Raw genomic sequence first — 57,671 nt, 5'->3', positions numbered from 1 at the left:
ATCGGCGGTCCGAACACCTCCGCGCACCGGATGTTGCCGTACCAGAATGTGGCGTGAGCCCAGTAGAAGACGTCGGGATCGAGGGCGTGATAGCGGCTGCCGTCGGGCATCGCGCCCTTGATCTCCCGGTGATAGTCGCGGACCTCGCGGCCGGTGTCGGTGGTGCCGTCGAAGACGACCCCGATGATCGGGTACAGCGACCGGTTCAGGCGCTGCCAGCGTTCGCCGAAGAAGTCCGAGTGCTCCCACACCGCGGCGCCCAGTTTCGGGTGCATGTTCTGCATCGATCCGGACCAGAGGCCGATCAACATGCCGTGCCAGCCCCCGAAGAACTTCCAGGTCACCGAATCCGGTCCCAGGGGTGCGGGTTCGGCCGGACTCGGCTGCGAGATCTGTTCGGATTCATGGACGTCGGTCACGGGCGGCACCTTCCATCGACAAGCTGTCTGAGACGAAACTCTAGATCCGTCTCAGTGCGCATGTCAACCAGGATGGGCGTGAAATCTGGGCCGGTCCGACGCGTCGGTGAGAGTGGGTCATCGGCGCGTCACACGACGTGGCATCGAGGCCGCGACCGCTAAGCTCCATTTGTGGCCGGTCACAGCATCGAAGCGAATGGATACAGCGCACAGATCGCGAGTACGGGTGCCGGTCTGAGGGCCGTCCGGTGGGGCGATCGGCTGCTCACCGAGACCTGGGAGATCGAGCCGGGGGTCAAGCCCCCGCTGTCGTGTGGACTGGTGCTGGCGCCGTGGCCCAATCGCACCGGCGACGGTCGCTACACCTACGACGGCCAGAGCTACCAACTGCCGATCACTGAAGCCGCCCGCAACAATGCGAACCACGGTTTCGTCCGGATGGTCGACTGGAACGTCCTCGACACCACCGGCTCCTCGGTCACGCTCGGGATCGCGGTCGGGCAACATCCGGGCTGGCCCTTCGATCTGCAGCTGACCGTCACGTACTCGCTCGACGCTGGTGGACTGACGGTCACGCACACCACCACCAACAATGGGAAACAAAGAGCGCCATACGCTTTGGGGCAACACACATTCGTGCGACTCGGTGATGTCCCCGCCGACGATTGCAGGCTACAACTGGCGGCACGCAAGTATCAGCCCCTCGATCCCGAGCGTCAGCTGCCGGCCGGTTCGCCGGTTGACGTGGCGGGCACAGACTTCGATTTCTCCACCCCGCAACCGCTCTCGGGCCATTGGCTCGACACCCCTTTCACGGACATGGCGGACGAGGCCGGCTTTATCACCCATCGACTGATCGGCCCGGACGGGGACGCGACGGAGTTGTGGACCGATCTCAATTTTCCATGGGTACAGGCTTTTACCGCCGATCCCGCGCACGACCAGCCGTATCCGGGACGTGGCCGCGCGGTGGCGATCGAGCCGATGACGGCGCCGCCCAACGCGCTCGCGAGCGGCATCGACCTGATCGATCTCGAACCGGGTCAGATCTGGATGGGACGCTGGGGTCTGCGATACCGCGGTGCGGGGGGACAATCTCCGATGACCGGGAACGACTGACTGGAATGGGTATGCGGTGAAGGAAATCGTCGTCTGCGGGGAAGGCCTCGTCGATCTGGTACCCGCAGGCGCAGGCCCGCTCAGTCCGTTGGTCCCGGCACTCGGTGGCGGGCCGTTCAATGTAGCCATCACCCTGGGTCGTCTCGGCTCCGCGGTGTCCCTGATCTCACGGTTGTCGGACGACCCGTACGGTGACGCGCTCACCCATGCGCTCCGTGCGGCAGGGGTGAATCTGTCTCTGCTGCAGCGTGGTTCCGAAGCCACGACCCTTGCTCTGACGAATATCGGCGAGGACGGGTCCGCCCAGTACAGCTTCTACCTCGACAACACCGCCGACCGCCTCGTCGCCGACCCGGGGGAGCTGCCCCGGACGGTCGGTGCGCTGGCCTTCGGCACCTTGTCGATGGTGCTCGAGCCCGGCGCGAGTGTCTACGAGGCACTGCTGCACCGCAGTCACGCCGAGGGCCGGTTGACCATGCTCGACCCCAACATCCGCCCGGGTGTCATCGACGACCCCGACGGCTACCGGACCCGGTTCGGCACCTGGTTGCCCTCCCTCGACATCGTGAAGGTCTCCGACGACGACGCCGAGTGGCTCGCGCCGGGCGGCGGCGGACCGGAGCAGTGGATCGAGGCGGGAGTCGGCGCCGTGCTGACCACTCGGGGAGCGGATGGTCTGAGCGTGCTCACCGAGGGGTTCTCGGTCGAGGTTCCGGCGCCCACGGCCACCGTCGTCGACACCATCGGCGCCGGGGACACGATTTGTGGTGCGCTGCTGCACTGGCTGGATACGCACCGGCTGCTGGAGCCGGCATCGGTCCGGCAGATGTCGCAAAATGACTGGTCGGAGGCGTTGGGTTTCGCCGCCACCGCGGCCGCGGTGACCGTCTCGCGCCCCGGGGCAGACCCTCCATGGGCGGGCGAGCTTTAAACCGACTAGGTTGTTAGCTGGATCGCGCGACCAGTTCGGGCGACCCCGGAGGTCAAACACCTGCACCGGTTCACGAGACCGGTGCAGCCCGTCGAAAAGGGGAGGACCAAGTGTCCGCCGAAACAGTGTCTGCCAATGGAAACGCAGCCGAGGCCAGCGCCTCGTTCGTGTATCCCGGTGGAGAGATCAAGCTTCCCATCGTCAAGGCGACCGAGGGCAGCGACGGCGTCGGATTGGGCAAGTTCCTTGCCGAGACCGGACTGACCACATTCGATGGTGGATTCGTCAACACCGCGTCGACCAAATCCGCGATCACCTACATCGACGGTGATGCCGGCATCCTGCGTTACCGGGGCTACCCGATCGAGCAACTCGCCAAGGGTTCGAGCTTCCTCGAGGTGAGCTACCTGCTCATCAACGGTGAACTGCCGACCCCGTCCGAACTCGAAGACTTCACGAACAAGATCAGCCGCCACACGCTGCTGCACGAAGACCTCAAGCGGTTCTTCGACGGCTTCCCGCGCAACGCGCACCCCATGCCGGTGCTCTCCAGCGCGGTGAACGCCCTGAGCGCGTACTACCAGGACTCGCTGGATCCGAAAGATCCCGAGCAGGTTGAGCTTTCGACGATCCGCCTGCTGGCGAAGCTTCCGACGATCGCCGCGTACGCCTACAAGAAGTCGACCGGGCAGCCTTTCCTGTACCCGGACAACTCGCTCAACCTCGTCGAGAACTTCCTGCGGATGACCTTCGGCTTCCCCGCGGAGCCGTATGTCGTCAACCCGGACGTCGTCAAGGCCCTCGACATGCTGTTCATCCTGCATGCCGATCACGAACAGAACTGCTCGACCTCGACCGTGCGCCTGGTGGGCTCGTCGCAGGCCAACCTGTTCACGTCGATCTCCGGCGGCATCAACGCACTCTGGGGCCCGCTGCACGGTGGCGCCAACCAGGCCGTGCTCGAGATGCTCGACGAGATCAAGGCCTCCGGTGGCGACACCAAGGAGTTCATGAACAAGGTCAAGAACAAGGAAGACGGCGTGAAGCTCATGGGCTTCGGGCACCGCGTGTACAAGAATTACGACCCGCGTGCCGCGATCGTCAAAGAGACTGCCGACCAGATCCTCGAACTCCTCGGAGTCAACGACGACCTGCTCGACATCGCCAAGGGGCTCGAGGAAGTGGCCCTGTCCGACGACTACTTCATCTCCCGCAAGCTGTACCCGAATGTGGACTTCTACACGGGCTTGATCTACCGTGCGATGGGCTTCCCGACCCGGATGTTCACTGTGCTGTTCGCCCTGGGCCGGTTGCCCGGTTGGATCGCGCACTGGCGCGAGATGAACACCGACCCGACCGGAAAGATCGGCCGTCCGCGGCAGATCTACACCGGCTACACCGAACGCGACTACCTGAATATGGATCAACGCTGAACCATGACTAAACCTGAGATCGAGTTCCCGCAAGGCCCTGCCCCGACCGAGCTGGTCGCCACCGACATCACCGTCGGTGAGGGCGCCGAAGCCGTCGCAGGCGGCATCGTCGACGTGCATTACGTCGGCGTCGAGTTCGAGACCGGTGAGGAGTTCGATTCCTCCTGGAACCGCGGCCAGTCGGCCAACTTCCCGCTCGACCGGCTCATCCCCGGCTGGCAAGAAGGCATTCCGGGCATGAAGGTGGGTGGACGTCGTCAGCTCATCGTGCCGCCGCTGCTGGCATACGGCCCCGAAGGTGCCGGCCACCGGTTGTCCGGCAAGACCCTGGTCTTCGTGATCGACCTGCTGGGCGTCGGCTAGACCCCAAGTCAACAGTTCTTCCAGATGCCCTGCGCGGTTCACGCGCAGGGCATTTGGCGTCGGGATAGATTTGCAGGGTGATCGCGAACCCCTTCGTCTACGAGATCAACACCTGGCCCTGGCTGCATGACGTCGGCGAGCGATGTGGCCGTGACGTCGGGCTCGGCGCAGTGCCCGGCGCGGAGTGGGATGCCATTGCGGCGACCGGCTGCGACGCCGTCTGGCTGATGGGTGTGTGGCGACGGAGCCCGGCCGGTATTGCGATCGCCCTGTCCGACGACGCGCTCGTCGACACCTTTGCCGAGGCCCTGCCCGACTTCACCTCCGAGGACGTGGTCGGTTCCCCGTACGCGGTCCGCGACTACGTCGTCGACGACCATCTGGGAGGCCCGGCAGGACTCGCCCGCGCCCGAGAGGAGTTGGCGCAGCGCGGGTTGGCGTTGATCCTCGATTTCGTGCCGAATCACGTGGCCGCCGACCATCCCTGGGTGGCTGCGCATCCGGAGGTCTTCATCCACGGCACCGAGGACGAACTGCATCAGGACCCGCTGTCCTACCTCGAGGTCGACGGGCAGGTGCTCGCCAACGGGAAGGACCCCTACTTCGCGGCGTGGACAGACGTGGTCCAACTCAATGCGTTCTCTCCGTTGCTGCGGACCGCGGCCATCGACACACTGCTGCAGATCGCGTCGCAGTGCGATGGGGTCCGCTGTGACATGGCGATGCTGATGATGAACGATGTCTTCGCACGGACCTGGGGTGACCGCGCCGGGCCGAGGCCTAGAAACGAGTACTGGCCCACGGTGATCCGTGCCGTCCGACGCGCGCACCCGGCGTTCGTGTTCATCGCTGAGGCCTACTGGGATCTCGAGGCCGGGCTGCAGGATCAGGGATTCGACCACTGCTACGACAAGGGCCTTTACGACAAGCTGGTTGCGCAGGAGGGTGCCGACCCCGTGCGTGGTCTGCTGGCCGACGACCGCCGGTATCAGAGCGGTCTGATCCGGTTCCTCGAGAATCACGATGAACCGCGTGCGGCAGCGGTGTTCGACGATGACCAGCAGCGTGTCGCAGCGGTGACCACATTCACGACGCTGGGAGCCCGGCTGATCCACGACGGGCAGCTGCAGGGCAGGACCACGCGACTGCCCGTGCAGTTGGGACGGTATCCCCATCAACCGGATGACGAGGAGCTCGCCGACTTCTATCGGCGGTTGTTCGCGGTACTGCGCGACAACACGTTCAGGACCGGCCGGTGGGATGTCTGCGAGACGCGGGGGTGGCCGGACAACCCGACGTCGCAGGACTTGATTGCCTGGACGTGGACGGGCTCAACCCGGTGGCTCGTCGTGGTCAACCTGAGTGCGGAGACAGCCAGTGCAGCGGTGAGTGTCGACTGGGACGACTTGCGCGGCAAAGAGTTCGAACTGGTCGACGACACCAGGGACTTGCGGTTCACCCGAAGGGGAGACGACCTACGGCGGGGTATGTTCGTCGAACTCGGCCCGTGGCTGTGGCATCTGCTGCGCATCGACCCGATCGATTCGGCATCATCTGAGGAGCACGCGTGAACGAGCACCGTCAACCACCGACCGGCACCGTCGAACACGGGAGACTGGCGGAGGCCACCGGCCGTCTCGAGGACGGACTGCACGATGCGAATCCCTGGTACGAGTGGGGGCCGTACCTGTCTGAACGGGCTTGGGGCACAGTGCGAGAGGACTACAGCGCCGACGGCGACGCATGGTCGTACTTCCCCCACGACCATGCCCGGTCGCGCGCCTATCGCTGGAACGAGGACGGGATGGCGGGCATCTCCGACATCGCCCACGAGTTCTGTCTTGCGCTCTCGCTGTGGAACGGCGTCGACCCCATCTTGAAAGAGCGGATGTTCGGGCTCACCGGGCCGCAGGGCAACCATGGCGAGGATGTCAAGGAGTACTGGTGGTATCTGCAGGGACTGCCCAGCCATGCACTGTTGCAATGGCGCTACCACTATCCGCAGGCCGAGTTCCCGTACGCCGATCTGGTGGCGGAGAACGCCAGGCGCGGCCGGGAGGACTTCGAGTACGAGCTGCTCGACACCGGCATCTTCGACGACAAACGCTTCTGGATCATCGACGTCACGTACGCCAAAGCGAGCCCGACCGACCTGCTGATGCAGGTCGATGTCACCAACAACGGCCCCGACGACGCAACCATCGATGTGCTCCCGACAGGGTGGTTTCGCAATTCGTGGCGGCCGGAGGGAAGTTCGGACATTCCGAGGTTGTCGTTCGTCGACGGTGAGGTGGTGCTCGACCATCATCGACTCGGCGGCTATCGTCTGCAGGCGGCGCCGGCGAGTGACGGGACTCGGCCGCAGATCTTGTTCTGTGACAACGAGACCAACATCCCGAAGATCTTCGGTGGGGACCCGATCACCACCTACCCCAAAGACGGCATCAACGACCACCTCATCGAGGGTGCAGCGACCGTGAATCCGGATCTGCAGGGCACCAAAGCGGCCTGGCACTACCGCTTGACCGTGCCTGCCGGACAGTCTGTGCAGCTACGCCTGCGGCTGTCCGATGCGGAGTCGTCGGCACGCGACACAGACTGGGCGGGAAACACATTCGCCGAGACGCAGACGGCCCGCCAGCGTGACGCCGACGAGTTCTATGCGGCGCTCGCACCGGACGACATCGACGCCGAGCGGATGCGAATCGTCACCCAGGCCAGTGCCGGGCTGATCTGGAGCAAGCAGATGTACTCCTACGACGTGAGCCGCTGGCTCGACGGCGACCGGGGAGAACCGCCCCCTCCGGCCGGGCACAAGACCGTCCGCAACGCCGGGTGGCGGCATGTCGATGCCCGCGACATCCTGGCCATGCCCGACCCCTGGGAATATCCCTGGTTTGCGGCCTGGGACTTGGCCTTTCACACGATCCCGTGGGCCCACCTCGATCCGGCGTTCGCCAAATATCAACTCGTGGTGCTGCTCCGCGAGTGGTTTCAGCACCCCAACGGGGCACTACCGGCCTACGAGTGGAACTTCGACGACGTCAACCCGCCGGTCCACGCGCTGGCGGCACTGCGGGTCTTCATCATCGACGGCGGCACCGACGTGCAGTTCCTGGAACGGGTCTTCCAGAAACTCCTCCTCAACTTCACCTGGTGGCTCAACCGGGAAGACCCTCAGGGCAACAACATCTTCGGGGGCGGATTCCTCGGACTCGACAACATCAGTCCGGTCGACCGGTCGCACCTGCCACCCGGCGCCACACTCGAGCAGTCCGACGGCACGGGGTGGATGGCGTTCTACTCCGCAGCCATGCTCAGCATCGCCGAACATCTGGCCGACACCGATTCGGTGTACGACGACATGGTCATCAAGTTCCTCGAGCAATTCGCGCTGATCGGGGAGGCCCTCGAGAAGTCGGGGCTATATGACCGGGAAGACGGCTTCTTCTACGACCGGTTCACCGACTCCGCGGGCAATACCTCGGCCATGAAGGTGCAATCCCTGGTCGGGGTCATCCCGGCGCTGGCCGCGGCCACGGTGTCACTCGACGACGCGACCCGGGTGCAGCAACTGCGTAAGCGATTTCAACGGCGGTTCACCAACGTCGCGAAACGCGAGAAGCGGTCCTGGCGGTTCCGGACCGATACCGCAGGCCACACCCGGATACTGCTGTCGGTCCTGAACGCCGATCAGCTGGGACGGTTGTTGCAGACCGTGTTCGACGAGAAAGCGATGCTCTCGCCGTACGGACTGCGGTCGGTGTCGAAGAAATACGAGGTGCCGTACGTCCTACCGAATGAGGCAGGCGCGGTGATCGACTACGAACCCGCCGAATCACGAACCGCTATGTTCGGCGGAAACTCGAACTGGCGCGGCCCGATCTGGTTCCCCATCAACTACCTCGCCATCCGAGCGATGGTGCAGTACGGGCGATTTTTTGGCGACGAGGCCAAGATGCCCTATCCGACCGGATCCGACAACGAACACACCTTCTTCGACATCGCCCACGACATGGCCGAACGCCTCATCTCCATCTGGCTACCCGATGCGAACGGCAGACGCCCCGTCTACGGAGGAACCGAAATCCTCCAAACAGACCCGGCATGGAAAGACAACCTGTTGTTCAACGAGTACTTCCACGGCGACAACGGCGCCGGACTAGGCGCCGGCCACCAGACCGGATGGACAGCATTGGTCATCGACCTGCTGTTGCGGCCGCCGAGTAGGTCGCATCACTGAGCTTTCTGCTTGTTTGCTCAGGTGAGGTCTGCTGGTCGGGTCACCAGCTGTGTTTTTGGCTCGCTTCGCTCGCGGGGCAGGCGGCCGTCATCGCGTCGTTTTCCCTCGTCTTCGCATCGCTGCGCTCGCTCATCCTCAGTCCAAACAACGCGGGCCACCTGCCGGGCGGGGCGAGTTCGCCTTGCTCACCGCCTCTAGGTGGCTTCCGTCGAGCGTGCCGACGTTCCAGTCGTCGAGCGGGCTCTTGTGGGCGTCGAGCGTGCCGTTTCAGGCGCCGAGCGGGCTCTTGTGGGCGTCGAGCGTGCCGTTTCAGGCGCCGAGCGGGCTCTTTCAGGCGTCGAGTGTGCCGTTTCGAGGTAGGTGAGCAGGGGTAGGACTCTTCCCGTGAGCGTTTTCGGCAGGATGGTGTGATGAGCGAACAACCGATCGTCCTGTGGCTACGCCGCGACCTGCGACTGAGCGATCTGCCTCCGTTGCTGACAGCGCAAGGACGACAGGTGCTGGCGTGCTTCGTCCTCGACCCCACGCTCGAGGCGTCGTCAGGCGACCGCCGGTTGTCTTTTCTCTACGACTCCCTGCGCGACGTCGAGGACCAATTGGACGGGTCGCTGCTCGTCGTGCGCGGCGAGGCGGAGAAAGTCATCCCGAAGATAGCCAAGTCCGTCGACGCCGAGGCCGTACACATCAGCGCCGACTACTCGCCGTATGGCACGCGCCGCGATGACAAGGTGAAAAAGGCCCTGGGCGACGTTCCCCTCAGGGCCGAGGGTTCGCCCTACGCAGTCGCGCCCGGACGCGTCCTCAAGGACGACGGCGAACGATACCGGGTGTTCACCCCGTACTTCCGGAAGTGGCGCGAGCACGGCTGGCGCGACCCCGCAGACACCGGAGTCGACAGCGCGACGTGGCTCAAACCTGGTGACGTATCCGGGATCCGCGCCATCAAAATCCCGAAGTCCAAGGGGGAGTTGGACATCCCTGCCGGTGAACGTGCCGCATACGCGCGATTCGCCGAGTTCATGGCAGACGACATCAGCGGGTACGACGACGATCGGAATCGCCCCGACCACGCGTCGACCAGTCGCATGTCCGCGTACCTCAAGTTCGGCAACATTCACCCGCGGGCCCTCCTCGCCGCCCTCGAGGACGGCGAAGGCAAGGGCCGTGCGGCGTACATCCGTGAGCTGTCGTTCCGGGACTTCTACGCAGACGTCCTGCATCAGCGTCCCGACAGCAGTTGGTGGAACCTGAACAAGAAGTTCGATGCGATCGAACATGATTCGGGCAAAGACGCCGATGCCGACTTCGACGCCTGGCGCGAAGGCAAAACAGGCTTCCCGATCGTCGACGCGGGGATGAGACAGCTGTCGGGCAGTGGGTTCATGCACAACCGGCTGCGGATGATCGTCGGCTCGTTCCTGGTCAAAGATCTGCACCTGCCGTGGCAGCGCGGAGCCGCCTGGTTCCTCGATCAACTCACCGACGGCGACATGGCGAGCAACCAGCATGGCTGGCAGTGGGTGGCCGGTTGCGGCACTGATGCCGCGCCCTACTTCCGGGTCTTCAACCCCACTACCCAGGGCAAGAAGTTCGATCCCTCAGGCGATTACGTGCGTCGCTGGGTGCCGGAACTACGGGAGATCAAGGGCGCCGCCGTTCACGAGCCGGGCGATGCGAGACCCGACGACTACCCCGAGCCGATTGTTGATCACAAGACTGAACGGCAGGTTGCGCTGGATCGGTATAACAGCCTGTCCTAGGACCCGTTCTACGACATCGTCGGCCCGCTCGACGGCGACATCGGCACGCTCGCCGGTGCAGTTCGCCTACCGCGCCGTCCATTCCGGCGGTCGCTTCTCGAAGAACGCGTCGATGCCTTCGCGCATGTCGTCGGAGGCGAGGATTTTCTCCTGGGCCCGCCCTGTCGCAACCCAGCCCGCAGCGTCGGCCGCTTCGTACTGTTCGTTCAGCGCAGCCAGGGTCGCGCGCACGGCAACAGGCCCGGAGGCGTTGATGTCGTCGGCGAGGACCAGTGCGTCCGCCAGTGCCTGTCCCGGTTCGCTGACCACATTCACCAGGCCCAGGTCGTACGCCCGCTGCGCGGTCAGCCCTGCGCCGGTGATGAGTAGTTGCCGCGCGATGTTGGGCGGTAGCGCGCGGGTGACCCGGAACAGGGCGCCGGATGTGGCGACCAGTCCACGCCGGGTCTCGGGCAACGCCATCCGTGCTGTCGTGGACGCGACGATGAGGTCGCAGGCCAGCGCGATCTCCAAACCGCCACCCATGCAGGGACCCTCGACCGCCGCGATCAGCGGTTTGATCCGCTGACGCCGGATGATGCCGTATTCACCGCCGCGATCGGTGCGAGCCCCTGCGCCGTCTTTCAGGTCCGTGCCCGCGCAGAAGACATTCGCTGTGCCGGTGATGATCCCCGCCCACAGCGAGTCGTCGTCATCGAGTCGGTCGAGGGCCGCGCTGATCCCCAACGCCATCTCCACGTTGATGGCGTTCCGTTTGTCCTCCCGGTCCAGGTGGACGATCAGCGTGCGGCCCTTGACCTCTTCACGAATTGGCATGCACGAAACGTATCAAGCGCCCGACGCGTGGCCCCCGAGTCAGATGGCTTTCTTGAGGTCCGGGTTCTCGGCGTAGACCTCCTGGATGAGCGACATGTCGAACAGCTGCTCTGCGGTGATCTCGTAACCGGCCTTGGCCAGTGCCTCGATGTTCAGGTCGATCAGCGCGGGCGTGATGGTCAGCAGACCGTTGGCCTTGCTGTCGTCGTTGACGATGAGCAGGTTCTGGGCCTCGGCCTCCTTGGTCTGCTCACCGAGTTCGAGCCCGAGGTCTTTGCCGTACTTGGTCACGGCCAGTTCGGCGGATTTCGCCGGGTCGGCGACCGCGTCGTACCAGCCCTGTATGTCGGCTTTCAGGAATGCCTTGAGCTTGTCGCGCTCGTTGTCGATGGTCTCCTGCCGGACCACGAGGGTTTCGGCGACCAGCGGCAGGTTGAAGTCGGCGAACAGGAAGTTGGCGTTCGGGAAACCGCCCTCGGCCAGCGTGATCGGTTCGTTCGTCACGTACGACACCCAGCCGTCGACCTCTCCGGTGGTCAGCGGGGTGGGGTCGTACTGGACGGTGATCTTCTGGACGTCGGACTCGACCATTCCGTTGGCCGTCAGCAGCGCCTTGAAGACGTTCTCGTTGGACGCCTGGACACCGATCTTCTTGCCCTTCATCTCTTGTGGGGACAAGATCGGCGTCTGCGCGCCGGAGACGATGCAGAAGGGATTCTTCTGGAAGGTCGCAGCGATGGTCTTGAGAGCGGCGCCTTGCAGGATGACCGGGGCTGTGAGCTGCGGTGCGGTCATACCGATCCACACCTTGTTCGACGTGAGGCCGGTCTCGACCCCGGTGCCGGGTCCGCCTCCGGTGATGAGCTCAGGGGTGCCGAGGCCGGCTGCCTCGTAGTAGCCGTTCTCGAGGGCGAAGTACTCGCCCGCGAACTCGATGTTCTTCTGCCACGACAACTGCACCTTCGGGTTGGTGGCGGAGGCACCGCCGCTGTCGCTGCTGCCGGAACTACAGGCGGCGAGAACGCTCGCGCTGCCCACGGCGCCACCGGCGATCATTGAATACCGAAGGAAGGACCGGCGGTCGAACGTATAGGCCATCTGAGGACTCCTTGTGTTGAGCTGCTTCGAAAGACGGTAGGGCGGCCTGGTTTCGGCCAGATTTCGCGCGCGGATTGCTTTGTTACGTGATCGGGTGCGCCACCAAGTGGGTTGATATCAGGTGGGTTTGGTGCCCATCTGGGCGAGAACCAGTTTCTCCGCGACGCCGACGAACGCGTAGATCACAATGGACGCGACCGTGATGACCAGTACCGACGCCCAGAGTTCGTTGTAGGCGGCTGCGGGGAGAGCTTGCTGCAACGTGGCACCCAGGCCCTTGTTGGTGCCGAGCCACTCGGCGACGGTGGCGCCGATCATGGCGCCGGGTACCGAGACCTTGGCCGCGGCGAACAGAGCGGGCACCGCCGAGGGCAGCGATGCCATCTTCATCGACGTCATCCGGGTTCCGCCGTAGGCGACTATGACGTCGTTGATCTGCTTGGGCGCGTTGGCGAGTCCGGTCATGATCATCACCAGGGCGGGGAAGAACACCACGATGCCGCCCATGGCGGCCACCACCGCGACCCCGCGCCCGACCACAAGCGTGATCAGCGGCGTCATCGCGACCAGCGGCACCGAGCGGAGCAGCATGGCGATGGGCATGAACGTCTGCGCGACGGGACGGAACATGACGAACAGCGCGGCCGCGACGATGGCCGCACCCATACCGCACACGAAGCCTATTCCCGCATCCTTCAGCGTGATCCAGAGATTGTCGAAGATCTCACCGCGATTGGTCGCCGACGTCGGTTCGGTGAACAGGTAGTGGAACACGTCGACCGGCGTCTTGCCGATGATGGGGCCGATGTCGGGAAAGGCCAGCAGGAACAGCCACCAGATCACCAAGATCAGGAAGAAGGAGATGATCAGGGAGCCGACGAATTTGGCGATCTCCCAGGAGATCGCCTTGGCGTTGCCCGAGTTGGCCTGCGCCGCAGCGGCAGCCGGAACCGGCGCTGACGGCGGTGCCTTGGTGGTGGCGGTCATGTGGTGCCTGCCGTTCCGGTGCTGTAGCGGGTGACGTAGGTCGAGATCACCGCGACGATCGCGTAACCGACACCGGCGACGGCGCCGGCCACGAGCGCGATGGCCCATACCGCTGGGATGTCGCCGCGCTGCTGGGCGACGATGAGCGCCGGTCCGGCCCCACGTTCGGGCATGGCCAGGAACTCGCCGAGCACCGCGCCGAGTACGGCTGCCGGGGCGGCGATCTTCAGGGCGGCGAAGGTGCTGGGCAGGGCCGAGACGATCCGTACCCTGACGAGCTGGGCGATGGACCCGCCGCCGTACACCTTCACGAGGTCGAGACTGGCCTGGTGCGGCGACCGCAGACCTGCCAGCGTGCCGATCATCGTCGTGAAGAACACGGAGATGGCGGCCAGGAAGATGATCATCGTCTGGACCTCGGCGAAGGCCACCTGGACGATCGGGGCGACGGCGATGATCGGGGTGCAGTAACTGATGATCGCGAGCTGCGTCGCGACGCCTTCGATCAGCGGGATGATGACCACCATGAGGGCGAGTCCGATGGCGAGTACGTTGCCCCACATGAATCCGCGCAGGGACAACTCGATCGTCGGGCCGAAGTTGTTGGCGTAGTAGGTCCATCCCTGATCGCCGATGGTCTGCAGTACGGCCCAGGGGGTCGGGATGGTGCCCTTGAACCATTCGAAGTGCCCGGCCGCAGACCAGAGCAGCAGGACCGCGACGATACCGACCGCGCCTGCACCCCAGCGCTTCCCGGCGACCTGTGCGCGCCCGGAGAATTGTGTTGCGGCGGTGAGGGTGCTCACGCCACTCCCACCGTTCCCTTGCTGCCGAAGAGCAGTCCGCTCAGATGGTCGTGCAAAGCATGGAATTCGGGGGTCCGCATCATCTCGGGTACCCGCGGTCGGGGCAGGTCGATCTCGACGGTTTCGAGGATGGTGCCTGGTCGCGGACTCATCACCGCGACCACGTCCGAGAGGAAGACGGCCTCGCCGATTCCGTGGGTGACCATCAGCGTGGTGGCCGGCTTCTCGGTCCAGATGCGGAGCAACTCGATGTTCAGACGCTGCCGGGTCATGTCGTCGAGGGCGCCGAACGGCTCGTCGAGCAGCAATGCGGTCGGCTTGACCACGAGCGCCCTGGCGATCGAGACCCGCTGGCGCATACCGCCCGACAACGTCGCCGGTTTGGCCTTTTCGAACCCTTTGAGGCCGACGAGCTCGATCAGATCCGCGATCGCCGATTTGTCGATGGGGAGTCCGGCCACCTGTAGCGGGAGCTTGATGTTCGATTCGACGCTGCGCCAGGGCAGCAACGCCGAATCCTGGAAGGCGATCCCCAGGCCGTGTTGGGATTGCAGCTCTCTGGGGGAGCGCCCGTTCATCAGGGCGGTACCGGCAGTCGACTCTTCGAGCCCGGCGAGAATTCGGAGCACCGTCGACTTGCCGCAGCCGGACGGACCCAGCAGCGAGAGGAAGGCGCCCTCGGAGGTCCGCAGGTCGACGTCGTGCAGCGCGGTCACAGACGAACCACCGCGCAGGCCCGCGGATTTGAATTCCTTGGTCAGCCCGGAGATGTCGATCCCGGTGCCCAGTGGGCGCGCGGTCTTGGTCATGGCGACCGGATCGGTGTCCGGGATGTCGGCAGAGCTCATATCCCGCGACGCTAGGCGGCGCTGGTTTCTTCTGCGTTACGCACGCGTTACTGCCCTTGCAACGGATCATCGCGGGTCATGGCATTCGGCAACAACGGTTTTCGATGACTATCGTGCGGTCATGCAGATTGTGCTGATGTTCTACGGGAGTCGCGGCGACATCCAGCCCGGCGTCGCGGCGGGCCTCGAACTGCAGCGACGCGGCCACGATGTCGTCCTCGCAGTTCCACCGAACTTCGTCGATTTCGCCACCAGCCTGGGGCTGCGCGCCTACCCGGTGGGCCTCGACACCTCGTCGGTCTGGGACACCCCGGACGCGAAAAGGATTCTTGCGACGAAGAATCCGTACACCAGGTTCAAGCTCGCCACCGAGACGATCAAGGCGGGTTTCGCCGCCTTCGACGAGGACATGTTCGGCCTGCTCTGCGGACCCGACCCGCTGCTGTCCGGCGTCGACGCCCTGGTCAGCGGACCACTCTGCCAGGAACGCATGTACGGCTTCGCGGAGAGACTCGGCGTTCCGTTCACCGTGATGAGGTTCGGCCCGTTCTCGGAGAACGGGATCATCAGCGCTGTCCCAGGCGTGACCCGCAACCTACCTGCGGTGGTCAACCGGGCGTCGTGGCGCCTGTCCGACGCTGTGACGTGGACCTTCACCAAGGGGGCAGAGAACAACTTCCGGAAGAAGCTCGATCTCGGTCCGGCGTCGGGGTCGTTGCAGGAGCGGCTGAAGCGCGGCGGCGTCATCCAGGTGCAGGCCTACGATCCGATCGTGTTCCCCGGGCTCGCCGAGGAGTGGGGCGAGGCGAAGCCGATCGTCGGATATCTCGACCTCCCCGCTGCTGCGCGCGGGGGTCTCACCGAATCGTCTCGGTCCGACCCCGCCCTGTGGTCGTGGCTGACCGAGGGCGATCGTCCGATCCACGTCACGTTCGGCAGCGTCCCGGTCCGAGACCCCGATGCGCTGACGGAGACGATCATCCGTGCCACCAGCGCGGTGGGCGTCCGCGCCCTGATCACGATGAAGGGTCGCCCCGACGGTCAGGACCCGGAGCACCCCGACGTCTACTACGCGCGGGCCCTCGATCACGGAGCCGTGTTGCCCCAGTGCCGTGCGGTCGTGCACCACGGGGGAGCGGGCACCACCGCTGCGGGTCTGCGGGCGGGGCTACCCACCATGATCTGTTCCGGCGGCGCCGATCAGGCCTACTGGGGCGCGCAGGTCACGCGGCTGAAGGTCGGGACCGCGACCCGGCTGAAAGGACTCGACGGGGCCACGCTGACCGCGGGTCTACGCGAGATCTTGGCGCCGGAGACCGACGAGCACGCGCGCTTGCTCGCGCAGCACCTGATCGGCCCGGACGTCGCGGTGGCGCGGGCGGTGGACATCCTCGAGAAAATGGGGCCTTCTGGCGAGCAAACCCGCAGGTGAGCTCCGCCAAAAGGCCCCATTTCCGGGTTGTCAGGACTAGCCCTTGATCGCTTCCCTCCACTTGACCCGGGCACCCGTGCGCAGAATGTTGCGCTGGTAGATGCGAGCGGCCAGCCAGGTGGCGATGGCGCAGGCGATGATCATCAGCACGATGGTGGCGATCACCTGGAAGATCGAGGCGTCTCCGGTCGCGATCCTCATCGGCATGATCGATGCGGAGAACGGCGGGATCCAGGCGAGGGTCTGCATCAGGGTGCTGTCGAGCGCGTTGATGCCGAAGATCGCGGCGTAGATGACCGCCATGGCCAGGATCGTCAGCGGTGCCGAACTCGATCCCAACTCTTCCTGCCGCGACACGACGGCGCCGGTGGCGGCGTACAGCGTTGCGAAGAAAAGGAATCCGAGGATGAACCAGACGATGACGGCGGCGAACATGGAGCCTGCTGTCGACGGTACGTCGAGGAGTCCGGTCGCCAGCGCCGCTATGAGGGCTGTGCCCCCTAGTAGGACCACCTGCGCGAACGCCATCAGCCCGATGCCGATGATCTTGCCCCACAACAGATGCAACGGCTTGATGGTGGCGAGCAGAAGTTCGACGACGCGTGAGGTCTTCTCCTCGACGACGCCGGCGGCGACCATGGAACCACCCTGCAGCACCGCGAACATGAGCAACGAGACGCCTGTCAAGGCGATGGCGATCCGTTGACCCTCATTGGGTTTGGCCGGTTCGGTTTCGGTGACGTTGAGCGTGGAGTCTGCTGTGATGGCGGCGAGGTCGACGTTCTCGGCGGCGAGGGCCTTGCTCAACCCGTCTTGACTGACGGACGTGCGCAGCACGCCCTCGAGAGTTCCGTCCAGATCGTCCTTGGTGATGGCGTCGTAGCTGTTGCCCGAGCCCGTCGGCACGAGGGCTACTTCGACGTCTCCCTTCTCGGCCTGCGTGCGGGCTTCGTCGGCGTCGGCGATCGGTACGACCTCGATCTTCTCGCCCGATGCGTCGCCGACCGCCACGATCGTCTGCGACATCTCCGGATTGTCGCCCACCAGGCCCACTTTGGTGGCCTTGTCGTTGCCGGTGAAGATCGACAGGACGATGATGCCTGCGATGATGACCACCAGCAGGATGATGTTGGTGATGATGAAGGACTTGGTCGCCGCGCGGGTGGTGATCTCGCGTCGGGCGACCAGGCTGATGGCCCGGCCGGCACCGAGGCGTCCGGGGCTGGGGGTCTGAGACGAAGGGACACTCATGCGGACACAACCTCTCGGAACAGTTCGGTGAGATCGGGCTTGGACAGTGCGAAGTGCGTGACGGGTCCGGTGGCGAGCGCGGCGGCGAGGATGCCCTGCTCGTCGGTGCCGGGGGTCAGGCTCACGGTGGTGAGGGCGCCGCGCTGGATGGTGCCTTGCACTCCGGGTAGGTGATCGGCCCATCCGGACGGCGCTGCCGGGGCACCTACGTCCAGTCGGATCTCCCCGGTGGATCGGAGGTCGTCGACCGTGCCGAGAGCTCGCATCGTGCCCTTCGTGATGATCCCGACCCGATCGCACAGACGCTGGACCAATTCGAGCTGGTGACTCGAGAAGATGACCGGGACCCCCTGCGCCGCTTTTTCTTTGAGCACGTCGCTCATCACGTCGACCGCGACGGGATCGAGTCCGGAGAACGGCTCGTCGAGGACCAGCACATCAGGATTGTGGACCAGGGCGGCAGCGAGCTGCACACGCTGCTGATTTCCCAGGCTCAGGTTGTTGACATCGTCATCGATCCGTTCGTGGATCCCGAGTCGGCGTACCCAGGTCTCGACCTGGTCGTCCGCTTCGGCCCGCGGCAACCCGTGTAGCTGGGCGAGGAACGAAAGCTGTTTGCCCACCTTCATCTTGGGGTAGAGGCCCCGCTCTTCGGGCATATATCCGATGCGCCGGCGCAGGTCGAGGTCGATGGGTCGGTCACCGAGGCGTACCTGTCCCGAATCAGCGCCGAGGACGCCGAGGATGATGCGCATGGTGGTCGACTTGCCTGCGCCGTTCGACCCTACGAATCCGAAGATCTCGCCCGGTGCGACGGTGAAGCTCATGTCCTGCAGGGCCGTGAGGGACCCGTACCTCTTGGTCAGTCTGTCGACGATCAGCGGGGCGGTCACTGGTCCAATCCTCCTGTTGTGGTGGCGTTTCTGGTTTCGTGCGGGGGTACCTGGCTGTACTGCGGTGGGTCGTAGACGGCGTAGTCCTCTGGGTCCGGGTCGGCGAGCCACCAGCCGACGATGCAGATCGGGATGCTCGTGGCCGCGACCACCAGGACGATGAGCAGCATGCCGGCGCCGTAGATCACCTGCCCGCTGACACTGTCGTCGGCTCCACTGGAGATGAGGATGAGCAGCAGGTAGGGGATGAACATCCCGACCCACAGAACTGTGAAGGCCAGCGAGCGGGCGGAATTTCGCGTCGAGAGCTGGATTTCGTCGAGCGCTGCGGCGGGGGCATCACTCACATTCAAGGTGATGGCCCGCAAGACGTACAGAACGGGAAGGAAAACAAAGGCGATCAATGCGATGAACGGCAAGCCGAACCACATCGTGAAGAACGCAGCGATGCTGCACATGAACACGAGAATCCAGCTCACGATGAGAGCGATCACCAGGCGCCGAGAGGATGCGCGGTTCCGCAGCCTCGGAAAGCGGGTGCCCCAGCGTCGCAAGAACTTCTCGTGGCTGTGCGCCTGCCACATCTCATACCGGAGCCACCACGAGGGCTTCGCCGATTCGGGGATCGCGGAGTTCGGATGGTTCATGACTGCCCTCCGGTGTTGCTGCTGTACAGCTGGGTTGACATCGCGCTGAACTCGTGGCGGCTGAAGACGGCCTCCACAGGAAGCCGGAACACGTCGCAGATGCGAAAGGCCAGATCCAGGCTGGGATAGTTGTCTGCCCGCTCCAGCGATCCGATGGACTGGACGTTCACCCCGACCAGTTCAGCCAATTGCGCACGCGACATCCGGCGCTCCGCGCGTAGTACGCCGATACGGTTGTAGATCGGCAGGTGCTCTGCCTTCTTGACCGGACTCACAGAACTAAGTGTTGTGAAAACACAACAAGATGTCAATAGCGGCCACCATTTGGTTGTCGGAAATATTTAGCGGTAGTCGCTAATCGGCTGGTGATCAGTCCGCGGAGACGGACGCACTCCCCACCGGAGGGCGCCCGGCCGACAGCTCAGGAGTTCTCGGCGATGATCATCTCGAGGATGCCGTCGCCGAGGGGTACCTCGGTGCAGGGCGCGGTGGCCTTGGCGGTGGGGTCGAGCGCGGCGTGTACGAGTGCGATGGTGAACGCGTCGTAGGGCATCCGGAAGTGACCACTCTGATTTGCCGGGCAGAGGTCGGAGATCACGAGATTCGTGGCGCCCGTTCCCCGCAGACCGGCATTGCCCAGCGGCTGGATCACTTCGTCCACCCGCGAGGAGATGGTCGTGTACTCGACACCGGCGACGGTGTCGGTGGGGTTGTTCAATCCCTCCAACAATGGCGAGCCCTGCGACTGCTGCCACAACGCGGTCGAGACCACTTCCGCGGGCAGCACCGTCTTGGCCAGGTCCATCGAACCGGGTATCTGTTCGGCGAGCGTCACGAGTCCGTACAGGGTGCTGCCGTAGGACGGCGACGCCAGACCGACCCATCGTCCCACCACGTCGGCACCACCGAGCCGATTGGTGTAGTAGCGCGAGACGGTCGCACCCTGGGAGTATCCGACCAGATCCACCTCGGCGGCCCCGCTCGATCCGCGGACTTCCTCGACGAACGCGCTGAGCTGTCCTGCGCTCGTAGGGATGTCCTCGGTTCCAAAGGTGCTCGCGCCCGGCGCGGCGCCGTAGTTCAGTGCATAGACACAGAAGCCGGCATCGGCGAGATACGGGCCGATCGCGGCGTAGTCGGAGTATGCGGAGGAATCCGTGCCGTGCAGGAGGACCACCGGTCGGGGATGTGTCGCCGACGGGACGCAGGTGAAATCGTTCACCCCTGGCGGCACTGCGCCCGGATGCGTGCGGGCGTATCGCGAGGCGTCGGGGTGTGTGGTCTGGGCGGGACCGGCAATGCCGGGGACCTGTGCGATCGAGACCGGGGCCGGTGCCGCGGCCGCAGGTGGGCCGAGGCATGCGGCAGCGATCGCGCCGATCCCCACGGCGGCGGTCCAGCACAGTCGACGCTTGCGCATGTGGCACCTCTTGAGTCGCCCCGACCCATTCTGACCTGTACATCTGACCACCGGCGACGCTGCCGTGCAGCCGGACGGCGACTTTACGTCCGTTCGGGGGACCTCGAGAGCAGGGTTTGCACCACGCGGGCGGCTTCGCGGCCGGCCCTGTTGGCGCCGATGGTCGAGGCCGACGGACCGTAACCCAGCAGTTGCACACGTGGTTCGGCTTCGACCACGGTGGCAAGTCGGCCCGTCATCACGATGCCGCCGCCCGGTCCGCGAAGCTTCAGTGGTGCCAGGTGGTCGAGTGAACTGCGAAAACCGGTGCACCAGAGGATGACGTCGACGTCCAAGTGATCATTGTCGGCCTGGCCGGGGGTGCAATCCCAGCACACGCCAGTCGTGGTGATGCGGGTGAACATCGGCCGCCACTCCAAGATGCCGTCGGCCCTGGCCTGCCGGATGGAGTCGTTGACGGGCAGGCCTGTCACCGACACCACGGAGCCCGGTGCGAGGCCGGCGCGCACGCGCTCCTCGACCCGGGCGACGGCGGCGCGGCCCTGCTCGGCGGTGAACGAGCGTTCGGTGAATCGAGGTTCTGTCCTGCTGCACCAAAAGGTCTGCACCCCTTCGGCGTTGCGCGCAATTTCGATCAGCAGCTGTACGGCGGAGATGCCCGCCCCGACCACCAGGACCCGTTTGCCCGCAAACGCGCCGGGGTCGAGGTAATCATGGGTGTGCAGCTGTGTGCCGGTGAAGGTTTCGTTCCCCGGAACATAAGGGATGAAGGGGCGGTCCCAGGTGCCCGTCGCATTGATCACCGTGCGGGCCAGCAGTTCTGATCCGTCGGACGCCGTCACCCGGAAATCGTCGCCGGCTCGCGACACCGAGCGGATGTGGACCGGACGCCGCACATTCAGGCCGAACTTCTCCTCGTATTGCGCGAAGTAGTCGGGTACGGCCGTGCGTGCTGGCCAGTGGTCGCACTCCATGCCGAGCGCCTCGGACAAGCCGAGGCCGGGGAGGTCGTGAACATTGTTGGCTCCGGCCAAAGTCAGTGTCGGCCAGCGAAACTGCCACGCGCCCCCGGGGCCCGGGGAGTGGTCGAGCATGAGGGTGCGGTCACCGAGACCGAACCGGTGAAGGTAATACCCGGCGGACAGACCTGCCTGGCCGCCGCCGATCACCACTACATCGGTGCGACCTCCGAGGACATCATCGTTCACCACTCAGACAGTAGCTGTACGCTGACCCCCATGATTGGGACCAGCCGGGACGGCGACGTGCTGACCATTGAACTCCAGCGAGAAGATCAGCGAAACGCGCTCAACCACGAACTGGTGGAGGCGCTGTCGGAGGCTTTGACCGACGCGGTCGACGCCGGAGCGCGCGCCATCGTCCTCACAGGTCGGGGCACCGTTTTCTGTGCCGGCGCCGATCTGTCGGGGCCGGTGTACGAGGAGAACTTCCTGGACAAGCTGTTGGCGATGCTCGGTGTGATCGAGGCCATCCCGGTGCCGGTGATCGCGGCGCTCAACGGCCCGGCGATCGGTGCGGGTCTGCAACTCGCCCTCGCGGCTGATCTACGGGTCATGGCGCCGACGGCGTTCTGCGGAATTCCCGCGGCCAAAATCGGTGTCACGGTTGACGAGTGGACCATCAGGCGGCTCGTGTCGCTGGTGGGCGCGGGCGACGCCGCCGGGATCCTGATCGGCTGCGACTCGCTGACCTCCGAGCGCGCGTCGACGGTGGGCTTCGCCAATCGCATCGGTGATCTGGGCGAGGCGCAGCGTTGGGCGGCGACGATCGCAACACTGGCGCCTCTGACATTGCAGCATTACAAGCTGGTGCTCAGCGACGACGGTGCGCGCACCCCGGCTCCCGAGTCCCACCGCGCGGCGATGGTGAAGGCCTGGCAGAGCCAGGACATGGCAGAGGGGCGCGCCGCACGGTCGGAGAAGCGTCCGCCCGTCTTCACCGGTCGCTGACGCGATCGTTCGGGTCTGAGTTCTACCCGCACCACCGGTGGCATGCCCGAAATGCCGTTTCCAGTGGTTTTCATATCGGTAACACGACAGCAGCCCGCCAGATACATGGCGGCCATAAGTTCAGCCAGTCTTCAGCAAAGAGGGCACGCGGGATGCTGCACGTGAGGGGATATGAATGTCAGTGGACAACTCGGGGAAGGCGGCGGACCCGTTAGCGGGTGCCGAATTACCCAGCAACATCAATGCGATGAGCGAGACGCTCGAGGACTACACCTTGAGATTCGCCCCTCGCAGCTACCGCAAATGGGGTCCCGCGGTTGTCGCGACCTCTGCTCTCGGCGGTATCGCCTATCTCGCCGACTTTGCCATCGGCGCCAACATCGGTATCGCCAACGGTACCGGTAACGCGCTGTGGGGCATTCTCATCTTCGCGGTGGTCATCGTGCTCACCGGTTATCCGCTGGCCTATTACGCAGCGCGTTACAACATCGACCTCGACCTCATCACCCGCGGCAGCGGCTTCGGCTACTACGGCTCGGTACTCACGAACGTCATCTTCGCGTCGTTCACCTTCATCTTTTTCGCGCTCGAGGGTTCGATCATGGCCCAGGGCCTCAAGTTGGGCCTGCACATCCCGTTGTGGCTGGGCTACCTGATCTCCTCGGTGATGGTCATCCCGCTGGTGATCTACGGCATGAAGACCCTTGCCACCCTGCAGGTGTGGACGACGCCGCTGTGGCTGGTCATGATGGTTCTGCCGTTCCTCTACCTGGTCATCAAGCACCCGGACGCGATCGGCGACTTCCTTGCGTTCAGCGGCGGCACCGACGCGCAGGGTGGTCACGGCGTCAGCTTCGCCGGCACGATGCTGGCCGCCGGTGTCTGTCTGTCGCTCATCGCCCAGATCGCGGAGCAGATCGACTACCTACGGTTCATGCCGCCGAAGACACCAGAGAATTCTCGTCGCTGGTGGACCGCCGTCATCACGGCCGGACCGGGCTGGGTGTTCTTCGGCGCCATCAAGCAGATCGTCGGACTGTTCCTGGCCGTCTACCTGATCATGAACTTCGCCGACGAGGCCGGCGTCGCCAACGAGCCGGTGCAGCAGTTCCTGGCCGTGTACGAAGAGTTCATGCCGCACTGGTTGGCCATGACCCTCGCTGTGATCCTGGTCGTCATCTCCCAGATCAAGATCAACGTCACCAACGCCTACTCGGGGTCATTGGCCTGGACCAACAGCTTCACCCGCGTCACCAAGACCTACCCGGGCCGGTTGTTCTTCGTGTTCTTCAACGTCGCGATCGCGTTGGTCCTGATGGAAGCCAACATGTTCAGCTTCTTGAACAACATCCTCAACTTCTACGCCAACATCGCCATCGCCTGGATCGTCGTGGTCGCCTCGGACATCGCGATCAACAAGTACCTGCTGAAGATCTCGCCGAAGGTACCGGAGTTCCGCCGCGGCATGCTCTACAACTTCAACCCGGTCGGCTTCGTCAGCGTGATCCTCGCCGGTGGCCTCTCGATCCTGATCTACTTCCACGCGTTCGGCGATGCCATCCAGCCGTATTCGCCGCTCTTCGCGTTGATCCTGGGGTTGGTCTTGCCCCCGATCATCGCCCTGGCGACGAAGGGTAAGTACTACCTGCGACGCACCGATGACGGCATCGATCTCCCGATGTTCGACGAGCACGGCAACCCTGCCGACGACAAGCTCATGTGCTGCGTCACCGGAATCGAGTTCGAGCGCCCCGACATGCTCATGTCGGCCAAGCCCGGACCGAACGGTGAGAAGCAATACATCAGCTCGCTGGCCCTCTCGTGTGACAAGACGGGGGAGCACGTCCTGCCCGCTCAAAAGTAACCCTTCTCGAGCAAACCCACCCGTTCCGGTCAAAACCAAGGGGTCCGAACCCTTGGCTTTGACCAGAACGGGTGGGTTTGTATCAGGAGATGGGTACCGGAGCCTGCTCGGTGGTGTCGGCGCCCCGGTTGTGGAGCGCCGTGGCGAACAGCAGCACCGCGAGTCCGGAGACCGTGACGATCGCCCCGGCCCAGATGGGTGAGGTGTAGCCGAGGCCGCCGGCGATGGTGAGGCCACCGATCCAGGCGCCCAGCGCATTTCCTACATTGAACGCTGCGATGTTCGCACCCGACGCCAGGGTCGGAGCGGTCGAGGCGTAGTTCATGATGCGCATCTGCAGAGCGGGGACGGTCGCAAAACCAAAGGCGCCCATGAGGGTCAGTGAGATGATCGTCATGATCTGGCTGCCGGCCGTGGCCGCGAAGACGATCAACACCACGGTGAGGATCGCCAAGGTGGCCGTGAGCGAGGTGGTCAACGCCCGGTCGGCGAGTTTGCCGCCGACATAGTTCCCGATGAACAGTCCGACTCCGAAGAGCACCAGCAGCCACGGGACGCTCGACGACGCGAAGCCCGTGACATCGGTGAGTGTGTATGCGATGTAGGTAAACGCGCCGAACATGCCGCCGAAGCCGAGAATGGTGATGGCGATCGACAGCCAGACCTGGGGCGACTTGAAAGCGGTGAGCTCGGTGCGCAGGCCGGCACTCGGAGCGGCCCTCTTGGTGTCCGGAACCAGAACGGCGATGCCGATCAGCGCGACGATGCCGATAATAGTGATCGCCCAGAAGGTCGATCGCCAGCCCAGTTGCTGACCGAGCAGGGTGCCGAATGGCACGCCCAGCACGTTGGCGATGGTCAGACCCGCGAACATCATCGCGATCGCACCGGCGCGCTTTGCCGGCGTGACCATGTCGGCGGCCACGACCGCGCCGATGCCGAAGAACGCCCCATGGCACAGAGCGGCCAGGATTCTCCCGGCGAGCAAGATCTCGTAGCTGGAGGCCACGGCGGAGAGAACGTTGCCGCCGATGAACAACACCATGAGTGCCATGAGCACCCGCTTGCGGTCAAAGCGCGTCACGGCCGCGGTGAGCGCGACGCCGCCGACCGCGACGGCCAACGCGTAGCCGGAGATCAGGTAGCCGGCCACTGATTCGGTGACAGCGAAATCGGCGGCGACCTCGGGCAACAGGCCCATGATCACGAACTCGGTGAGTCCGATGCCGAAGCCCCCGAGGGCCAGGGCGAGAAGTCCGATGGGCATTCTCAGTCCTCTCATAGCGTAGATTGCCTTGTGTTTACCAAGCCGATAGTGCGCGTCTGCACTAGTTGCACGCGCTGGGTAAATAGTTGCACACGCCGACTATGCGTGCAAGCTGCTAATCTGGTGTCATGGCAATCGCAGACGATGCAGTGGAGATCCGGTCGCAGGGCTGGCGAACGCTCGCGGCGCTGCACGGTGTATTGGAAGGCGAACTCGAGCGCGCACTCCAGCGTGAACACCAGTTGTCTGTCGTCGAGTACACCGTGCTCGAAGCGTTGAGCCGTCAGGACGGCTGGCACATGCGCATGGCGCAGTTGGCTCGGGCGGCGGCTCTCAGTTCGAGCGCGACCACCCGGCTGGTGAACCGATTGGAAGAGCGAAACATGCTGCGTCGCTACCTGTGTGTCGATGACAGGCGTGGGATCTACACCGAACTCACCGACGGCGGCCGCGCGTTGTTGGAACAAGCCCGCCCGACCCATGATTCGACCCTCGAGTTCGCTCTCGACGAAGCCTGTCGGACCCCGGAGCTGGCTCCACTGGTTGCGGCATTGCATTCGTTGCCGTCGGTAAACCCGGTCTCTGCCTGATCCTGCAGGGGCTGCGCCAGGGTTTGCGTCTGCGACTGCGGTGGAATGCCATCGGTGATGGCCTTGTTGGACCACCAGGTGCCCAACGAGGGCAAGCCCGTCAACGACGAAGGGATTCACATGTCACGTGTCGCCATTATCGGAGGCCACGGAAAGATCGCGCTCCAGCTCGCCAAGATCCTGACCGGCGAAGGGCACGAGGTCAGTTCGCTGATTCGCAACCCGGATCAGGCCGACGACATCAAGGCAACAGGCGCGACACCGGTCATCGCCGACGTCGAGAACCTCTCCACCGACGAGATCGGTGAGGCCATCAAGGGTCACGACGCAGTGGTGTTCTCGGCAGGTGCCGGCGGCGGCAACCCCGACCGTACCTATGCGGTCGACAGGGACGCCGCCATTCGCAGTATCGATGCAGCACTGAAGGTCGACGTCCCCCGCTACCTGATCGTCTCGTACTTCGGTGCCGGACTGGATCACGGAGTCCCCGAGGACGATTCGTTCTACGCGTATGCCGAGGCCAAGGCCGAGGCGGATGACTACCTACGCAAGACGACTCTGCTGTGGACGATCATCGGGCCGGGCAAGCTCACCGACGACGCCGGCACCGGCCGGATCGCGACCAAAGAGCGCGGCGCCGAGTATGACGGGGTTCCACGCGCGGACGTCGCGGCAGTCATCGCCGCAGCGCTGCAGACGCCCTCGAGCGTCGGGACCACGATCGATTTCGTCAGCGGCGAGACCCCGATCGCCGACGCTGTCAAAGGTGCTGCACCCGCGTAACGACTGGTCAGCCGGGTAGTGCGGCCGTCGCCGTCGTCCAGTCGAAGTCGCCGTGATCACTGCCCAGACCCGTCGCCACCACCCCGGCGACCGCGCATCCGAGCTGTGCAGACCGCAGCAGACCGAAGTCGTTCAACCGGCCGGCTATGAACCCGGCCGAGAACGCATCCCCGCAGCCACTGGTGTCGACGACCTCGACATCGGTGGCTACGGCGTGTTCGGTTTCAGTGGCCGTCACCACCCAGGCGCCCTCGGAACCTGCGGTCACCGCCACACAGTCCACTCCGCGTTCGATCAGCACGCGGCACGCTGAGACGAGGTCGGAGGCCCCGGTGAAGCCGAGTACCTGTTCATCGTTGGGCAGCAGATAGTCCAGGTGTGGCAGCACTGGCTCGATCCAGGACAGCACCCCGGGGTCACCGGGCGCCAGGATGTCTGCCGAAATGGTCACTCCCGCAGCTCTGATCCGCTCGAGAATCGGAGCGAGCCCGGCCGGGTCGAGAAGCTCAGGCGCGCCGATGTGTACGTGGTCCGCCGATGTGAGCAGCTCGATCGGCACCTGATCCAGCGGGTAGGCCAAGTTGGCTCCGGGCAGGTGCAAGGCAGGTCGATCGCCATTGCTGCGGATCGGCAGCACACTCATCGACGTCGGTTGATCGTCCACCCGCAGCAGGTGTTCGGTCACGACCCCGAAGCGTTGCAATTGGGTGATCAACAGGTCGCCTGAGTCGTCGTGGCCCAGGGCCCCGACGGTGGTCACTGCTGCTCCCAGCTTGGCGAGGGTGATCGCCGTGCCGCCCGCGGGCCCGGCGGGGACCAGTCGGATATGTGGGACCAGGACGGCGCCTTGCCCCTCCGGTATGTGGTCGACGGGATGTACCACCACGTCGAGAACGTGAGCGCCGAATGTGACGACCTGCATGGTCCTACTTTCTCCGGAGAGGGGAGTAGCCACGCTCTGCGGCAGCCACCGCCACCTGGATGAGCTGTTTCTGAGTGAGCGTGGCCGCGGTTCCCACGGCAGCGGTCCGAAGATAGATCTCGGCCAGCCAATCCACGAGTTCGATTCTCTCGCAGGCAATTCCGAGTGACTCGCCGTAGGCGACCGAGCCATGGTTACGCATGAGCGCCGCGGTCCGCTCGGTGAGCGCGCCGGCAACGGCGTCGGTGAGGGCCTGCGTCCCGAAGATCTCGTGGGGCGCCACGCGGACTGCACCGCCGAGCAGTGCGGCGGTGTAATGGACGGCCGGCAGTTCGTCGACGAGATTGGCTGCCGCGATCGAGGCGATCGGATGAGCGTGGACCACGGCGCGGGCGTTGGTGGAACGGTAGATCTCGAGGTGGAGCAACAACTCGGACGTCGGACGGTATTCGGTGTCTTCGAGCACGTTCCCATCGAGGTCGGTGACCACCACCTGATCGGCGGTCAGCTCTGCGAGGTCGGCGCCGCTGGGGGTTGTGTACACCCGATCGCCGTCTCGAGCCGACAGGTTGCCGCCGGTGCCGATCACCAGGCCGCGGGTGGCCAGACGACCGGCCGCGACTGCAAGCCCTTCCCGCACGACGTCGGAGTCCATGGCGAAGAGGTTATCGGGCGGTGGCGGCGATCGGGTGGAGATCGCCGCCACCGGGTGTCACCCGAGAGGTCAGACGGCAGGCTCCAACGCCTGGTACTGCGACCGTGAGAAGCGGCCCGCGGGAGCGAACTTCGCCAGGATCGAGTCGGCGTCCTCTCCCGTGACCTGCTGGATCAGCGACTTCGCATCGTCGACCGAGTTGATCGAGAGCACAGGCGACGGGTCGGATAGCAACCCGAAGAGCGCGGACCCGAACTTCGGGTTGGTCGCCGCGGCAGGGAACAGCACCGAGGCGTACTCGGCGAAGACGGGGTCGCGCAAGAAGATGCGGGTGGCGAGGTTGGCCGCGTCGACACGGCTCGTGAGGAAGTTGTCGTAGGTGTCGTTGATCCAGGCGTCGTCGAACTCGCCGTCATGATCCTTGGCGGCGGCCAGGAACTGGGCAGCCTGGATGAAGCCACTCTGGGCTCCCTGCCCGGTGATGGGGTCGTAGGACACGGCGGTGTCGCCCAGCGCGATGATGCGGTGGCCGCTTGCGGTATGTCCCAGCGCTTTCCGGACCACCGGCCGAACGGCGCCCTGGATCCATGAATGCGGGTCCTCGTCGATGACGCGGGTGCTGAGTACCTCGGGCAGATCCCAGTCGAAGTATTCGCGGTGCAGGTCGATGACGACCTTGTGTGCCGAATGGGCGTCGGTGACCGACTGGAAGCGCCGCTCCCACTCGCTGCCCGGTTGCGCCCAGCCGAGGAACGACCACGACGGTCCCGCGTCCTTGTGCAGGTAAGGGCCCCACCAGCCCTCGCCCTGATCGGCGAAGTTGAAGGCCTGATGCTTGGCTCCGGCCGGACTCCGGTGGGCGAACACGTCGTCACCGTGGCCGAGTCCGGCGACGGTGAGGAGCAGGACACTGCGCTGGGGGCTCTGGTAGGGCGACCGCGACTCGTCGATCGAGAACAGGTCGGAGAGACCGGCTTTGCCGGTGGCGACGAAGGTGAGGTCGTTCTCGCCGGCGATGGTGTCGAGGCGCTCGGGATCGATGTTCTCGACGACGAAGTTTCCACCTTTCTCCAGGAACTGTGTCAGGCGCTCATCGACCTTGAGTCGGGTGTCGACACCGACCGCCTCCCAGCCCGGGAACTCTGCGTCGAAGTCGAGCAGTTCGGCGTAGTCGTGCCCGCTGCCGGTGATGGTCCGCGCACTGATGCCGGTGACCTGCGGTGCGCGACCCAGGAAATTGTCCACTCCCAGTGCGGTTTCCGATTGTTGTGAGAGTCCGAACGTCACTGCGGTTCCGGTGGCGGGAATGTCCCGGAAGAGACTCTGTTGGTCTCGTTCGCTGTAGACGGTGACGTCGAACCCGGCGTTCAGGAACCCGACGGCTGCTGAAATGCCTGTCTGGCCGGCTCCGATGATGGCGACGGAACGGTTGGTGCTGGTCATTCGGCGATCTCCAATGCTGGTCGAATCATATTTGTCTAGAAGCGAATACGGAGAGCATCCGCTCCGGGCCGGACCAGCGGAACCCTTCGGATCAGCGGGAGATTAACTATCGGCGGAATGGTCGATGTCGGTGCGAGGCCTGCGACACTGAACGAAGAACCGTCGACGTGAGGACCACTGTGACCGACCTGCTGCCCCTGAATCCCGATGAGCTGCTGACCACCACGCGCACCGTGCGCAAGCGGCTCGACCTGGAGCGACCCGTGCCGGTCGAGGTGGTTCGCGAAGCGCTCGAGGTCGCGCTGCAGGCACCCTCTGGCAGCAACAAGCAGAAGTGGCACTGGCTGATCGTCACCGATCCGGAAATGAAGAAGAAGGTCGCGGACTATTACGCCGCCTCCCATGCCGCGTACACAGGGCCGGTGGACCCGGCCGCGGATCCTGCACGCGCTCGGATCGTCTCGAGTTCGAAGCACCTCGCGCAGGTGATGGGCGACGTACCGGTGCTGGTCATCGGGGCCATCGAGATCGACGAGAACGAACTGCCGGCAGGCAATCAGGCCGGTCTCTGGGGATCACTGCTGCCCGCGGCCTGGAGCCTGTCGCTGGCGCTGCGCGCACGAGGACTCGGCACCGCGTGGACGACGCTACATCTGCAGTACGAGAGGGAGGTGGCGGAGGTGTTGGGCATCCCGGGCAACGTTCGCCAGGGAGTCCTGCTGCCCGTGGCGTACACCAAGGGCACCGATTTCAAGCCCGCACCCCGCAACGACCTCGACTCCGTCGTACACCTCAACGGGTGGTGACGCGCTAGAAGCCCAGGCGTTCGAACCCGTGGCTGACGGCCTCGACATTGTTTCCGTCTGGGTCGCGCAAAAAGACGCCGTAGTACGTCGGGTGATACTCGGGCCAGATGCGTGGCTCGTGCAGGATCTCTGCGCCGGCCGTGACGGCGAGAGCATGCACCTCGTCTACGACCTCGCGGCTCGCGGCGGCCAGCGCGAGATGCACCGGCCGAACGCCGGGGTCCGCGAGTGGTCCGAACCAGAGTTCCGGGAAGTCGCCGTCGCCGAGTGCGACCAGCAGGCCATCAGGACTGTCGAAACGCATCACTTCTTTCACCCCGAGCGGTTCGAAGACGCGAAGGTAGAACGCCGCGCTCGCGCCGGGATCGGCGGACTGCAGACTCAGATGGTCGATCATGGCCCCGATGGTAGTCGGGTCGGGCCTCTCTGACGTGCGGGTTCGCCTCTCCTGCCTAGAGTGTGGACGTACTGCACCGAACCGAGAGTGGGTAGCGCACATGGGACGTCTTACCGACAAGGTCGCATTCATCAGCGGGGTCGCCCGCGGGCAGGGTCGTGCGCACGCGGTCCGCCTGGCCCGGGAAGGCGCAGACATCGTCGGCGTCGACCTGGCAGGTCCGTTGCCCGGGGTGCCGTATGAATCCGCGACGCCGGCCGACCTCGCGGAGACCGCGGGATTGATCGAAGCCGAGGGTCGAAAAGCGCTGCTGCGGCAAGGCGACGTCCGGGATCTCGACGGGTTGAAGGTCCTGGCCGCAGATGCCGTCGCCGAGCTCGGTGGTCTCGACATCGTGGTCGCCAACGCGGGCATCTGCATTCCGGCGACGTGGGATGAGGCGACGCCGGAGATCTTTCGCGACCACATGGACATCAACGTGACCGGCGTCTGGAACACCGTGATGGCGACGGCGCCCCATCTCATCGACCGGGGCGGCGGCTCGGTCATCCTGATCAGCTCATACGCGGGCAAGAAGGTGCAGCCGTTCATGGTGCATTACACGACCAGCAAGCATGCGGTCACCGGCATGACCAGGGCGTTCGCCGCCGAACTCGGGGCGCACAGCGTCCGCGTCAACAGCGTTCACCCAGGTGCGGTGAGCACGCCGATGGGTTCGGGCGACATGGTGGCGCGGATCGAGCAGACCAACGCGGCGAACCCGAAGCTCGCCGCGATGGGCACCCCTTTTCTCGAGCAGTTCTTCGCCGAACCCGAGGAGGTCGCGAACGTCGTCGCCTTCCTCGCGTCGGACGAGTCGTCCTTCATGACCGCAGAACATCTGTCCGTCGACGGCGGCGCCCAGTACTTCTGATCCCGATTGTGGTGGGTTGTGGCGAGCGTTTCCGCAGGTCGGCCCCGCCAGAACCCACCAAGATCGGGGCTGATCAGCCCTGCCGGGCCTTCAGTCGTGGGTTCTTCTTGTTGATCACGAAAGTCCTGCCGCGACGGCGGACCACCTGGGATCCGGCCTGGTTCTTGAGTGACTTCAGCGAGTTTCTGACTTTCACGATGCCTCCTACTTAATGGTAATGATTACCAATAGTAGCGTACCGCGCAAGCCCTCTACGGTTGACGGGTGAGCGACGAAACACAGGGGCCGGAGAAGGTGCCCGCGACGGAGTTGTTGGCGAAGTTGGCCGATGAGGGTAGTTGGCATCCGTGGGACACCCAGATCACGGCGCTGCCCGAGGATCCCGACTATGCCGCCGACATCGCGCGAGCGCGTGAGAAGACCGGTCTGGACGAGTCGATCATCTGTGGTGAGGCGACCGTCCACGGCGTACGCGTTGCAGTCGTGGTGAGCGAGTTTGCCTTTCTCGGCGGATCGATCGGCCGGGATGCAGGTCGCCGGGTGGTGTCCGCCATCCGCCGGGCGACCGCCGAGGAGCTCCCGCTGTTGGCGCTCCCGGCGTCGGGCGGAACTCGCATGCAAGAAGGTACGGCCGCGTTCTTGCAGATGGTCAACATCACCGCGGCCGTGGTGGACCACAAGGCCGCGAAGCTGCCCTATCTGGTGTATCTGCGGCACCCAACGACCGGTGGTGTGTTCGCTTCCTGGGGTTCGCTGGGGCACGTGAGCATGGCAGGACCCGGCGCGCTGGTGGGGTTCCTCGGCCCGCGGGTGTTCGAAGGTCTGTACGGCAATCCTTTTCCTGCCGGGGTGCAGGTGTCGGAGAACCTGCGGTCGCATGGGCTGATCGATCTTGTTGTGCCCGTGGCTGAGCTGGGTGCGATGGTGGCGAAGATCCTACGGATTCTCGCCGAACCGGTGCGCACCGGCGACGCACCGGCGACGCCGCGGTGGCCGGAGGGCGGTGTCCCCGAGTCCTCGGCCTGGGACGTCGTCGAGGCGTCGCGGCGACCGGACCGGCCAGGGGTCGCCCAGTTGCTCCGCGTATCCGCTCAGGAGGTGGCCGAGCTCGCCGGAGGCGGTGCTCCCGACGCCCGAAGCGGAATCGTGTTGGCACTGGCTCGGTTTGGTGGTCACTCGGTGGTGCTCGTCGGGCAGGACCGGAATCGGCAGTTGCCCGGAGGGCTGGTCGGCCCCGCCGACCTGCGACTGGCCCGGCGGGGGATGCGCATGGCGCAAAGCCTGGGCTTGCCGTTGGTCACGGTGATCGACACCCCCGGCGCAGATCTGTCGGTCGACGCAGAAGAAGGTGGGCTCGCGAACGAGATCGCCCACTGCATAGCCGAATTGACGGCGCTGGAGGTGCCGTCGGTGTCGGTGCTGTTGGGTCAGGGTGCGGGCGGCGCCGCCTTGGCACTCCTACCGGCCGATCGGGTCATCGCCATGGCGAACTCCTGGCTCTCGCCGCTCCCACCCGAAGGTGCGAGTCTGATCGTCCACCGCGACGTCAACCATGCCCCCGACATGGCAGAGCGACAAGGTATTCGGGCCACGGACCTACACGCCTCCGGCATCGTGGACGTGGTCATCGCCGAAACCGGCGCACCAGGTGGATTCCTGCCCGAACTCGGCGCGCAGCTCGCCATCGAACTCGCAGGCCTCGCCGCGACGGACCAGCCAGGGCGGGCTCGCCACCGCGAGATACGTCGGCAGCGGATCGGTGGTTCTTCATGACGACGACCCTCGATGCTCTTTGACGCCGGAGTGTGGACAGCCACTCTGCCTGTGCATAACCGGCGACGACGGCACGCACATGGAGTGATCCGTCGGCGGGCCGCGTTAACCTGCAACCAATGACCACCGACTGGGCACACCTGATCACCGCGGCGTCGCTGTGCAGCGACTACGACGCCGGGACGATCCAGCGTGGGTCGGCCTATGCGCGACAGCGGCGGCTCGTCGGCGTGACCTGGGACGAGGCGAAACGCCGCCTCACCGGGCGCTGCCAGGGCTCGGGCGTCTCGATCTACTCGATCAAGATCGTCTTCAGCCATCTGGGACCGGCCTGGAAGATCGCCGACGCCTCGTGTACCTGCCCGGTCGGCTATTTCTGCAAACACTCCGTCGCCCTCCTTCTCGACTTCGCCCGTGACGCACCCGAGTCACCCCGGTCCACGCTGACGCTCGTGCCACCCGTCCCGGATTGGGAGCAGAAGCTGCGGCCACTGCTGACCCGGACCCCACCACGCAACGAACCTCTCGGCCTGCAGATGTTCGTGACCACACCGGACCCACGGCGGCGGAGCGGCGGGCCCCAGTTCGCGCTGCGCCCGTTGCGGCCCGGAACGCGTACCGCGTGGATCCGGTCCGGGATCGACTGGCCGACGCTGATGCAGGCGAGTCCCGATCATTTCGACGGGCGGCACCTCTCGATCCTGAAGAGGATGGGGTCCGACTCGCTCAGGGTCACCGACTACGGGTTACCGCACGGCCTGATCCTGGCAACCGCGCCGTCGACCATCTGGCATCAACTCGACGAGGCCCTGGCGGCCGGAATCCCGATTCTCGGGGACCCGGGATCGGGCATCGTCGACATCCGCATCGCCGCGGAGGCCACGCTGACCGTCGACCTCAGCGGTGATCACGGCGAAGACGCGCACGTCAGCGTAGCGATGGCAATCGACGACAAGGTGTTGACGACGGACGATGTGACTGTGCTGGGAAAGCATGAGCCCCATGGCATCTGCTACCTGGACGACGAGGGTGTGGCGACGCTCGCGCCGTTCGACCCGGAGTTTCGGCATATCGCGAAGCTGCTCCACACTCAGCCGGTCATCATCCCGGCCGCCGACGCCCTCAAGTTCACCAATGACTTCTTGCCACGGCTCCTGGACGCGGTCCCGGTGCACGTACCCGAAGGGTTGTTCACGCCGCCGACGGTCACCGGGCCGGTCGGGCTCCTCACCGTGTCGTTCACCGGCGACGTCGCCCACACCGAGTGGGCCACCCGGTATCTCGTCAACGGTGAACCCCATGACATCGATTCCGGTGCGGTGAGCACGTTGCCGCGGTGGCGTGACCCCGCGGCGGAAGACGAACTGTGGGAACGGTTGCGCGACGCCCTGGTATCGGCGATGCTCGTCGTCGACCGTGCAGCCCTCAAGGCACTCGCCGCCTACACCGCAGGCGGATATCCCATGGGCGTGCTTCCGCCGGCCGACCAGATCGAACAGTCCGACTATGACGCGGCGGTCCGGGCACAGTCGTTGACGACGCTACGGCGAGGTCTGCATCTCAACGCACTGGAGACGGCCCGATTCTGCGCCGAAGTCTTGCCTGAGCTCGGAGAACGCGACGACCTGGTGGTCGAGGTCGACGAGAAGTCGCAGCGTTTTCGCCGCGTCAAGGATCGGGCCCGTCTGCGGTTCACCGGTGCGGAGACGGTCGGATCGGACTGGCTCGACCTCGAGATCACCATGGACGTCGACGACGAGCAGGTGCCGATCAAAGACGTGATCAGTGAATTGTCGACGGGTGCAACCCACATGTTGCTTCCGTCTGGCGTGTATTTCCCGCTGGACGCGCCCGAACTGAACCGGCTCAAACAGTTGATGGACGAGGCCGAGGCGCTCGGCGAGTTCGACGATGACCGCGGCGCCAAAGCAGAACCGGCCAATGTGACGTTGTGGGAGGAGCTCCTGCAGCTCGGAGTCGTCGACGAACAGCTCAAGCAATGGCAGGAGCGGGTCGAAAAGCTCAGTGCCGCCCGGCCGCCCACCGCGGTGGAACCTCCGGCCATGCTTCATGCCACTCTGCGCGACTACCAGCTCGAGGGTCTGAATTGGCTGTCATTTCTGTGGGACAACGGTTTCGGCGGGATCCTGGCCGACGACATGGGTCTGGGCAAGACTTTGCAGACCCTGGCGATGTTCGGGCGGGCCCGGGAGAACGGGGAGACCCGACGCTTTCTGGTGGTGGCGCCCACCAGCGTGCTCATCAACTGGGCCGCCGAGTGTCATCGGTTCACCGACCTGAAGGCCGTGACCGTCACCGCGACCCAGGCCAAGCGCCGTACGCTCCTGGCCGATGTGGTCGCCGACGCCGACATCGTGATCACCACGTACAACCTGCTCCGGCTCGACATCGACGCCTACAACGGGCAGGACTGGGCCGGAATGGTTCTCGACGAAGCGCAGTTCGTCAAGAACCACAACGCGAAGAACCATCAGGCCGCCCGGCGCCTCAACACGCCGTTCAAACTCGCCATCACCGGCACTCCGATGGAGAACAATCTGATGGAACTGTGGTCGCTGTTGTCGATCACGGTGCCCGGGCTCTTCCCCGACCCGAAGTCATTTGCGGCCTTCTTCCGCAAGCCGATCGAGAAGGGCGAGGATCCGGAGCGCCTGCCTGTCCTACGTAAGCGGATCAAACCGGTGATGCTGCGGCGGACCAAGGATCAGGTGGCCCGGGACCTGCCGGCCAAGCAGGAGCAGACTCTCGAGATCGAGTTGTCGGAGAAGCACCGCAAGATCTATGACACCCGGCTCGTCCGGGAACGCGAGGTCGTCCTCGGACTGTTGGGGGATTGGGAGAAGAACCGCTTCCAGATCTTCCGGTCGCTGACGATGTTGCGCCAGCTGAGTTTGCATGCCGGTCTCGTCGATCCCGCCCACGGCGATGTCGACTCGGCGAAGGTGACCTTCATCTGCGAACAACTGCCGGAATTGATCGCCGAAGGGCACAGTGCCCTGATCTTCAGTCAGTTCACCGGGTTCCTCGACGTGCTGCGGAAAGCTCTCGACATCAAGGGAATCCGGTACAGCTACCTCGACGGTTCGTTGTCGTCGCGGGAACGTGCTGCCGCCGTCGAGACGTTCACCTCCGGCAAGACCCAGGTCTTCCTGATCAGCCTCAAGGCCGGTGGTTTCGGACTCAACCTGACCGAGGCCGACTACTGCTTCGTCTGCGACCCCTGGTGGAATCCGGCCGCCGAAGCCCAGGCCATCGACCGCACCCACCGAATCGGGCAGACCCGGCCGGTCACGGTCTACCGGCTCGTATCCGCCGACACCATCGAAGCCAAAGTGGTTGCGCTTCAAGATCGCAAACGCGAACTCTTCACTGCCGTCGTCGACGATGGTGAGCTGTTCTCCTCGGCCGTCGATGCCGACGATATTCGGAACATGCTCGGATGATCTCCCTGAGATCGTCCATTTCGTGGCAGGCAAACGGCAATATGCCCTTCATCGGCACTCAGATGGACGATCTCAGGGTGTGCGGGTCGCCACGGGCCCGTTGTGCGTCAAATATGCATGGGGTGTGGGGTGTTCAGCCTGGATGAGCTACGGGAGCGCGAGCTCAACGACTGGCTTGTGCGTAAGCAGGTCCGCGACGGATCGTTGATCCGGCTCCGACCTGGTTGGTACGCGACGCCGATCGCTGATCCAGTTGTGGTGGAAGCAGTCCGGATGGGTGGAGCCCTCGGCTGCGTCTCCGCCCTGCGGTACCACGGACTGTGGGTACCGCCGGGATACGAACGCGTACACGTTCGGGTGAGTAAATACGGCAGACGAGAAGCCGCGAGGTTCTGCCATGGCTACGGTACTGCTGCTCCGGTGCTCACAGCGATTGACTCCATCCCCGTGGCGCTCGGAACTGCGGCGAAGTGTATGACGGAGGAGGACTGGATAACGGTCTGCGATTCTGCGCTGAACAAGGCCGGATGGACCATTCCCGATCTCCAGCGCCACATGGGAGTAGTGCCCGAGCAGATGCGGGCGCTGATGAGGAAATGCGACCCGCAGTCGCAGTCGGGGACGGAGTCGTTGACCCGGGTGCGATTGCGCTCGGCCGGATTCACGGTCCACGTGCAACCTGACATTCCCGACGTGGGGTGGGTAGACCTTCGAGTCGGCCGCCTGCTGATCGAATGCGACAGCGAACGTCACCACACCAGCCTGGAGAACTATCGGAACGACCGGCGCCGGGACCGTAATGCCCTGCTGGGTCGATGGTTGACGATGCGGCTCACGTACGACGACGTCTTGTACGGCTGGGACGATGTCCTCGAGGACGTCCGCGCCGTCACCCGCGCCGACCGGCACCGCATTCGGCCCTGAGATCGTCCACGTGAGAGGTGGCGAAGGGCAATATGCCCTCCGTGCATGCTGAGATGGACGATGTCAGGGCGAACCCGGCCAAACGAGTGAGAGGGTTGATATGAGTCTCATCAGTGTTCCCGAGTTGGCAGCCGAGTTGGAGAGACCCCGGGGTGGGTTGCGACTGCTCGACGTGCGCTGGTCCCTGCCGGTCCCCGATGGTCGTGAGGCGTTCGAAAGGGGACACATTCGCTCGGCGGTATACGTCGACCTCGAAACCCAATTGAGTGACCACTCAGTCTCCGGCCGTGGCCGGCACCCTCTTCCCGAAGGGACAGCGCTGCAGGCCGCGTTGCGCCGGTGGGGTGTGAACCGCGGTGATTCAGTTGTCGTCTACGACGATTGGAACCGTGCGGGGTCGTCGAGGGCGTGGTGGGTGCTGCGTGCCGCCGGCATCGCCGACGTGCGGATTCTCGATGGCGGGCTCGGTGCCTGGGTCGCCGCGGGTCACTCGCTCGCGGTGGGTAGCGAAACGCCCGCCACTGGTGATGTCGAGCTCGCGACGACCGACCTGTATTCCGGGCAGTTGCCGACGTTGACGGCGGAGCAGGTGCTGAACTTTGCAGGGGTCCTGGTCGACGCCCGGGCCCCTGAGCGCTATCGCGGCGAGATCGAACCGATCGACCCTGTGGCGGGTCACGTCCCGGGAGCGGTAAATGCTCCGAGTACTGCGACTCTCGACGAGCATGGCTTCTTCAGGAATCCGTCAGAGTTGCGTGAGTTCTTCGCGGCAGCGGGTGTGACCGGATCCGTTCCGGTCGGTGTCTATTGCGGCTCTGGGGTGACAGCGGCTGTCGATCTCGTCGCCCTGGAACTCGCCGGCATCGGGGGGACGCTGTTCCCGGGGTCCTGGTCACAGTGGAGTTCGGATCCAGCCAACCCGATCGCGACTGGTCCCGACGCATAGGTCCCGCATGTTCCGTGTTCAGCCGCCCATAAAATGGTCACCGTGACCATCACGTCAGACGTCGCTGTCATCGGCGCCGGCATCATCGGATTGTCGGCGGCTCATGCACTGCAGGCGACCGGCCTCGCTGTCACCGTCTACGACAGCGGCACACCGGGTGCCGGGCAGTCGACCGGCCCATCGAGACTCTTCCGGCACGCCCACGACGACGTGCGCATGATCGATCTCGCCGTCCGCGCCCGCACGTTGTGGGACAACTGGTCCGACGAGTTCGGGACCGAGTTGGTCTCGGGTGACGGGGCCGTTGCGCTGGGCAATACGGCCGCACGAAGATTCATACCGCTCGGTGCCCACCCGAACACGCCGGTGCGAGCTCTCGACGCCGACGAATTGCGTTCGCTGATGCCGCTTCTCGCGGAGTACGAGGGGCCCGCGATGTTCGACGAGCGCGCGGGTGCGATCCGCACCCACGCCGCGATCGGTGCGTTGGCCGGGAAGGTGGGTGGATCGTTGATCAACGACCACGTCCTCTCGACCCGTCCGCTCGGTGCAGGCGGCGTGGAGGTCCGTACCGGTGCGGGTGTCAGCACCCACGGCGCGGTGGTGGTCTGCGCAGGTCAGGGCACCGCAGGTCTGGCATCCGCGGCGGGTGTATCGGTGCCCGTCCGGGTGACCGCGCATGCGCGGTCGTCGTTCCGGCTGCGAGAACCCGGTCTCGTGACCCTGCCGAATCTGCAGGACGGAAGCGGCGCGTTCGGGGAGACCCGCGTCTACGCGGCCGCCTACCCGGACCGGACGGCCGTGGGGTTGGGAACATCGGATGAGGTCGCACCCAACGAGTTCGGGGGAGTATCCGATCCGAACAAGCTCGCCGCAGTGGCGGATCAAGCAGCGACATACGTATCGAAGGCATTGCCCGGCCTCGACCCCGAGCCCATCGGCCATGTGCACTGCTGGGTGACGACGTTGCCCTGGGGTGATGACGGTGTCGCCATCTGGCAGGCCGACAATCGTACTTCCTGGTAGGGCACAACCTGTTCAAACATGCCCCGGTGCTGGGAGAAGCGCTCGCGCGGTCGGTGACGGAGGCGACGGTGCCCGAACTCTTCAGGCCCGAGTCGTTGCTGGGCAAGACCCACACAGATCAGCTCTGAGGCAACTCCGGCGTTCGCGGGGGCACCGGCCGGCGATCAGCCGAGCTCCCGAAGGCCGATGCCATGGCCAGCAACTGGTTGTCGTCGTACGCCCGTCCGGCGAACGTCAGCCCGACCGGCATCTGCGTATCCACCATCAGACCCATCGGCACCGTGACCGTGGGGATGCCGAAGTGCCGGATCGCGAGGTTTCCGTTCGAGTACCTCACCCCATTGGCCCAGGCGATGTCCGCGGACGCCGGATTGACATCAGAATCCGCAGGTCCCACATCGGCTTGCGTCGGAAAGACCACGGCATCAAATCCGTTGGCGTCGAGCCAGTCCTCGTAGTCGGATTTCCGCGTCTCCTCGAGTCCTGTCAGAGCCCACTTCAGGTTCGGGATGTTACCCAGCGGGGGCACCCCTTGCTTGGCCCGCTCGACGGTCACGGAGAAATCTTCGTCTTCGACGTCGTAGCGATCTGGCAAGGCCCCCGGCGGAAGCGGGAAAATCTGTGGCCCGTCGACATCCGCGAGAGCGTGGAGGTCCGGGTCGCCGTTGGCGTCGAGGAAGTCGTGCCAGCCCCACATCATCAGCACACCCATCTCCCAGGAAAAGTAGTCGTCGGGCACCAGCCCGCGACTGACCATGCTGTAGGCCCCCTCCCGGTCTTCCTCGTGATTCTCGACGATCGGGAAGTCGCTTTCCACCACGGTCGCGCCGAGCGCCTCGAGGTGGGCACGAGCACTGTTCCAAAGATCGATGATGGATTGCCTGGTGTGTACCGGATCCTTTCCTGCGAAGTCGCAGTTTATGTACATCCGGGGCACCGCGATCGTCTTACCCTGTAGCGCAAGGGTGTTGGCCAGCGCGAGGTAGTCGCCTGGACGGACGGAAGACGCCTTCGGGATCGGTACGTGCTGCTGCATACGCCAGAAATCGCCGCGGGTCTTGTCGTCGTCAGCGACGATGACGTCGAGCAGTTGCAACATGTCCTCGACGGTTCGAGTATGTGGCACAACGACATCCATTGTCCCGTAGAGCGGCCAGTTGCCGCGCATCGAGATGACGCCGCGTGAGGGGGTGTACGCAACCAGACCGTTGTGCGACGCCGGGGCCCGACCCGACGACCACGTCTCCTCGCCGAGGCCGAATGCCGCAAAGCATGCTGCGGTGGCCGTGCCGGAGCCGTTCGACGAACCCGATCCGAATGAGGAGGTGAGATAGTCGGCGTTGTAGGGGCTTTCGGCCCGGCCGTACACCCCGCGCTGCATTCCGCCTGCCGCCATGGGAGGCATGTTGGTCAATCCGAGGCAGATCGCACCGCCGGCCCGCAAGCGGGAGATCACGTAGGCGTCGTCGCCCGCCACCAGGTCCTTGAATGCGGGGGAGCCGGCCGCGACGGTGAGACCGCGCACCTTGTAGCTGTCCTTCGCGGTGTACGGGATGCCATCGAGCGGACCGAGCAAGGCGCCCTGCGCGCGACGCTGATCGGAGGCTTTCGCCTCGGCGGCCGCGTCAGGGTTCATCACCACCACCGCGTTCAACGTGATCCCGTTGCGGTCGTAGTGCTCGATGCGGTCGAGATACCGCTGGACGAGGTCGACGCTGGTGACCTCGCCCGAGTCCAGCGCCCTGCGCAGGTCGGCGATGGACGTCTCGACAACAGGAAACGGCTTGGCTGTGCTCATGGGTTGTCCGACCGAACTGCTTCGAAGCGGGCTTCGACGTTGGCGGAGACGGTGATCCAGTGCAGATGTCCTACGCTGACGGCCTCGACATCGGAGACCTCGTCGAGGAACGGCCCCAGTGCGATCGGGCTGCGAGGGACCTCCAGCAGAGCGGTGATCGTCACCGGGCGACCGGTCACGACAGTTCCTCGTCGAGCGCGTACAGCTCCGGCAGGTTCACGACGATGGCTTCCTGGGTGCTGCGGGCGATCACCACCACCGCAGGGTTGTCGGGATCGGGGTTTTCTTCGCGGTGAGGCACGTACGGCGGCACGAAGATGTAGTCGCCGGGTTCGGTGCTGATCCGTACCTCCTCGACTCCGTCGTGGAAGACGAACTCCGGATGCCCGCTGCGGATGAAGATCGCGGTCTCGGATTCGCCGTGGTGATGATTGGCCGAGGCTGTGTCGGGTGCTACGTGGGTTTCGCCCATCCACAGCTTTTCCGAGCCGACCGTCTCGCCGCTGATCGCTGCCAGCCGGCGCATCCCGTCGGTCTGTGCAGTGTCGCCGGTGACAGCGGACGCCTTCACATGATGCAGCCGGGACCGAAGCGACTGCCGACTGAACTCGGCACCGGTGGTCTCCAGATCAGGATGAAATCCGTCGTGATTGCCCATGGCGACGATTCTCCCCTGAACTCCCGTCACGGACGAGAGCCTGGCGGAAACGATGTGAGAAAGTGGTCGATGTGCTGCTGTTTCCGTCGTTGACCCAATCTGCCCTTGCCAATGGAGCGGACAAATCCGCAGTCGTCACGGTCGGTGATGTCACCCTCTCGCGCAGTGATCTGATCGGCGCGGCCACCTCGGTGGCCGAACGTATCCGTGGCGCCCGCCGGATCGCCATCCTCGCCGAGCCCACCGCGCAGACCGTGGTCGCGGTGGTCGGTGCGCTCATCGCGGGCGTCGTGGTGGTCCCCGTGCCGCCCGACACCGGTGCTGCGGAGCGGCAGCACATGCTCGACGACTCGGGGGCCCAGGCCTGGCTCGGGGCAGCACCCGACGATCCGACCCTGCCGGTTCTCCCGGTCCGGATGTTCGCGCGGTCGTGGCACAGCCACCCCGAACCGCATCCGGATTCGGCGGCGTTCATCCTCTACACCTCGGGTACCACCGGACTTCCCAAAGGCGTCCCGATGGCTCGGCGGGCGATCGCGGCCGGACTCGACGCGCTTGCCGACGCCTGGGCGTGGACCGCGGACGATGTTCTCGTACATGGGCTTCCGCTGTTCCACGTCCACGGCCTGATCCTCGGTATCCTCGGCCCACTGCGTGTCGGTGGGTCGGTGATCCATACCGTCACACCGACCCCGGCGAAGTACGCGGCGGCCCGCGGCACCCTCTACTTCGGAGTGCCCACCGTGTGGTCCCGCATCGCGGCGGACGAGGACGCAGCCAGAGGGTTGCGTTCGGCCCGTCTGCTCGTGTCCGGCAGCGCACCCCTGCCCGTCCCGGTGTTCGAGAAGATCGAACAGCTGACCGGGCACCAGATCGTCGAGCGCTACGGCATGACCGAAACCCTGATCACGATCAGCACCCGCGCCGACGGCGAACGTCGACCCGGCTGGGTCGGGCTACCGGTCGCGGGTGTCGAGACCAGGCTCCGGGCGGACGACGGTGCCGACGTCCCGCACGACGGTGAGACGATCGGTGATCTGCAGATTCGCGGCCCCATGTTGTCGAAGGGGTACCTGGGACGCCCCGAGGCGACCGCCGAATCCTGGCTCGACGACGGCTGGTTCGTCACCGGAGACGTCGCCGTCATCGATGCGGCCGGCATGCACCGGATCGTCGGCCGCTCGTCCATCGACCTGATCAAGTCCGGTGGCTTCCGGATCGGAGCGGGCGAGATCGAGACGGTGCTGCTCGGGCATCCGAGCGTGCGTGAGGTCGCCGTGATCGGCGTTCCCGACGATGACCTCGGTCAGCGCATCGTCGCCGTCGTGGTCGGCGACGACATCGATGAGGCGGCCCTGATCGATCTGGTGGCCACCGAACTGTCGAACCACAAGCGCCCCAGGGAAATCCGAGTGGTCGACGAACTGCCGCGCAACGCGATGGGGAAAGTCCAGAAGAAGTTGCTTCTCTAGCGGAAACACCGGCCTCGCGACGTGTTCACCGCGTGCGTGCGCAGTAGGGACCTGCACCCGAATCCTGGATTTGTGCCTGCTTCCTGCCGCGTGCCGTTAGCGTGAGGGAACCCGTGACGAGGAGGTCGAGGATATGCACGCATTCCGTTCTGCAGTCGAGTCGAACAAGGTCGACGACATCGCGTCGCTGCTGGATGAGAAGGTGACGTTCAACAGTCCGGTGGCGTTCAAGGCCTTCGAAGGTCGCGAGACGGTGGCGTTCGTACTGCAGACCGCCTTCGAGACCTTCGAAGATTTCGAGTATGTGCGAGAACTGGATTCGCCACTCGATGGCTACACGGGCCTGGTGTTCCGGGCGAAGGTGGACGGCCTCGACATCGAGGGCTGCGATTTCATCCACGAGACTCCCGACCGCTTGATCGACGAGTTCACGGTGATGCTGCGACCGATGAAGGCGACCCAGGCCTTCGCCGAGAAGATGGGTGCCAAGCTACCCAAGAAGTGATCAAGGGATACGCATGATCCGCTTCTGATCGGGGTACGTTGCGCTGCATGGGTCTCACAGTTGCGGTCACCGGTCCGACGGGTGAAATCGGAATCTCGGCAGTCACGGCGCTCGAAGCGGATCCGGGGGTGGATCGCGTGCTCGGAATGGCGCGGCGCGAGTTCGACCCCGCGGCCCACGGTTGGACGAAGACCGAGTATCGCCAAGGCGACATCCTCGACACCGATGCGGTGAAGGCTCTGGTCAGCGAGGCAGACGTGGTCGTCCATCTCGCTTTCCTGGTCCTCGGTTCGCGGCAGGAGGGACAGCGGGTCAACCTGCAGGGCACGAAGAACGTCTTCGAGGCCACGGTCGCAGCGGAGCGGCCCACGCGTATCGTCTACACCTCGTCGGTGGCGGCGTACGGGTACCACGCTGACAACCCGTTGCCGCTGACTGAGGACACGCCCATCCGTGGATCGAGCGAGCACTACTACTCCGAGCAGAAGGCCGAGGTCGAGGCTGCGGTGGCCGAGATCGTCGCCGGGACCGACCTCGAGGTCTACATTCTTCGGCCGTGCATCGTCGCCGGTCCGAAAGCGACCGCGTTGGCCGACGCCATGCCCTGGAACTGGTTTCCCGATGCCGTCCGCAAGGTAGCGGGCGCGGTGCCCGGTCTGAAGATGCCGATCCCGGACCCCGGCACCCCGGTGCAACTGGTGCACCACGACGATGTGGCTGCCGCGATCGCTCACTGTGCCGTCACCGACGCGCCCGCCGGCGCCTACAACATCGCCGGCACCGGCACGGTGTCGATCTCCGAGGTGGCAGCAGCCTTGGGTGGCCAGCCTGTGAAGGTTCCGTCGGCCACAGTGACAGTCGCCGCAGAGGTGATCAAGCGCCTACCCAAAGTGCCGTCGGATGCCGAATGGATACACATCGGCAAGACATCTGTCGTGATGGACATCTCCAGGGCCGCCAACATACTGGGCTGGACCCCGAAATATTCGTCGAAGGAGACACTCGAGGCGCTGGCGCGGCCCTGAGATCGTCCATTTCGTGGCACTCAAAGGGAAATATGCCCTTCATCGGTGTTCAGGTGGACGATTTCAGGCGGGATCGATAAAGGCGACAGCCGTAATCCTTTGCCCCGGTGCAGATAAGCATTGTTATGTTTTGGACGCTTGACAAGAATTGAAATACGTTAACGCCGTGTTAGTTCCGCTAACGATGGTTGTATTTGTCTCGCTCAGGGTGCATTATCAGTTACCTACTGAAGAGTAGGGTCGGCCGGATTCAGTGTCACTCGCGTGTGTGGCACTTCTGCGGAACCCGATTGTGTAGATGCTGCGCCAGTTGAGGGGTTTTCGCAGCGCCTACATACTCGGGTTCCGGCCGGCTTCCGTTCATCGCCCTGATGGCATTTACCATTCGGAGTGTGATGGCATCGAGCAAGAGCAACAATCGCAAGCGTCGAGCCGACAAGCAAAAGGCTCGTGACCAGCGTCGCGCCTCTTCGAGGACCGAGTTCGTTCTCAATCCTTTGTTGGAGCAAGCCTTCACCGCCTGGCTTCCGGAGTCTGAATTCGCGAACGAATTGACTCCTGAGCAGGCAGTGGGCGGTATCGGGCCGGTGTTGGGGATGATCGCGCACGGCAACCCACGCTTCAGTGCGACAGCATGGACGATGGCCGACCTCGATGTGTTTGCAGCCTTCCTCGACGACGTCGAGGCAAACGGGTCTGAGATCGACCTGCAGGTCTCCGATGGATTGCAGCTCGCCGCCATGGCGTGGCTCCATTTCCTGGAGGTGACAGACCGGTGGACCGGAACCGAGGAGGACCTGGTCTACTGCACAGGCGTCCTGGGGCTGGACCAGCTCGATGTCCCCCCGATTCGGACACCGTCGATGATCGAACTCGATCCGGTGGATCCGCAGGTCGAAAGTGAGGCGCTCGCGGCGCTACCCCTGATGGCGCGCCTGGGGGTCGTCCTCGAGTGGATCGGCGACGGCGTTTCTTTGACGGAGGCCAATGAGTTGACGGTCGATGACACCGTCGACCTCAGCTCCCGACTCGGGTTCGAGATCAGCGAGCGCCCCGAATCGATGTACGACCTCTCGAGCGTGAGCATCCCGTGGGCGGTGCTGACCACGCTCGGCTTCGTCGCCATCGATCAAGGCCGGGCCGAGCCGACCGACCGCGTGACCCTTTTGTCGGCCGGTGATCTGCACACCTTGCGCAAGGTGCTCACGGCCACCATCGCGGCGGAGTTGGCGGATTTCCTGGCGACGGACATCTCGAGGGATGGCGGCTTCATAGTCTTGCAGCTTCTCCTCGCCGGGATGACGGACGAACCGTTGTCACCCATTGATCCCGTGGACGACGAGTTCGACGATCAGCAGACCGTCTTCGCGAAAACATTCGGCAGTGCGCTGACGACGCGATTCATCGCTGACGGCTACTTCGTGGTGGTCGACGGTCTGCTCGAGGTTCCGCCGGCGCTGCGCCCGGCCATTCTCGCGGGCATCCCTGATCTGAGTGACGACGACGATCTCGACGACCTCTAGGTCCCCGGGCCCAGTTCCTCGAACCGATCTCCTCGTCCGCGGCGCTGCGCCACCATGAAGTGGCGGCGTCACTCCGACGTCCGGTGAGGAGTTGGTGTGACAACCGTCGAGACCGTTCGAGGACCCGTGGACACGTCCGCGCTCGGGAGCACCCTCATGCACGAGCACGTATTCGTGCTGGGGGAGGAGATGCGGCAGAACTACCCTGATTTCCCGAACGCGTGGGACGAAGAGCGCCGGGTCGAAGACGCCATCCAGAAGCTGTCTGCGTTGCCCTCGCGCGGGATCCACACGATTGTCGATCCCACCGTCATCGGGCTGGGACGCTACATTCCCCGGCTGCAGAGGATCAACGCCGAGGTCGACCTGAACATCATCGTCGCCACCGGCATCTACACCTACAACGAGATCCCCTTCCAATTCCACTACACCGGGCCGGGTTTACTGTTCGATACACCCGAGCCGATGGTGGAGCTGTTCATCAAGGACATCCGCGAGGGCATCGCCGATACCGGCGTGAAGGCGGCTTTTCTCAAATGCGCCATCGAGGAGCAGGGTCTGACCCCGGGTGTGGAACGGGTGATGCGCGCTGTCGGTGCCGCTCAGGCCGAGACGAAGGTGCCGATCACGGTGCATACCAATCCGCACACAGGGTCGGGGCTGGTGGCGCAACGGGTTCTGAAAGAAGAAGGGGCAGATCTCTCGAAGGTGGTGATCGGTCATTCCGGTGACACGACCGACCTCGACTACCTCTGCAAGGTCGCCGATGCCGGGTCCTACCTGGGGATGGACCGTTTCGGACTGGATGTGTTGCTGCCCTTCGAACAACGCGTCGACACGGTCGCCGAGATGGTGCGCCGCGGCTATGCAGAACGCATGGTCTTGGCACACGACGCGTCGTGCTTCATCGACTGGTTCGACGAACACGCCAAGGCTGCGGCGGTGCCGAACTGGATCTTCACCCACATCAGTGACGACGTGCTGCCGGCGCTACGCGAACGTGGGGTGTCGACCGAGCAGATCACCACGATGCTCGTCGACAATCCGCGACGGTATTTTGAGTAGGCGGTTCGGTCGCTAGCGATCTAAGACACTAGCTGCGCTAAGCATCGTTGCTATCGCCTACCGGCAGGTGCATGATCATTAATCTGCTGACAATCAGCAGCGAGACGCCGGAGCTTGGTCGGAACTCTTGCGCCCCGAAATCGGAATCGGTCTAAGGGGAGAGCATGAAGAAGTTTTTATGGCGTTGCGCAGCTGCACTCTTGATAGCGTGCGGTGCAGTGGTCCCGATAGCTACTACGGCAAGTGCGGCGCCCGAACCGGTTCCGGTTGCGATGCAAGTGAATCCGTTCCCCTCCGTATACATGAACGTCCCGGCGCTGGATGGTGTTGTGTATCCGTATTACACGGCCTTCACTCGCGCTCAGACCCGCGACATCTTGAACTCGGGAGTGCTGCCTGTGATCGCAGGACTGCCCCCAGGCTTCTATCCGGGACTCGCCAAGTCGTTGATCAACAACAGGGCAGATATTCTCGCCAACAATTCGTGTGTTCACCTCTGGTTCGCGCCCAATGGGGTCTGGAATCCCACGGAGAAGAAGATGAACAACTACAACTACTGGTATCCATACGCCGCTGCAGCGAACCAGTTCTGTAGGTAGGGAGGGGTGGTCGTCAGGAGCGTCGGACCCGACTGCAATTCGTGTCGGGTCTGACTCCCGGCGACCGCCCGGGCTGCCCCAAGTTGAACTGGTCGGCAGGTGTATCGACGCAGCAGAAGATCGCGGCATCGACGACGTACAGGTCGGCCCGATCAAGGAGGGAGGTTGAATTCGGTCGGGTGTGGTGGCGTCCAAGTGTCGGATCCGACACGCAGAGTGGTTCCGTAAGATCTCCAGGTTATGAGCTCGCCCGCGCCCCGCATCCTGGCCACCACATCGCGCATGCCCTTCGCGGTGGATGAGATCCGCAAGCTGGGCGAAACGGGCCGGGACGTGACGGCGGTGGACACCTTCAAGGCGTCGCCGGGTAGCCATTCGCGGGGAGCGGCGCGGCACGCCGAGGTGCCCGCACCTGCGCAGAACCCGATGGCCTTCATCGCCGCAGTTGACGAGCTGATCGACGAGCACCAGATCAACTGGCTGATCCCCATGTTCGAAGAGGTCTTCTACCTCGCGGCGTATCGAGAGCAGTTCGCCGGCCGGGCCGAGTTGTTCTTTCCGTCGTTCGAGACCCTGGCGCAGGTGCACGACAAGGTGGCGTTCAGCGAATTGTGTGAGGCGCTCGGACTTTCTGTGGCGCAGTCGATCACGGCGACGTCCAATGCCGAGATCCGGGAGGCCGTCGACAAGTGGGACCACTGGTTCGCGCGTGCCGCATACGGGCGCGGTGGCCTCGACATCATCACCAACACCGGCGCACTGGCGGGCGAATCCAGTCTCGACGACATCCACCCGACACCCGCAGAACCCTGGCTCGTGCAGGAGTATCTGAACGGCGTCGACCGGTGCAGCTGGAGCGTCGTCCACCACGGTGAGGTGGTATTGCATTCTTGCTACGAGCATCCCCTCACCATCGACGACCGTGGCGGCATCGTCTTCGAGTCGGTGGACTCACCCGAGTCGCTGCACGCTGCGCAAACCATTGCGCGCGAACTGAACTGGCATGGCCAGCTGAGCTTCGACTACCTCGTCACCGACGACGGCGTGCACCACATGGTCGAGTGCAACCCACGCCCCACGTCGGGATGCACGGTCGCGACGGCAGCAGAGTTCGACGCTGCGCTGTTCGGGCCGCGGCCGGCAGCGCCGGTGGTGGTGCCCGCGGGGCGTAAGCGATCGATCAAGGTCGCTGTCCTGCGGGACGCGCTGCTGCACCCGAGCCGGGCCCGGGCCAACCTGCGTGCCGCTCACGGCGCGAGCGATGTCTACGGACCGAAGCACGATCACCTGCCGCTGCTCTACACAGCGCTGTCGCTGCAGCACGTACTGCGGTACCGAAAGGCGCTCGGAGTCGACCGGGATACGCGCGAACAACTCGTGGCTGCGCAGTTCTTCGACGTGTCGTGGAACGGCTCACCGATCCGCTGAGTTGTCCACAGGTCCACCGACGATCCACAGGCCTGGTGCTCCCGCCTCGGTGACAGCCCCCGACGTCTCGACCGTGACCTAGCGTCGGTCTCGATCACCGAGGATTGGGGGGAATCCAGATGGCACCAGTGTTGAAGGCGGATCTCGACGCGATCCGCACGCTCGCAACCGATCTGACCAACGCCGCGAACGATATCCGCGGCATCGATGTGAACCGGACATTCGCCGGACTACTCGCAGGTCTGAAAGGGTCCGATGTCGCGGCGGCGTGTGAGACTGCGGAGATCCAGATCGAGGCGGCGCTGAATGCGGTGGCGATGCGGGTGGACGCCCTGGCCCAGAAGAACACCGAGGCGGTACGGACCGTCGGAATCACCGACGAGCAGTATGCCGACTCGATCAGCGGCCTGCTGAAGCTCTGATCCGGTGAGCACACCCACTGTCTCCCAGGCCCGTACCTGGGCGTCGAATGCCCACTTCTTGTCTTCGACCGCAACTGGGATCGACACCGCGGTCGACACCTTTGACACGGCGATGAACGACGTCGCCAGATCTGTCGCCACCACCATGGACAGCTGGCGGGGCGATGCGGCCGAAGCGTCGCAGGCCCGGACCGACTCGGAGAAGCAGGCCGGCAACCGGCTCGCGATCACCATCCTCGACATCGCCGACGCCATCACCCGCCTCGGACCGGATGTCGTCCGTTCGAGCGAAGTCGTCCGCAACTGGGCGAACAGTATCGCGCGCAACGGTTTCCTCGTCGCAGACAGCGGCACCGTCACGGCGCCCGCAGACTCCCGACCGGGGCATCCCATCGCGATACCGGCGAGCCTGGGCTACGAGGAAGCACGTGCTTTCGCCGTTCGTCGAGCAGCCGAGTACCAGTCGTATCTGACGGACGCGCTCGCGACAGCGGGGAGTGCCGACGCGGTTCTGGCTGCCGCGATCACCGAGACGCTCGGTGAACTGGTCCAGAACGCCGACCGTGCCACCACCGCCGTCCCGTTGAGCCCAGTGGTGCGCGACATCATCGACGGACGCGGCCGGTTGCCGTCGGACCCGCAGGTGCTCAACGACTTCTGGGGTGGTCTGACATCCGCCGAGAAGGCAGCGCTCTGGGATCACGACCGGGGAGTGGGGAACATGGACGGGATCCCGGTGGCCGATCGCGACCACTTCAATCGTCGGTACCTGGGCGAATTGCAGAACGAGGCGCGCGGCAAGATCGTCGACATCGAGGCAATCGAACCTGACCCCGCGTTGTATCCGACGCGCAATGCCCCAGGAGAGCAGGGGAATCCGAACGGTTACCGTCAGCGACTCCAGGACTGGCAGCAACTCCACGATTCGGCGACGGCTGACCTGGCGGGGCTGACCGGATTGCAGAACACAGTCGCGGCCGAGTCAGGCCAGAGGAAGCGGTATCTGATGAAGGTGGACAGGCGACACGCTGTCGTCGCTGTCAACAATCCCGACACCGCGGACAACGTCGCCACCTACGTCCCCGGCACGGGTGCGAACATCGCCGGGATCGGCGGCGGTGTCGAGCGCGCCGATCGGATGGTCAAGGCAGCCTCAGATGCCGACAAGTCCTCGGAGACGGCAACAATCGCGTGGTTCGGTTATGACGCGCCGCCAAACTTGCTCGAAGCCGGAGCGGGTGTGTACGCGGCCCGGGGAGCGGAACCCCTGTTGAATCTGCAGGAGGGTCTTCGCGCGACCCATGAGGGTCTGGGGCGATCGCACAACACGATCATCAGTCACAGCTACGGGACGGTCGTGGCTGCCGAGGCGGCGTCCGGGAGGCGGGAGTTGAACGTCGACGATGTCGTGTTCGTCGCCAGTCCCGGGCTCGGCGGCCCTGATGACGTCGGCGACCTGAACCTGACCGGTCCCGACGATCGGCCCAACACGCAACGCGTCTGGGCGACGGTCGCCACCGACGACGTGATCAATCTCGTCGAGGTGGTGCATGGCGCCGATCCTCATGACAGTGGTTTCGGGGCGCGGATTTTCGAATCCGAACGGGGGCCGGGCGTTAGCCTCGATGCCCACAGCGACTACTGGGACGACAAGTCGGTGTCGCTGCTGAACATGGGCCGCATCATCGCGGGCAAGTATGGGGACGTGCAGTGAGGCAGCTGAAGCCGGCCCAGGTGCGATGTGTCATCAGAGGCGACTCGGTGTGCGTTCCGAACGCGGCGACGGGTGGCAGTATCGCTTGGCCCGAAAGAATCACCACGCGAGGCGCGGACTAGTGCTCGGTGCTCGTGTGGCCTTCGAGTCTGCGCTGGATGGACCTGGTGGCGCCGCCGAGGGTGACCGTGGCCACGAGATACTCGATGCCCGGTTTGCGCGCGGTGGACGTGCCGATGCGCCAGGTCCATTCCACCCAGCCGGTGCTGTCGGAGCGTTTCGGCGCCAATCCTGCGGCGCTGCTGCGTCGTCCGCTCGGATAACGGATCTCGACCGAGCAGTCGGTGTTGGGGGCGGTTCGTGCCAGGACTCGGCAGGTCCCGCCGATCCAGGCCGTGCTGACGGCGAGGCCATCGAACACAAGGACCTTGAGTTTGTCGGTGACAGCGATCATGCGGACTGCCGTCGCCCGTTCGGTGCTGCCCGCCACCGCTTCGTCATTACCGGCGCGGTGCAGGCCGACGGCGAGGCTGTCCGACCGGTTGATCCACACGGAACCCGAGTCACCGCCGAGGCTGATCTCCGGCATGGCGGGATCATCGGGCACGATCGTGAAGGTACTGGCGTTGACTCCCTCGACGACGCCCCAGGTGACTCCCGTGGTCAACCCCGACTTGATGACCTTCGCTCCCAGACGTGGTTCGCTCAGCCCGGTCGCCGAGCCGAGTTCATGGAGGTCGAGTGACCAGGTGCGTCCGGCGAGGACGCAGACGGCGCAATCGAGGGCCCTGTCGTAGCGTAGGACGCCGCCCATGACGTCGACACCCGACGGTTGCGCCATGACATCAGCCGGCTGCGCTGGGTTTCGCAGCATCACATGCCAATTCGACAGCGCAAGCGGTTGCAGACTGTCTCGGTCGAAGACGATCATGCCCAAGGTCCCGGCCGTCGTTTTGGACGTGTTCATCATCTGCACGCCGCCCCGCAGAGGATCGAAGCGGTCGGTGCGGACGAGATGTGGTTCGGGGTTGTACTGGATGACATCGACAGGGATCCCGTCGATGTGGTCAGGGACCCGCTCGACGCGTTTGAGCTTCGTCTCGGGCTTCTTCTCGGTCACGTGGACACGCAGGGCGAGTCGGCCGGTAGGTGAGCCGTCGGCGTACTCGAACCCCACGTCGACAGTGTGCACGTTGGGGTAAGCAGACAGGGATTTCCGGTGTTTACGCAGCGCCTTCTCGAGCCGGGCCTGTTCATCTGCGGAGATCTCGTCCATGCGGCCACCTCTGGCTGTGCGGGTGTCTGTCCCGATGAACAATTGTGCGCCGCCAGGTGACGGCTCGGCAGGAGTAGTGGCCTACCTGTGTTCGCGACTACCAAGTTTTGCGAGCGGTAATCCCCTACGAGAACGACTCGATCGACGTGGATGGCGATTGCTACTGCGCAGTGGTCGTCCCCGTTCATTTTTGACCTTGGTTGATGTATCTCAGGGCGAGAAACGCCCGGGAGATCCTGCGAACGTTCCTGTCGGAACCCAGCGCTATGTTGTGTTCGGAAGCGACGAGAGGAGGACCACCATGGATGAACCCGACAAGACCTCGGGCGTGCACGAGTGGTCCGACATGGCTGCCTGGCTCGTCGAGTCGTTCACCGACAAGCCGGTCGGCTTCATCCTCGAGATGGGGCCTAGCGGTTACATCGATTACGACGATGACCACGAAGGCGAGGTCGTCTGCGCGCAAGTCCAGATGTTGGCCGACGGTGTGATGATGCTGCGGCGTTCCCGCTGCGTTCTCGGTCACCTGTTGATCGCCGACTACTCCTCGGACAAGTTGCCCCTGAACAAGTGGCTCTACAACGACAACTTCGAGGACTGCACGGACGGCTACCTGTTCAGTCGCGATCCGGAGTTGCTCGCCGACATCTGCGTGACCTGGTTCCGCGACAACTGGGGCACCGAATCGACCGATGCCCTCGGGTGTGAGTATCGCTTCCCGGACGATCTGCTGCCTCCCGACGACGACTGAAGCCGGCCCCACCAACGACTCACCCTCGTCGTCGGTCCTCTGATATTTGTCGAAGTACCGCTCGCGAGGAGCGCCAATGGAGTTGTTGATGCACGCAATGTGCAGTGCAACAGTGGAATTGCCGAAGCCGGTCATCGCGTGGATGATCGCCACCGCCCACCCGCTGTTCCAGCCGTGGCGTGTCCTGGTGCGTCGTCCCGACCTCACCGACCAGCAAGCCTGGGAGTGCCTCTGGCGCGACGACGCCCTGATGAAGTCGGCGCTGAAGATCCCAGGGAAGTGGACAGCCAACGCCACGTCGGAGCGGCTCTCGGACACGGTCGCGCTGTATCTGTCGCGACCGGATGTGCCGCCAGGCCGGATCACGCTGCTGCGCACCCGGCTCGATCCGGACCAGCTCCGCCGAATCGACCTGCTCCGGGATGTGACGCGGTTGGGTGGCTCGGACCTTGTATGCCGGGAGATCGCCAGTGAACCGCCGCCGGGGTCCACGCGGGACGAGCACGTGGGCCCGCGCGAGCTGGCGATGATCGAGAAATACCGCAGGTCTGCCGCAGCACTGGCGGCCGAGCGTGAGAGCAAGACCCGATATGTGGTGCATCGGATCGTGCGAGAGGACGGTCTTATCGCCCGCACATCGAAGGCCAGGTCATCGGACCGCGTGGATCCGGTCAGAACACTCCGGGCCTGCTTATTCGGACGGGGGAGCGTAGCGGCCCGCCCCGAAGACGCCGACTTCAACACCGCGACCTACCTGCTGGAACTCGGACGCACCGCGTCGACCGGTGACGACGATCCTGGGCTCGGCGAAGTCTTGTCGGCGCTGCGCCCCATCCTGCGAGCATTCATCAACCCCGGGTACACGACCCCGCGAAGTCCGGTCACCAACCGGCTCCTGGTGTTCGGAGAGGCCGGGGCTGCGCCGCTGGGGAGCTCGATCAGTAGAGAAGAGGGTGACTACCTCTACCGGAGGTTCGGCAACAGCGTGAGCAGGTACGAGGCCCTGGGGAAGATCGCCGGCAAGAACCACGATGTGCCACTGCGCGAGCTGTGCGACCGAGTTGAAGCAACCGAACCGTTGCCTGATCGACAACCTGGCGCAACACGCCGTTAACCAGGCGATTTGACTCCTGGCACGGTAGTCCCGTAACTTTCTTCAAGTCAGCGAGTGAGGCGCCGGAGAGCGAGAGTCCGGAGCGGCCCTAACACCGACAGGAAGTTTCCTGAAGGAACAACGCTGGCCGCCCACGATAGATACGAGTCCACTTCACTGTGGAGCGCATCGTCGCGGACATAACAAAATATCTTTGCCGGGATGGCGCCTGTTGTGGGTGTCGAAGTCGGTGGGGGTGTGTTCTTTGAGAACTCGATAGTGTGTCGATGGATTGTTAGTGCCATTTAGGTGCTGCTTCTGTCACTGTGACTTTTCTCCGGCATAGGGGGGAGGTTGTTGTGGTGGTTGTGGTGCCGGCATTAGTTAGTTTATTTTTGATTCCATCGCAGGTTTTGAGTCCTGTGGTGGTGTCAGTTTTTGTTTGGTTGGGATTATGAAAATCTCTTCTTGACGGATTTTGTTGAAACGTGCCCTTTCGGGGGTGGTTTTAGTGAGTTTTCATGGAGAGTTTGATCCTGGCTCAGGACGAACGCTGGCGGCGTGCTTAACACATGCAAGTCGAACGATGAAGCCAGCTTGCTGGTGGATTAGTGGCGAACGGGTGAGTAACACGTGGGTGATCTGCCCCAAACTTTGGGATAAGCCTGGGAAACTGGGTCTAATACCGAATATGACCACGGAATGCATGTTTTGTGGTGGAAAGCTCCGGCGGTTTGGGATGGGCCCGCGGCCTATCAGCTTGTTGGTGGGGTAATGGCCTACCAAGGCGACGACGGGTAGCCGGCCTGAGAGGGCGACCGGCCACACTGGGACTGAGACACGGCCCAGACTCCTACGGGAGGCAGCAGTGGGGAATATTGCACAATGGGCGCAAGCCTGATGCAGCGACGCCGCGTGAGGGATGACGGCCTTCGGGTTGTAAACCTCTTTCACCAGGGACGAAGCGAAAGTGACGGTACCTGGAGAAGAAGCACCGGCCAACTACGTGCCAGCAGCCGCGGTAATACGTAGGGTGCGAGCGTTGTCCGGAATTACTGGGCGTAAAGAGTTCGTAGGCGGTTTGTCGCGTCGTTCGTGAAAACTTGGGGCTTAACTCCAAGCGTGCGGGCGATACGGGCAGACTTGAGTACTACAGGGGAGACTGGAATTCCTGGTGTAGCGGTGAAATGCGCAGATATCAGGAGGAACACCGGTGGCGAAGGCGGGTCTCTGGGTAGTAACTGACGCTGAGGAACGAAAGCGTGGGTAGCGAACAGGATTAGATACCCTGGTAGTCCACGCTGTAAACGGTGGGTACTAGGTGTGGGTTCCTTTTCACGGGATCCGTGCCGTAGCTAACGCATTAAGTACCCCGCCTGGGGAGTACGGCCGCAAGGCTAAAACTCAAAGGAATTGACGGGGGCCCGCACAAGCGGCGGAGCATGTGGATTAATTCGATGCAACGCGAAGAACCTTACCTGGGTTTGACATACACCAGAAAGCCATAGAGATATGGCCCCCCTTGTGGTTGGTGTACAGGTGGTGCATGGCTGTCGTCAGCTCGTGTCGTGAGATGTTGGGTTAAGTCCCGCAACGAGCGCAACCCTTATCTTATGTTGCCAGCGCGTAATGGCGGGGACTCGTGAGAGACTGCCGGGGTCAACTCGGAGGAAGGTGGGGATGACGTCAAGTCATCATGCCCCTTATGTCCAGGGCTTCACACATGCTACAATGGCCGGTACAGAGGGCTGCGATACCGTGAGGTGGAGCGAATCCCTTAAAGCCGGTCTCAGTTCGGATCGGGGTCTGCAACTCGACCCCGTGAAGTCGGAGTCGCTAGTAATCGCAGATCAGCAACGCTGCGGTGAATACGTTCCCGGGCCTTGTACACACCGCCCGTCACGTCATGAAAGTTGGTAACACCCGAAGCCGGTGGCCCAACCCCTTTGTGGGAGGGAGCCGTCGAAGGTGGGATTGGCGATTGGGACGAAGTCGTAACAAGGTAGCCGTACCGGAAGGTGCGGCTGGATCACCTCCTTTCTAAGGAGCAACATAAACCCGTTCTTTGCGCTGCTTTGTACCAGCGCCGGCGTCATCTCTTTGCGGGGATGGTGGTGTGAATGGGTGGCCCCA

52 protein-coding genes and 1 rRNA gene (1 of these 53 running past the window's edge) are annotated in these 57,671 nt (G+C 64.3%); 31 read left to right on the top strand and 22 right to left on the bottom strand.

The annotated features are described in order from the left end of the window. A protein-coding gene (locus BH683_RS08065) for an oxygenase MpaB family protein (RefSeq protein WP_246833251.1) crosses the window boundary here: on the bottom strand, window positions 1–419 show its beginning. It extends 601 nt beyond the left edge of the window; the window shows 419 of its 1,020 coding nt (coding positions 1–419); the start codon lies at window positions 417–419; the stop codon falls past the left edge of the window. A gap of 171 nt (window positions 420–590) precedes the next feature. Between BH683_RS08065 and BH683_RS08060 the strand changes: the two genes are divergently transcribed. The 7 genes from BH683_RS08060 (at window position 591) to BH683_RS08030 (ending at window position 10,268) form a co-directional block, all read left to right on the top strand. Beyond that, the gene (locus tag BH683_RS08060) at window positions 591–1,538 is read left to right on the top strand and encodes an aldose 1-epimerase family protein (protein WP_084835738.1); all 948 of its coding nucleotides are present in this window, start codon (window positions 591–593) and stop codon (window positions 1,536–1,538) included. 16 nt (window positions 1,539–1,554) lie between these two features. Next, window positions 1,555–2,469: a carbohydrate kinase gene (locus BH683_RS08055; protein ID WP_084835737.1), complete on the top strand. Its 915-nt coding sequence runs from the start codon at window positions 1,555–1,557 to the stop codon at window positions 2,467–2,469. A 110-nt stretch (window positions 2,470–2,579) separates the two neighbouring features. Beyond that, window positions 2,580–3,902 carry a citrate synthase gene (locus BH683_RS08050; protein ID WP_084835736.1) on the top strand — a complete coding sequence of 441 codons (1,323 nt, stop codon included), beginning with the start codon at window positions 2,580–2,582 and terminating at the stop codon, window positions 3,900–3,902. 3 nt (window positions 3,903–3,905) lie between these two features. Beyond that, on the top strand, window positions 3,906–4,265 hold the full coding sequence (locus tag BH683_RS08045; RefSeq protein WP_084835735.1) for an FKBP-type peptidyl-prolyl cis-trans isomerase: 360 nt from the start codon (window positions 3,906–3,908) through the stop codon (window positions 4,263–4,265). A gap of 77 nt (window positions 4,266–4,342) precedes the next feature. Further along, the gene (locus BH683_RS08040) at window positions 4,343–5,836 is read left to right on the top strand and encodes an alpha-amylase family glycosyl hydrolase (protein WP_094647326.1); all 1,494 of its coding nucleotides are present in this window, start codon (window positions 4,343–4,345) and stop codon (window positions 5,834–5,836) included. Continuing rightward, the gene (locus BH683_RS08035) at window positions 5,833–8,508 is read left to right on the top strand and encodes a glucosidase (protein ID WP_084835733.1); all 2,676 of its coding nucleotides are present in this window, start codon (window positions 5,833–5,835) and stop codon (window positions 8,506–8,508) included. The genes BH683_RS08040 and BH683_RS08035 overlap by 4 nt, the downstream gene beginning before the upstream one ends. A gap of 410 nt (window positions 8,509–8,918) precedes the next feature. After that, the gene (locus BH683_RS08030; RefSeq protein ID WP_084835732.1) at window positions 8,919–10,268 is read left to right on the top strand and encodes a deoxyribodipyrimidine photo-lyase; all 1,350 of its coding nucleotides are present in this window, start codon (window positions 8,919–8,921) and stop codon (window positions 10,266–10,268) included. Between the two features lie 66 nt (window positions 10,269–10,334). On the opposite strand, the gene BH683_RS08025 is transcribed toward BH683_RS08030, so the two are convergent. The 5 genes from BH683_RS08025 to BH683_RS08005 all read right to left on the bottom strand — a co-directional run bounded on the left by BH683_RS08025 (window position 10,335) and on the right by BH683_RS08005 (window position 14,823). Further along, the gene (locus BH683_RS08025; RefSeq protein ID WP_084835731.1) at window positions 10,335–11,084 is read right to left on the bottom strand and encodes an enoyl-CoA hydratase-related protein; all 750 of its coding nucleotides are present in this window, start codon (window positions 11,082–11,084) and stop codon (window positions 10,335–10,337) included. Between the two features lie 39 nt (window positions 11,085–11,123). Further along, the gene (locus BH683_RS08020; protein ID WP_084835730.1) at window positions 11,124–12,182 is read right to left on the bottom strand and encodes an ABC transporter substrate-binding protein; all 1,059 of its coding nucleotides are present in this window, start codon (window positions 12,180–12,182) and stop codon (window positions 11,124–11,126) included. A 117-nt stretch (window positions 12,183–12,299) separates the two neighbouring features. Next, window positions 12,300–13,169, bottom strand: a complete 870-nt coding sequence (locus tag BH683_RS08015) for an ABC transporter permease subunit (RefSeq protein ID WP_246833250.1) — start codon at window positions 13,167–13,169, stop codon at window positions 12,300–12,302. Next, window positions 13,166–13,975 (bottom strand): ABC transporter permease subunit, encoded by an 810-nt coding sequence (locus BH683_RS08010; RefSeq protein ID WP_084835729.1) that lies wholly within the window; start codon window positions 13,973–13,975, stop codon window positions 13,166–13,168. Before BH683_RS08010 ends, BH683_RS08015 begins: the two co-directional genes overlap by 4 nt. Further along, entirely contained in the window at window positions 13,972–14,823 is an 852-nt protein-coding gene (locus BH683_RS08005; protein ID WP_246833249.1) for an ABC transporter ATP-binding protein, read from the bottom strand. Before BH683_RS08005 ends, BH683_RS08010 begins: the two co-directional genes overlap by 4 nt. A gap of 121 nt (window positions 14,824–14,944) precedes the next feature. On the opposite strand from BH683_RS08005, the gene BH683_RS08000 reads away from it, so the two are divergent. Continuing rightward, window positions 14,945–16,255 carry a glycosyltransferase gene (locus BH683_RS08000; protein WP_168186996.1) on the top strand — a complete coding sequence of 437 codons (1,311 nt, stop codon included), beginning with the start codon at window positions 14,945–14,947 and terminating at the stop codon, window positions 16,253–16,255. Window positions 16,256–16,291: 36 nt separating this feature from the next. Here BH683_RS08000 and BH683_RS07995 read toward each other — a convergent pair whose 3' ends face one another. From BH683_RS07995 to BH683_RS07970, 6 genes are all read right to left on the bottom strand, one after another. Then, entirely contained in the window at window positions 16,292–17,506 is a 1,215-nt protein-coding gene (locus BH683_RS07995; protein WP_084835727.1) for an ABC transporter permease, read from the bottom strand. Then, entirely contained in the window at window positions 17,503–18,399 is an 897-nt protein-coding gene (locus BH683_RS07990; RefSeq protein ID WP_084835726.1) for an ATP-binding cassette domain-containing protein, read from the bottom strand. Before BH683_RS07990 ends, BH683_RS07995 begins: the two co-directional genes overlap by 4 nt. After that, window positions 18,396–19,046 carry a hypothetical protein gene (locus BH683_RS07985; protein WP_210405181.1) on the bottom strand — a complete coding sequence of 217 codons (651 nt, stop codon included), beginning with the start codon at window positions 19,044–19,046 and terminating at the stop codon, window positions 18,396–18,398. Before BH683_RS07985 ends, BH683_RS07990 begins: the two co-directional genes overlap by 4 nt. After that, window positions 19,043–19,321 (bottom strand): helix-turn-helix transcriptional regulator, encoded by a 279-nt coding sequence (locus BH683_RS07980; protein ID WP_084835725.1) that lies wholly within the window; start codon window positions 19,319–19,321, stop codon window positions 19,043–19,045. Before BH683_RS07980 ends, BH683_RS07985 begins: the two co-directional genes overlap by 4 nt. A gap of 146 nt (window positions 19,322–19,467) precedes the next feature. After that, window positions 19,468–20,466 (bottom strand): alpha/beta fold hydrolase, encoded by a 999-nt coding sequence (locus BH683_RS07975; RefSeq protein ID WP_084835724.1) that lies wholly within the window; start codon window positions 20,464–20,466, stop codon window positions 19,468–19,470. Window positions 20,467–20,549: 83 nt separating this feature from the next. Beyond that, entirely contained in the window at window positions 20,550–21,674 is a 1,125-nt protein-coding gene (locus BH683_RS07970) for an NAD(P)-binding domain-containing protein (RefSeq protein ID WP_246833248.1), read from the bottom strand. A gap of 30 nt (window positions 21,675–21,704) precedes the next feature. Here BH683_RS07970 and BH683_RS07965 point away from each other — a divergent pair, with 30 nt between their 5' ends. Together BH683_RS07965 and BH683_RS07960 are read left to right on the top strand one after the other, a co-directional pair. Further along, on the top strand, window positions 21,705–22,436 hold the full coding sequence (locus tag BH683_RS07965; RefSeq protein WP_084835722.1) for an enoyl-CoA hydratase: 732 nt from the start codon (window positions 21,705–21,707) through the stop codon (window positions 22,434–22,436). Between the two features lie 175 nt (window positions 22,437–22,611). Then, window positions 22,612–24,300, top strand: coding sequence for a hypothetical protein (locus tag BH683_RS07960; protein WP_084835721.1), 1,689 nt, complete (start codon window positions 22,612–22,614; stop codon window positions 24,298–24,300). 82 nt (window positions 24,301–24,382) lie between these two features. Here the strand turns inward: BH683_RS07960 and BH683_RS07955 are convergent, their stop codons facing one another. Then, a complete protein-coding gene (locus tag BH683_RS07955) occupies window positions 24,383–25,567 on the bottom strand; it encodes an MFS transporter (RefSeq protein WP_084835720.1) in 1,185 nt (394 codons plus the stop codon). 128 nt (window positions 25,568–25,695) lie between these two features. Between BH683_RS07955 and BH683_RS07950 the strand changes: the two genes are divergently transcribed. Then, on the top strand, window positions 25,696–26,157 hold the full coding sequence (locus BH683_RS07950) for a MarR family transcriptional regulator (protein ID WP_084835719.1): 462 nt from the start codon (window positions 25,696–25,698) through the stop codon (window positions 26,155–26,157). Window positions 26,158–26,277: 120 nt separating this feature from the next. Continuing rightward, the gene (locus BH683_RS07945; RefSeq protein WP_084835799.1) at window positions 26,278–26,940 is read left to right on the top strand and encodes an NAD(P)H-binding protein; all 663 of its coding nucleotides are present in this window, start codon (window positions 26,278–26,280) and stop codon (window positions 26,938–26,940) included. 7 nt (window positions 26,941–26,947) lie between these two features. Here BH683_RS07945 and BH683_RS07940 read toward each other — a convergent pair whose 3' ends face one another. The 3 genes from BH683_RS07940 to BH683_RS07930 all read right to left on the bottom strand — a co-directional run bounded on the left by BH683_RS07940 (window position 26,948) and on the right by BH683_RS07930 (window position 29,960). Continuing rightward, window positions 26,948–27,862, bottom strand: a complete 915-nt coding sequence (locus BH683_RS07940; protein WP_084835718.1) for a carbohydrate kinase family protein — start codon at window positions 27,860–27,862, stop codon at window positions 26,948–26,950. 4 nt (window positions 27,863–27,866) lie between these two features. Further along, window positions 27,867–28,517 carry a class II aldolase/adducin family protein gene (locus BH683_RS07935; protein WP_084835717.1) on the bottom strand — a complete coding sequence of 217 codons (651 nt, stop codon included), beginning with the start codon at window positions 28,515–28,517 and terminating at the stop codon, window positions 27,867–27,869. A gap of 69 nt (window positions 28,518–28,586) precedes the next feature. Next, complete coding sequence (locus tag BH683_RS07930) at window positions 28,587–29,960, bottom strand: styrene monooxygenase/indole monooxygenase family protein (RefSeq protein WP_084835716.1); 1,374 nt, start codon at window positions 29,958–29,960, stop codon at window positions 28,587–28,589. 179 nt (window positions 29,961–30,139) lie between these two features. On the opposite strand from BH683_RS07930, the gene BH683_RS07925 reads away from it, so the two are divergent. Beyond that, the gene (locus BH683_RS07925; RefSeq protein ID WP_084835715.1) at window positions 30,140–30,766 is read left to right on the top strand and encodes a nitroreductase family protein; all 627 of its coding nucleotides are present in this window, start codon (window positions 30,140–30,142) and stop codon (window positions 30,764–30,766) included. Between the two features lie 4 nt (window positions 30,767–30,770). Here the strand turns inward: BH683_RS07925 and BH683_RS07920 are convergent, their stop codons facing one another. After that, window positions 30,771–31,163: a VOC family protein gene (locus BH683_RS07920; protein ID WP_084835714.1), complete on the bottom strand. Its 393-nt coding sequence runs from the start codon at window positions 31,161–31,163 to the stop codon at window positions 30,771–30,773. A 100-nt stretch (window positions 31,164–31,263) separates the two neighbouring features. Here BH683_RS07920 and BH683_RS07915 point away from each other — a divergent pair, with 100 nt between their 5' ends. Then, window positions 31,264–32,076: a mycofactocin-coupled SDR family oxidoreductase gene (locus tag BH683_RS07915; protein ID WP_084835713.1), complete on the top strand. Its 813-nt coding sequence runs from the start codon at window positions 31,264–31,266 to the stop codon at window positions 32,074–32,076. 73 nt (window positions 32,077–32,149) lie between these two features. Here BH683_RS07915 and ykgO read toward each other — a convergent pair whose 3' ends face one another. After that, window positions 32,150–32,272 (bottom strand): type B 50S ribosomal protein L36, encoded by a 123-nt coding sequence (ykgO, locus tag BH683_RS07910; RefSeq protein ID WP_084835712.1) that lies wholly within the window; start codon window positions 32,270–32,272, stop codon window positions 32,150–32,152. Window positions 32,273–32,340: 68 nt separating this feature from the next. Between ykgO and BH683_RS07905 the strand changes: the two genes are divergently transcribed. The 5 genes from BH683_RS07905 (at window position 32,341) to BH683_RS07885 (ending at window position 40,209) form a co-directional block, all read left to right on the top strand. Then, window positions 32,341–33,849, top strand: a complete 1,509-nt coding sequence (locus BH683_RS07905) for a carboxyl transferase domain-containing protein (protein WP_084835711.1) — start codon at window positions 32,341–32,343, stop codon at window positions 33,847–33,849. Between the two features lie 119 nt (window positions 33,850–33,968). After that, window positions 33,969–37,313: a DEAD/DEAH box helicase gene (locus BH683_RS07900; protein ID WP_084835710.1), complete on the top strand. Its 3,345-nt coding sequence runs from the start codon at window positions 33,969–33,971 to the stop codon at window positions 37,311–37,313. Between the two features lie 129 nt (window positions 37,314–37,442). After that, the gene (locus BH683_RS07895) at window positions 37,443–38,237 is read left to right on the top strand and encodes a hypothetical protein (RefSeq protein ID WP_348639216.1); all 795 of its coding nucleotides are present in this window, start codon (window positions 37,443–37,445) and stop codon (window positions 38,235–38,237) included. Window positions 38,238–38,337: 100 nt separating this feature from the next. Beyond that, window positions 38,338–39,183, top strand: a complete 846-nt coding sequence (locus BH683_RS07890; protein WP_084835708.1) for a sulfurtransferase — start codon at window positions 38,338–38,340, stop codon at window positions 39,181–39,183. Window positions 39,184–39,225: 42 nt separating this feature from the next. Further along, window positions 39,226–40,209, top strand: coding sequence for an FAD-dependent oxidoreductase (locus tag BH683_RS07885; RefSeq protein WP_246833247.1), 984 nt, complete (start codon window positions 39,226–39,228; stop codon window positions 40,207–40,209). Between the two features lie 118 nt (window positions 40,210–40,327). On the opposite strand, the gene BH683_RS07880 is transcribed toward BH683_RS07885, so the two are convergent. Genes BH683_RS07880 through BH683_RS07870 form a run of 3 tightly spaced genes read right to left on the bottom strand, consistent with a single transcriptional unit; the run spans window position 40,328 to window position 42,665 of the window. Beyond that, window positions 40,328–42,007 (bottom strand): amidase, encoded by a 1,680-nt coding sequence (locus tag BH683_RS07880; RefSeq protein WP_084835707.1) that lies wholly within the window; start codon window positions 42,005–42,007, stop codon window positions 40,328–40,330. After that, window positions 42,004–42,186, bottom strand: a complete 183-nt coding sequence (locus BH683_RS07875) for a hypothetical protein (protein WP_084835706.1) — start codon at window positions 42,184–42,186, stop codon at window positions 42,004–42,006. Before BH683_RS07875 ends, BH683_RS07880 begins: the two co-directional genes overlap by 4 nt. Further along, a complete protein-coding gene (locus BH683_RS07870; RefSeq protein ID WP_084835705.1) occupies window positions 42,183–42,665 on the bottom strand; it encodes a cupin domain-containing protein in 483 nt (160 codons plus the stop codon). The genes BH683_RS07875 and BH683_RS07870 overlap by 4 nt, the downstream gene beginning before the upstream one ends. 74 nt (window positions 42,666–42,739) lie before the next feature. On the opposite strand from BH683_RS07870, the gene BH683_RS07865 reads away from it, so the two are divergent. The 9 genes from BH683_RS07865 to BH683_RS07825 all read left to right on the top strand — a co-directional run bounded on the left by BH683_RS07865 (window position 42,740) and on the right by BH683_RS07825 (window position 52,418). Beyond that, on the top strand, window positions 42,740–44,137 hold the full coding sequence (locus BH683_RS07865) for an acyl-CoA synthetase (RefSeq protein WP_084835798.1): 1,398 nt from the start codon (window positions 42,740–42,742) through the stop codon (window positions 44,135–44,137). A gap of 133 nt (window positions 44,138–44,270) precedes the next feature. Next, on the top strand, window positions 44,271–44,642 hold the full coding sequence (locus BH683_RS07860) for a hypothetical protein (RefSeq protein ID WP_084835704.1): 372 nt from the start codon (window positions 44,271–44,273) through the stop codon (window positions 44,640–44,642). 47 nt (window positions 44,643–44,689) lie between these two features. After that, entirely contained in the window at window positions 44,690–45,667 is a 978-nt protein-coding gene (locus tag BH683_RS07855; RefSeq protein ID WP_084835703.1) for an NAD-dependent epimerase/dehydratase family protein, read from the top strand. A 392-nt stretch (window positions 45,668–46,059) separates the two neighbouring features. Next, the gene (locus BH683_RS07850; RefSeq protein WP_168186995.1) at window positions 46,060–47,190 is read left to right on the top strand and encodes a hypothetical protein; all 1,131 of its coding nucleotides are present in this window, start codon (window positions 46,060–46,062) and stop codon (window positions 47,188–47,190) included. Between the two features lie 96 nt (window positions 47,191–47,286). Further along, complete coding sequence (locus tag BH683_RS07845) at window positions 47,287–48,255, top strand: phosphotriesterase (protein WP_084835701.1); 969 nt, start codon at window positions 47,287–47,289, stop codon at window positions 48,253–48,255. Between the two features lie 302 nt (window positions 48,256–48,557). Next, the gene (locus BH683_RS07840; RefSeq protein WP_084835700.1) at window positions 48,558–48,854 is read left to right on the top strand and encodes a hypothetical protein; all 297 of its coding nucleotides are present in this window, start codon (window positions 48,558–48,560) and stop codon (window positions 48,852–48,854) included. Window positions 48,855–49,094: 240 nt separating this feature from the next. After that, window positions 49,095–50,282 carry an ATP-grasp domain-containing protein gene (locus tag BH683_RS07835; RefSeq protein WP_084835699.1) on the top strand — a complete coding sequence of 396 codons (1,188 nt, stop codon included), beginning with the start codon at window positions 49,095–49,097 and terminating at the stop codon, window positions 50,280–50,282. Window positions 50,283–50,401: 119 nt separating this feature from the next. Continuing rightward, window positions 50,402–50,704 (top strand): hypothetical protein, encoded by a 303-nt coding sequence (locus BH683_RS07830; protein ID WP_084835698.1) that lies wholly within the window; start codon window positions 50,402–50,404, stop codon window positions 50,702–50,704. Between the two features lie 4 nt (window positions 50,705–50,708). Next, window positions 50,709–52,418: an alpha/beta hydrolase gene (locus BH683_RS07825; RefSeq protein WP_084835697.1), complete on the top strand. Its 1,710-nt coding sequence runs from the start codon at window positions 50,709–50,711 to the stop codon at window positions 52,416–52,418. 118 nt (window positions 52,419–52,536) lie between these two features. On the opposite strand, the gene BH683_RS07820 is transcribed toward BH683_RS07825, so the two are convergent. Then, entirely contained in the window at window positions 52,537–53,694 is a 1,158-nt protein-coding gene (locus BH683_RS07820; protein ID WP_084835696.1) for a hypothetical protein, read from the bottom strand. A gap of 346 nt (window positions 53,695–54,040) precedes the next feature. On the opposite strand from BH683_RS07820, the gene BH683_RS07815 reads away from it, so the two are divergent. The 3 genes from BH683_RS07815 to BH683_RS07805 all read left to right on the top strand — a co-directional run bounded on the left by BH683_RS07815 (window position 54,041) and on the right by BH683_RS07805 (window position 57,578). Continuing rightward, the gene (locus tag BH683_RS07815) at window positions 54,041–54,445 is read left to right on the top strand and encodes a hypothetical protein (protein WP_246833257.1); all 405 of its coding nucleotides are present in this window, start codon (window positions 54,041–54,043) and stop codon (window positions 54,443–54,445) included. Window positions 54,446–54,521: 76 nt separating this feature from the next. Then, a complete protein-coding gene (locus tag BH683_RS07810) occupies window positions 54,522–55,559 on the top strand; it encodes a hypothetical protein (RefSeq protein WP_084835694.1) in 1,038 nt (345 codons plus the stop codon). A 497-nt stretch (window positions 55,560–56,056) separates the two neighbouring features. Further along, a 16S ribosomal RNA gene (locus BH683_RS07805) occupies window positions 56,057–57,578 on the top strand. The last annotated feature ends 93 nt before the right edge of the window (window positions 57,579–57,671 follow it).

Origin of the sequence: Williamsia sp. 1138, assembly GCF_002095435.2 — a bacterium.
Lineage (GTDB): Bacteria > Actinomycetota > Actinomycetes > Mycobacteriales > Mycobacteriaceae > Williamsia.
The sequence above is the reverse complement of the archived record's forward strand: the minus strand, read 5'-3'. Positions and strand labels throughout refer to the sequence as shown.

Excerpts from the sequence above, each read along its gene's own strand:
- BH683_RS08015 (WP_246833250.1), bottom strand. The coding sequence starts at position 13,169 with ATGACCGCCACCACCAAGGCACCGCCGTCAGCGCCGGTTCCGGCTGCC.
- BH683_RS07920 (WP_084835714.1), bottom strand. The coding sequence starts at position 31,163 with ATGATCGACCATCTGAGTCTGCAGTCCGCCGATCCCGGCGCGAGCGCG.
- BH683_RS07900 (WP_084835710.1), top strand. The coding sequence starts at position 33,969 with ATGACCACCGACTGGGCACACCTGATCACCGCGGCGTCGCTGTGCAGC.
- BH683_RS08005 (WP_246833249.1), bottom strand. The coding sequence starts at position 14,823 with ATGAGCTCTGCCGACATCCCGGACACCGATCCGGTCGCCATGACCAAG.
- BH683_RS08025 (WP_084835731.1), bottom strand. The coding sequence starts at position 11,084 with ATGCCAATTCGTGAAGAGGTCAAGGGCCGCACGCTGATCGTCCACCTG.
- BH683_RS07870 (WP_084835705.1), bottom strand. The coding sequence starts at position 42,665 with ATGGGCAATCACGACGGATTTCATCCTGATCTGGAGACCACCGGTGCC.
- BH683_RS07830 (WP_084835698.1), top strand. The coding sequence starts at position 50,402 with ATGGCACCAGTGTTGAAGGCGGATCTCGACGCGATCCGCACGCTCGCA.
- BH683_RS07950 (WP_084835719.1), top strand. The coding sequence starts at position 25,696 with ATGGCAATCGCAGACGATGCAGTGGAGATCCGGTCGCAGGGCTGGCGA.
- BH683_RS07955 (WP_084835720.1), bottom strand. The coding sequence starts at position 25,567 with ATGCCCATCGGACTTCTCGCCCTGGCCCTCGGGGGCTTCGGCATCGGA.
- BH683_RS07940 (WP_084835718.1), bottom strand. The coding sequence starts at position 27,862 with ATGCAGGTCGTCACATTCGGCGCTCACGTTCTCGACGTGGTGGTACAT.
- BH683_RS07840 (WP_084835700.1), top strand. The coding sequence starts at position 48,558 with ATGAACGTCCCGGCGCTGGATGGTGTTGTGTATCCGTATTACACGGCC.
- BH683_RS07815 (WP_246833257.1), top strand. The coding sequence starts at position 54,041 with ATGGCTGCCTGGCTCGTCGAGTCGTTCACCGACAAGCCGGTCGGCTTC.
- BH683_RS07860 (WP_084835704.1), top strand. The coding sequence starts at position 44,271 with ATGCACGCATTCCGTTCTGCAGTCGAGTCGAACAAGGTCGACGACATC.
- BH683_RS07835 (WP_084835699.1), top strand. The coding sequence starts at position 49,095 with ATGAGCTCGCCCGCGCCCCGCATCCTGGCCACCACATCGCGCATGCCC.
- BH683_RS07880 (WP_084835707.1), bottom strand. The coding sequence starts at position 42,007 with ATGAGCACAGCCAAGCCGTTTCCTGTTGTCGAGACGTCCATCGCCGAC.
- BH683_RS07930 (WP_084835716.1), bottom strand. The coding sequence starts at position 29,960 with ATGACCAGCACCAACCGTTCCGTCGCCATCATCGGAGCCGGCCAGACA.
- BH683_RS07960 (WP_084835721.1), top strand. The coding sequence starts at position 22,612 with ATGTCAGTGGACAACTCGGGGAAGGCGGCGGACCCGTTAGCGGGTGCC.
- BH683_RS07855 (WP_084835703.1), top strand. The coding sequence starts at position 44,690 with ATGGGTCTCACAGTTGCGGTCACCGGTCCGACGGGTGAAATCGGAATC.
- BH683_RS07935 (WP_084835717.1), bottom strand. The coding sequence starts at position 28,517 with ATGGACTCCGACGTCGTGCGGGAAGGGCTTGCAGTCGCGGCCGGTCGT.
- BH683_RS07890 (WP_084835708.1), top strand. The coding sequence starts at position 38,338 with ATGAGTCTCATCAGTGTTCCCGAGTTGGCAGCCGAGTTGGAGAGACCC.
- BH683_RS07975 (WP_084835724.1), bottom strand. The coding sequence starts at position 20,466 with ATGCGCAAGCGTCGACTGTGCTGGACCGCCGCCGTGGGGATCGGCGCG.
- BH683_RS07995 (WP_084835727.1), bottom strand. The coding sequence starts at position 17,506 with ATGAGTGTCCCTTCGTCTCAGACCCCCAGCCCCGGACGCCTCGGTGCC.
- BH683_RS07985 (WP_210405181.1), bottom strand. The coding sequence starts at position 19,046 with ATGAACCATCCGAACTCCGCGATCCCCGAATCGGCGAAGCCCTCGTGG.
- BH683_RS08030 (WP_084835732.1), top strand. The coding sequence starts at position 8,919 with ATGAGCGAACAACCGATCGTCCTGTGGCTACGCCGCGACCTGCGACTG.
- BH683_RS08000 (WP_168186996.1), top strand. The coding sequence starts at position 14,945 with ATGCAGATTGTGCTGATGTTCTACGGGAGTCGCGGCGACATCCAGCCC.
- BH683_RS07915 (WP_084835713.1), top strand. The coding sequence starts at position 31,264 with ATGGGACGTCTTACCGACAAGGTCGCATTCATCAGCGGGGTCGCCCGC.
- BH683_RS08020 (WP_084835730.1), bottom strand. The coding sequence starts at position 12,182 with ATGGCCTATACGTTCGACCGCCGGTCCTTCCTTCGGTATTCAATGATC.
- BH683_RS07820 (WP_084835696.1), bottom strand. The coding sequence starts at position 53,694 with ATGGACGAGATCTCCGCAGATGAACAGGCCCGGCTCGAGAAGGCGCTG.
- BH683_RS08045 (WP_084835735.1), top strand. The coding sequence starts at position 3,906 with ATGACTAAACCTGAGATCGAGTTCCCGCAAGGCCCTGCCCCGACCGAG.
- BH683_RS07965 (WP_084835722.1), top strand. The coding sequence starts at position 21,705 with ATGATTGGGACCAGCCGGGACGGCGACGTGCTGACCATTGAACTCCAG.
- BH683_RS07945 (WP_084835799.1), top strand. The coding sequence starts at position 26,278 with ATGTCACGTGTCGCCATTATCGGAGGCCACGGAAAGATCGCGCTCCAG.
- BH683_RS07810 (WP_084835694.1), top strand. The coding sequence starts at position 54,522 with ATGGAGTTGTTGATGCACGCAATGTGCAGTGCAACAGTGGAATTGCCG.